The following is a 43,936-nucleotide window of genomic DNA, read 5'->3' on the forward strand; positions in this document are numbered from 1 at the left end:
GGCAACGGATGTGGACGGCAATCCACTAACGTACGGGTTACTGACAGGTCCAGCAAATGGAACGGTAGTTGTAAATCCAGACGGAGCCTACACGTATACGCCAAACGAAAATTACAACGGGGTAGATAGCTTTAGCGTCGTAGTAAGCGACGGCCAGGGAGGAACGGCGGTTTCGACGATTACGATTACAGTTCTGCCAGTAAATGATCCACCAGTAGGTCCAGTGGTGGTAACGCTGGTTACCAATGAAGATACGGCAGTATCGAGTCAAATTACCGCGTTTGATCCAGATGGAGAAGTGCTGACGTATAGCTTACAAGATCCGCCAACAAACGGAGTGGCAGTGGTAAATGCAGATGGTACGTTCACCTATACGCCGAATGGCAATTATAATGGTCCGGACACATTTACGGTGCTAATAAGCGACCCGTCGGGCGCATTTATAGTGACGAGTGTATTTGTGACGGTCACGCCAGTAAACGACGTACCCGTGGTGCCGAAYTATGAGTTTGTGATCAAYGAAGAYACGAGTTTAARTAGCCAAGTGGTGGCAACGGATGTGGACGGCAATCCACTAACGTACGGGTTACTGACAGGTCCAGCAAATGGAACGGTAGTTGTAAATCCAGACGGAGCCTACACGTATACGCCAAACGAAAATTACAACGGGGTAGATAGCTTTAGCGTCATAGTAAGCGACGGCCAAGGAGGAACGGCCGTTTCAACGATTACAATTACGATTCTGCCAGTAAATGATCCACCAGTAGGTCCGGATGTTATTACGGTTACTACATTTGAAGAAAGCCCTGTTACAGGCCAAATCGTTGCAACTGATCCTGAAGGAGATCCCCTGACGTACACCTTACAAGATTTACCGACTAATGGAACAGCAGTAATCAATCAAGAAGGGTTATTCACTTATGTACCAAACGAGAATTTTGCTGGAAATGATACGTTTACTGTACGTATAGCCGATCCAACTGGACAGTTTATTATTACGAATGTATTTGTTATTGTTATACCAGTTGAACAGCCACCCATTGTACCTAATTATTCGATTACTACTCTTGAAAATCAATCTGTAACTGGCCAGGTAGTAGGAAGTGATCCCAATGGAGATCTGCTCACTTATCGCTTAGGAACTTCTCCAGTGAATGGAAGCACCACAGTAAATATAGATGGCAGTTTTATATATTCACCTAATTCTAATTATGTAGGTCCAGATTTATTTACGGTTATCGTAGAAGATTCAACAGGTCTTACAGCAGTGTCTATTGTAAATGTTACAGTTATTGACGTGAACAATTCGCCAATTACGAGTGATGTTATCCTTCAGACTATAGAAAATGTAGCAATTAGTGGGCAAGTTTTTGCCACAGATCCAGACGATAATTTACTCACTTTTAGTTTATCGGGTACCCCTTTTAATGGAACAGCTGTGGTAAATGCAGATGGCACCTTTTTGTATACCCCAAACCCTAATTTTATTGGTTTGGATTCTTTCACAGTGGAGGTAAGGGATAGTCGTGGAGCTAGTGCACAATCTCTTGTAACTATCAGTGTAATTCGAGTGAACCAACCACCGATTGTCGTAGATTTATCACTATCAACTTTACAGGGGCAGTTTGTAACAGGGCAAGTTCCTGCCTTTGACCCTGAAGGAGATCCACTAGTATATGGTCTAAATTTAGCACCACTTAATGGTACTGCCATTATTAATTCAGATGGAACATTTACGTACACGCCGAACCCAAGTTTTGTAGGAACAGATTCATTCTCTGTTTTTGCCAGAGATCCTCTTGGAAACCAGGGGTTTGGAACTATTACTGTAGAAGTTCAGTCTCAAGATTTACCGATTAGCGCTGAAGGGCTAACTTTAACTACTTTAGCAAATCAACCTGTAAGTGGGTCTATTGCTACTGTGAATCCAGCAGGCTCTCCATTAAGTTATGCTGTAGCCATTCCGCCATCAAATGGAACTGTTGTATTAAATCAAGATGGAACTTTAGTTTATACGCCAAATCCTGGATTCACAGGAGAAGATATCTTTGATATCGTTGTTATAGATTCAGCTGGAAATCAAAGTATTGCTAATGCTGTTGTGACAGTAGTAGTAGGAGACAGAATTTCAGTGGTAAATAGTGAAATAACGACTTTATTCAATACGCCAGTTTCTGGGCAAGTAAGTGCTACAAATTTGAGTGGAAACCAATTGTTTTATACGCTTACGTCTAATCCAAATAGTGGATCTGTCATAGTTAACCCAGATGGGACATTTATCTATACGCCAAATCCTGGATTCTTTGGAACAGATCAATTTCAAGTACTTGTAAGCGATGTTCTTGGCAATACAGCTGTTGCAACTATTTCTGTTGTCACTCAGGGACCGATAGAACAGGCGCCAATTGTAGCTAATCAAGCACTATCAACAACCGAACAGCAGCCTGTAACAGGAAGTATTGCAGCTATTGACCCACAAGGAGAAGCATTAACTTATACCTTACTTGGCGGACCAGTGAATGGAATTTTAATACTAAACCCAGACGGCACTTTTACGTATACACCAAATCCAGGATTCATCGGAACGGATTCTTTTACAGTGTCTGTTCAAAACGAAACGGGTTTAAATGCAGCTACTACGGTTCAAATAACTGTTACACAATTGGCTAATCAAATTGTAGCCAGTAATACCATTGTTCGAACAGTAGAAGGGCAGAGTGTAAATGGTGAACTTTCAGTTCGAGATCAGCTAAATAGGCCACTAACCTACACCCTTAACAATCTCCCTGCTTATGGAACGGTTATTTTAAATCCAGATGGAACGTTTGTTTATACACCGACTATTGGTGTGAGTGGAACAGATCAATTTGACGTTCTGGTTCAAAATGACCAAGGAGATCAAGCAATTGCTTCAGTTTCAATTATAATTGATCCGGTTCAAAGTACTATTACACCACAAGACGTCACAGTACAGACTCAGCAAGGTGTAACTGTCTCAGGGACAATATCGGCTACTGATACTCTTGGGAGACCAATTAGATTTTCTTTAAATGCATCTCCATCCAATGGAACAGCTGTGGTAAATGCAGATGGAACGTTTAGCTATACACCAAGTCCAGCATTTTTTGGAGTAGATAGTTTTACTGTATTAATTCAAAATGACAGAGGCGACTCTGCAATTGGTATTGTGCGGATAGTTGTTCAAGAACAACAAGATAGCATTGTTGTTACCCCTCTTACGCTTCAAGGAGTAACGAATCAACCTGTTACCGGTCAAGTTACGGCAGTTGATGCACTAGGTAATCCATTAACCTATCAAATTCAGAGTTTACCTGCAAACGGAACAGTGAATTTTAATCCGGATGGTTCATTTATATACACGCCAAACCTCGGATTTACTGGTATAGATTCTTTCACAGTAATTGTTACAAATAATCTTGGTCAGTCAGCAACAACTAGTGTTACTGTTTTGATTCAGGGAGTTAATGATCCAATTACAGTTGAAGATCAGCTTTTAACTACACCCACTGGTCAAATTATTGAAAGCCAAATCATCGCAACAGATGCACTTGGAAGACCTCTTAGCTTTGCTGTGGCTACCCCACCAACAAATGGAGTACTTGTACTACGATCAGATGGAACGTTTAGTTATACACCAAATTTAGGATTTATTGGTCAGGATCAATTTGTGGTATCTGTAAGAAACAGTGACGGACAACAAGCGTTTTCAATTGTTACTGTTAATTCTACCGCAAGCAATAATATAATTACTCCAGGAAATAATACCTTTGCTACTTTGCAGGGTGTTCAAGTAGTTGGTAATATTCAGGTAACAAATTTGCTGGCACGTCCATTAAATTATACACTAGCAACAGCGCCTTTAAGTGGTAGCGTAACCGTTGATTCCAATGGAAGGTTTGTCTATCAGCCTGCGCCTAATTTTGTAGGAACGGATACCTTTACTGTATTAGTACGAGATGATCTAGGAACAGAATTATTGGTAGTGGTAACAGTTGTAGTAGGCAGAGACCCTCAGCCTCCTAATGTGATAGGGCAAGTAATAAAGTTATTTGTTAATACTCTTACTACTGGTCAGCTCATTGCTATTGATCCAAATTCTTTACCACTAATTTATCAAGCCATAACAGGTGCTCAAAATGGCCAGTTTAGAATTAATCAGAATACAGGCCAGTTCATTTATGTTCCTAATGTTAATTTTGTGGGGACCGATAGGGTGATTATAAGGGTCACTAATTCGGATGGAGCTTCAAGTGAAGCAGCACTTACTTTCATCGTGGAAAGAAGAGTATCGCCAGCACCGACACCAGTTCCTGGTGAATCTAAAAATAAAAAGAAGTCGTTGCGAGATCCGCGCAAAAATAAATCAAAAGGTAAATGTCCTATAAAGGTATCTGATCAATGCATAAAAGGAACCATTAACAAGAAAATATGTGGTGAAATTGATGCTTGTACAGTCAAAAACCTACCTCTTAAATATCAAATCTTCAAGGGGACGAAAAACGGTAAATTTAAACTTAACACGGAGACAGGTGAGTTCATTTACATTCCTAACGTAAACTTTGCAGGAGATGATTCAGCTGTTGTACAGATAGTAAGTATAGAAGGGGTATCGGTTCAAGTTACTATTAAATTTGTTATAAGAAAATAAGTAGCAACTAAAAAGCTATCCAACAATTTATTTGTTGGATAGCTTTTTCAATTAAGGTTCATGGTGTTTTGTACGTAGCGAGCATAATTATGTGTATAAAAATGGTAATAAATAGCTTGATTTAATTTTATATATAAATTGAGGTGATATTTATGTGTAAAATTGTTATATTTGGTAATTGTTGTTCTGGTAAAACTACACTAGCTACACAGTTAGGTGAGAAATTGCATATACCTATCCATCATTTAGATTTGTGGTTCAGAGAACCTAAAATGAGAAGAATATCGCAAATTAGGCAACGAAAGAGATATTTTAAAAAGAAGTTGGAAAGGGTGTTAAATACAGCGAGTTGGATTGTTGAGGGATGGGGATATGTAGATACTTATGATGTACGTTTTAGTAAAGCCGATATTATTATTTTTTTAGATGTTGTCCCCCAAGAATCTAAAGAACGATTTTTAATACGAGAACAGAATCAACAGATGCATATAAAAATAACTGAAAAATTGATTAAACAAAGCTTTTACAAAATAGATAGATTTCACGAAGAAAACCGACCTATTATATTGGATCTTTTTCAGAAGTATGAAGGAGAACCAGGTAAAAGCTTATTTCCTATTGCGAGAAAATACAATTTAGAACAATTACTTGCTACATTAAGAAATGGGAAATACGGATAGAAAAAACGTTTACCTATAGGTAATTTATAAGTTACTGAATTACTCCATTTCTTCCTTCAAGCGTTACTTATTTGTTCCTAGATATGGAATGTGTGTTAACACGCTTCTTTTTTATGAGTATTACATATGTATTTATGATGAATGAAAAACTCTTTTATAGTTATGGAAAATCGTTTACATAGAGTTTATAAAAAGTGTTTTGCTTTTTGTTGTAACATAGGCATTCTATAAATGTAGTGGCTTTAGATAACTTTCTCTGTAATAAAATAGTGTACAGGCTGTAGTAGCAAAGAATTTTCAATAGCTTGTACACTGTTAGTTAATTTATGAGGATATATTGAAGATACTAATTGTCATAACTCTGTTCGCATAGTATTTTCAACAATTCTATTAACAGGTTATTAAAGGGTCAATGGTTTTCTAAGGAGTTAGTAATAAGGTCAACGCTTGTAAAAAATTTTGTATAAAAACAGCTGTATCGTTATTGGATGTTGTTACATTGACACCTTTACTGTTTTTAACGATAACTCTTTGTCTATTTAATTGAAGTGACCTTGCGGTCTGAGAAACTTCTTGTAAAAACAGCCTTATTGAATTGGCATCGAGACCTATTGAAAGTAAGAAAATGGTTAATATTTGTATGAAGCTTTGAAGAAATATGGTTGTCTGTGTATCTGTTGCAGTAATAGTAACATCACAGGAGTTTTTCACAAGAATGATTGAATCAGAAACTTGATCACTGAGGACCTCTTGTCTTGTATCAGTTTCAATAAGTGCATTATTATATCTATTGGAACAAAAATAATTTTTCTCTGCACATCTTGTTTTTTTACAATTTTTTTCTTTTTTTCTTGAAGGTTTGGAATTTAGACAACTACAGTAGCACTTTCTTTTTTTAGAACAACTCAAAGTGTAACCTCCTTTATATGTTTCTATTATATTAATATGAAAATTAAGGAGGTTTGCTTGTATACTTGTCCCTTTTCTTTTATATATTATAGGAAAAAAGAGTAACGTTTAATTTGATAGTGTTATTCCGCTTAATAAGTCATTCCAAACAGAAGTATTGGTGCAATTATCTCGCGAAACTTGAACCCAACAAATTTTGTCTTCAGGTGTTCCAAAATTCATGTCTTTTACTCCATGTAATTCTTCGTCAACAGTCTCAACTAACAGAAGGTTAAAGTTACCGTTAGTCATGTCTGTTAAAATTGATTTTAAGTTAATTACGTCTTCGTAGCTTGTGGGCATCCATTCATATCTTATAAATAACGTACGTTGACTTTGTGCAATTTGATTAAGAAATGTTTGAATACGATGATCTAATCTTATTTTATAAGGTGGGTATTGGACAGACCAGTCTTGGTTAGGAACCATAGGAAAGTCGTGAACAGAGTCAATGTTATATTTAATATCTGTAACATAATGAGCTCTTATTGATTCAGAAGTGCCGGATTTAAAAATAGGATATCCATTATCATCTACATAATTAGCTAGTATGTCTTTTTCAATTATGTTTTCTACTTCCATAAAACCTTGAAATTTGTTTCTTAATAATGTATTTACGTCAGGGAGAAAAGGAGATTGCATCCAATCAAGAGGAAACGAATGCCTTCTCAAACCGTGACGTTCGGAATAAAGCGCTGGGCCACACCAGCTTCCTAAGCCAGCCACCAAATTATAAGAGCCTTTTATATCTTGTAAGTTTATATCAATCACTCCTTTATTTTCTTACACTATAGTATATAGAATAGGGTTTTCAGTTGATTGGACAATGAAAGGCATATTTAAAAAGAATCTTTTTTACGAGTCTATATAAAGAGCAATTATTTATATTGGAAATTCAAATGTTACACTCCAATATAAAATAAAAAACATGACAAGATTAAAGGTTTGTCATGTTTTTTATTTTATATAGGATTACGTATTAATTACGGTAGTGACAGATAACGTACTAGTTGGAGTTGAGGTAGAAGTTGCAGAGTGAGTAACAAATTCTACAATTACAGGTGCTCCAACAGTTACAGTATCATCAATATTTAAGGCTGTAGTAGATAAAGTGTAGACATTAGTAGGTTGCATGACTCCATTGATATATATATTAGCGTAAGAATTAGCTGTTACATCAGGCAAAGCTGTGATTGTTGCTCCTACATCATCAATAAAGCTTCCAGCAGGTATCGATGTGACTCCTCCTGCAACCATTGGGGCCGTTACAAATGTTGTAAATCTTGCTGGGGTAGGAGCCACACTCGTTGCTGTTGCTACTGTAATATCTCCAGCAATTGTACTAGTGGCTGTAAAAACAGGTTTAATAATAGGCATATGTCTTATTCTCCTTTCGAAGCATGGGATGTAGAAAGAATGTTAATATCCCCTCTATCTATTAATAGTCAGATTTCTATTATTTGCCACGGTCAATAGTCTATAGAGGTAGTCCAAATTTTTAAATGGTGAACAATCTTTTTTACCATTTAGGTCTTTTGCCGTTTCTAAATTAAAGTAGAAGAATAATAAATAGAGAATTAGCATTGTTTTATATTTCCTTTAATGATTTCAAAGTGTATTCGTAAAGAAGCATTTTAAAATTTTTAAAAAAGAAGAGCGATAAATAATTCAATAATTAAGAAGGGAGGATCATAAATGCCAATCGTTAAGCCCTTTATGAATTCTTTAAGGTTTAGTAGCACTGCAGGAGCAGGAACAGGTACTGGCGCTACCTATAGTATTCTTGCTACAGCTTTTACTACTGATGGAGGAACAGCTGCTACAGTTTTTCCAACTGCTCCTGCTTATTATAATCTTTATATTAACGGGCAAATTCAAACAGGTGATACTTCAACAGTTACTAATAGTTTTATTACCATTCCTGATGGAGACACCCTTGCATCTGCTACCCCTATTGTGGTTGAGTTTGTTGTAAACTAACTAATGTATTCTATTTTTTAGCTGATTTCCCAACTGGGGAAGTCAGTTCTTTTTTTTATGACTATCTTAGAATTTATAAACTTTTTTATACTTCCTTATTAATTAACAAAAATTGGATAATAATAGGAACCCCTTTTGAAGGTACTTCTTCTGTGAGTAAAGTTAAGCTTCCTTTTTGAATTTGATAATTAATATGAGGCTGTAGAATACCATTAATAAATAAATTGATATAAGAAGCTTCTTCAGGTGCCAATATTTCAGTGGTTCCATATTGAGCTATCCCATCATTATTGGTATATAGGCGTTTTTGACCATCTGAAAAAGTAAAATATAATAAATTAGTGGAGGGAATTAAATCTGAGAGTGGAGGCCCCTGAGGTCCCTGAGGTCCTTGAGGCCCCTGAGGTCCCTGAGGTCCTTGAGGCCCCTGAGGTCCCTGAGGTCCTTGAGGCCCCTGAGGTCCCTGAGGTCCTTGAGGTCCCTGAGGTCCTTGAGGCCCCTGAGGTCCCTGAGGTCCTTGAGGCCCTCTGTACTTTTGATTACAGAGGTTATGGATGGAACAAAATACCAATATAGATTGTGAATTGGAAACATATACAGAATGGGGTGATCTGTAACAATGAGCTTTTCGTTTCTTTTTTTTGTAAGAGATCTTTTTACAGAGAACGTATCTACGTATCAAGTGTCAATACCTCCTTTTATTGCAATTTCATCTACCTTAAATCAGTGAAGGGGAGAGTAGACATACAAGAAGGATAAAAGAAGAAAGGTAACCTTGAGGTTCTTTATACATTAGAGTAGTTAATTATAACTTGACCTTTTATAGCTGTTATAAGGAAAAGATGAAGAAATATTACTCTAGCGACTTTTGTCCAACATATACATTCACACGTGTCTTCTTTATCTGAAATGATTATATATAGGTTTGTTAACAAATATTAAAATAACTGTAAGTTTTTCAGTTGTTTCTTTAAATAGAACTTCCAATACTTATGGTATTCATTTACTTGGTAAATGAGCGCCTAATGATAGTATAAGTGATATAGAATCTATAACCTAAGAGTGAATCCTACTGATAACTAGCATCATCCGGGCTCATTGTTTAGGAGCATTATCGATACAATTTTCACCTCTTCATCCACCAAGTTTATTAAGTAAATAGGTTTCACTCTAAAACGCTTTAACTACATAGCGTATACAGGATGTAGTTAAGGCGTTAGCAGGAACAATAAAGAATTGTATTGAATGTATATACAAATTGTATAAATGAGGTGATAAGGTTGGGGAAATTGGATAAGTACGCTCGGCAATCAAAAGCAAAAGAACCAAGTAAGGTTCTGCCCATTCGGTTACCTGAAAGTATATATGAGCAATTTCGACAACGTTGTGAAGAGTTAGGGTTATCTATGTCTGAAGCTGGATATTTGCTCATTAAAGAAGAATTAGAAGATGGTCTATACAACGCCAGTACAAATGAAGTTGCTGCAACTACACAGCGAATACAAAATCGTATACATCGTGAAAACACTTCGTATACAAAGGAAAATACAGATAAATCTCCTTTTTTTTCTACTAGGTGGACGTCAATTAATTATGAAGTTGAAAACGAATTACCTTGTCCTCTATGTCACCAATGGTATAGCAAAGCGAATTTTTCTCGCCATGCCAAAAACCATAGTGCCACTACTAAAGAGCTTTTAGAAAACAATGAAGATATAGTTTACAAAATGATCAATGAACGTAAACTAACTCTGTAAACAGTTTATTATATGTATTTGTATAGGTGTGGAGATTCACCTTTTGATTCCAGAAAGACACCTGAGAGGGAACAAAAGGTGAATGCTCTAATTGTTAAAGTAATCATGCATGAATGCATTTTCTATTCACCAAATGGTGAGGGGGTGAAATTCTGCAATTAAAGCATTGTATTGTACTTGAATTTTACATCTTTGTTTACGCCTTAAACTTCACTACTACTGTTTCTATTAGCTTATCAAACAACCAACCTCTGCGAAATTTCTACTCTAATTACCTTATCTCTACATACAAATAATTCCTTTAACGTGTTGTTAACCTGAAATTAGATAGTCGAATAATCACTTTTTTTATGAAAATGACTATTATTGGACAAGCACACAAACATTTTATAAACAAATGAATAAAATAGTATATAAATAAAAAAGGAGTGATTATTATAAAAAGCTATCGTCACCATAATAAAAACGATGAAGTATATTATGTAGAAGCAGCTTACCCATCTAAGGGTTCATATAATAAGAAAAAAGAGAATGAAAAATTCTTTGTTGAAAATCATACAATTGAGGGTTCTGGAACCAATTTAACAGGAAATATCCCATTAACTATTGCAGTTCCTGCTAATGCTATAGATGTAACTGTTTTTGAAGACTTTACTAGAAACCATAACAAAACGCTTCTTCAGTTATCAGCTGCAGCTACTGGTGTTGGTGTAGCTACTGGTCTTACGGTATCAATTTTTGTTAGAGGATCTAGGCTACCGATCTCAGCGACTATACCTGCAGGTTCTACAAGAGCTTTTCAAGTTGAAAACTTTGAAAAATTAACTGTTTCGAATCCTTCTGCTACTACGGCTGGAACTTTAAATGTCTTTATACAGAAAACATTTTGTATTGGTTGTAACAGTCAAAATAAAAAATCCAATAAAGGCTGTTGCTTCTAAAATAATAAAAAACCACCATGTACAATTTACTTTGTGCATGGTGGTTTTTTTATTACTAGAAAATTTTAAGTATCTTGATTACTGCAGCTATATTTTAGACATTCTGTCTGTGAAAAAGAAAAGGGCTATTAACCCGAGAGTCAATAGTCCTTTCTTGATACTTATTTAGTTACAAGTAATTAGAGTTAGAATCAAATAGCTTAATTGTAGTAACTTTTACTGCATCTACATTTATTTTTAGCATAGTCTTTCTCATAAAAGACAACTTTATCTCTGCCATGATCTTTTTCATGTTTATCTTTGCATTTATCTCTGCCATGATCTTTTTCATGTTTATCTTTGCATTTATCTTTGCCGTAGTCTTTTTCATGTTTATCTTTGCATTTACCTTTGCCGTAGTCTTTTTCATGTTTATCTTTGCATTTATCTTTGCCGTAGTCTTTTTCGTGTTTGTCTTTGCATTTACCTTTGCCGTAGTCTTTTTCGTGTTTGTCTTTGCATTTATCTTTGCCGTAGTCTTTTTCGTGTTTGTCTTTGCATTTATCTTTGCCGTAGTCTTTTTCATGTTTGTCTTTGCATTTATCTTTGCCATAGTCTTTTTCTTCTTTATTTTTACGCATGTCATACATCGCTTTCAAGCAGTGCTTACTTTCTTCATTAGAATCATAATAAAATTTAGTCAAATAAATTCCCTGCCTTTATTTAAAATTGGTGTTTCTATATATTGTATTTTTGAAAAGGGAAATTGCTTGTACATTAAGGTAAAAATAGCTTTTAGACTATTGTTAAATCGATAGTCTAAAAGCTATTTTTCAAAATCTATTTATTCGTATATTCCTAGTTCCCTGCCCCATGTTGAAATTTTTTCAAGGTGATAACTTAAGAGCTCACCTTCACGATTATCAGCAATCCTTCTCAACTGAGTATGAAGACCTCTTTCTAAGGTGCGCTGGAGGTAGGCCATTTTATAAAGAGTCATAGGGTTTGTTTTAAACGTAATTCCGTATTTTTTCATTTCTTCCACGTACAGACGTACACATTTAGTACGTATTGTTTCTGCATTGGCTTGCCAATCTTTTCTGAAGCCTAGCAGTAGTTCTACTAATACAACCATGTCAAACCATACTGGAGCGTATTTTGCTGATTCCCAATCGATGAATTGAATAGGCCATGGTGTATGACCAGTAACATTTTTGCTACATATATTTTGCATATGCAGATCCCCATGGGTGATAGCTAATCCATTTTTAATTAATTCAGGGAAGAAATCTGGTCCTTTATTGTATAGCTTAATTAATGATAGATAATAAGGTTTTACAATATGATTAACCCGAGCATCTTTTATTGATGCGTGCAACAGATCAACTGTTTCATTCATAGATTTGGCCCTAGTCTTTTTTGTAGAAGCATAAACAGGGAGCCAATTTTTCCAAACGTTTTCCTTCTTTTTGAACCTGTTTTCAAAAGTTTGAGCATGAAGTTTAGCTATACTTGGGATAATATATTGAAAGTGAGACGGAGAGAAGGTCAATTGTCCACGTATTTGATTAACGAATTCCATAAAGATCCAAGTTTCATTTTTTACTGTTTCTACAAGATAAATACGAGGCAAAAACTCCTTTAAAATTGGGTAAGATTTTTTATAAATATTGATTTCTACTTCATTTTTATAGGCTGTTGAATTGTAGACCTTAAAGATAATTGGATAATAACCATTTTTTCTTTGAAGCAGTAATTTATATATACTACTTCGTTTTGTGGATTTTAAACACTTAATTTCTGAAGGGATAATTGTAACTTTCTCACCCATTGAATAAGAAAGTTTTTCTGCTATTTTTAAATCTGTAATCTGATAATAGAGTGCCTTAGGATCATACAATAGTAGTCATTCCTTTCGCTTACGTTTCCACGTATTAACTAAATGAGACCATGCGCTTCTAAAAAATGGCATTGGATCATTCCATGCAAATAAAGCAAACTCTTTTTGACCTTGCAGCCCCAGATAAAAATCTTTGAATGTCATTTCGGAAGTTTTTTTCTTTTGAAGGAAAGTAAGGTAATACCTTATAAGGTAAATCCATTTAATACCGTCTATTTGATTCAATCTAGGCTCTGGGTTTTGGTTAGTGAGGTATAAATAATAGGTGTAGGCAAAGTCAATACCTGAGGGGCCTGTGAGACTATGGGTAAGCCAAAAGCGAGGGTTTATTTCAATGAATTTATAAATTCCATCTCTTGGATCCTTTTTGAATTCAGCCATACCTATGCCTTTGAGCTTTATTTCTTCAAAAAATGGAAGACATATATCGATAAGTTTAGGAACTCTTTTGCTGACAATATGAGCACCTGTTCCAAATTCTGCAGGAAACTGATGGTTTTTTTGTAAGGAGAATAATGCAAGTAGTTCCATATTTTCAGTATAGAGAGTAGCTACTTTATAAAAGCATTGATTGTCTCCAGGAATCAGTTCTTGAATAACTAATTGTCCGCATTCTCTATAAAAACAATAATCATTCCTTAACTGCTCTGGAGTATCAAATACAATTGCTTTTTTGTTGATTTTCTTTCTGAACTCGTGGCCGAGAACAGGTTTTAAAATACATGGGAATTCAACATTTAAGATAGCCTCTTCAAGTTCCTCTTTACTATCTATTACATATGTTTTTGGACATGGAATATTATGCTTGACAGCGAGCTCGTAAGTTTTATTTTTGTCAAGCACTTGCTCAACTAAATTATCATCAGGTAATAAAAACAAGAAGTACTTTAGCAATTCGTCTCGGTTTTTGGAAATGAATTGTACGTAGTCATCTGCTCCTGTATATAAAACAGGTTTTGAACCGATTTTTTTAGACAGGATAATCAAGAAGTTTAATAGTTTATTTTCCTCAGTTAAAGGACTAGGACATATACCGCAAGTAGCAAGGCGTGATTTTCCTATTTTATACGCTTTTTTCGTGTCAAAAGCATAAACTTTTATGCCTTTTGTTGCTAAACTTCTAATAATGCCAACTCCGTTAGCACTTAGGTCAAGGATAACTGCAGAATGTTCATGGTTCATACTTTAATTCATCTCCCAAAAATCAGTGTACAAATGCTGTATTTTCCCTACCATGCTGTCTATAGTTAAGTGTTTTTTAGCATGAATTTTCGCATTCATACTCATTTTATTTCGCACTTCTTTATTTGTAATAAGAAATTTTAGTGCATGTGCTAGCTGTTCAGGGTCTCCAGGTTCAACAATAATACCGGTTTTATTATGCTTTATCAGCTCAGGAATTCCTCCGCAATTTGTGGAAATTACAGCAGTGCCGTTATGCATAGCTTCAATTATTGAAATGGGTAAGCTATCATTAATTGTTGGAAGTACAAAAATGTCAGTTTTATTTAAGAGTGAAGGTACATCATCTCTGGAACCTAAAAAGTTTACCATTGATAAACCTAGAGCCTTTTTCTGTTTTTCTAATTTCTCTCTCATTTGTCCATCACCGACGATTAATACCTCCACATTGGAAGTGTATTTTTTCAGGCGTGCCAGCGCGTCAAACAGATAATTATGTCCTTTTCGAGGACCAAGCCTAGCTACGCACGTAATAACTAGCTTTTGTGAGTTCTTTTCTTTTCCTTCCCTTTGGTTCACTGGATAATCAATTCCCGTAATAACTGTAGTAATGTTTCTATTTTTTGCTCCTAGCTTTATTAAAGGTTCACGAAATGAATCACTTAAAACAATAATATGACTTGCATATTCAATCGCTTTACTTTCAAGCTCCGTAAAATACGCTTCTTCTACGGAACCTTTTTTGATGATGTTAAATTTGAGTCTATTAGATGTAAACATGCCATGAGGTGTAAAAAATAAGGGTTTATTGTAAAATTCATTAAACCTTCCTAGAATATTTGCTGTAAACAAATCTTGTGCATGAAGAATATCGTATTTCTCTAAATTCACTGTTTCAAGCATTTTTTCGTATACATATATAAGCCTTTGATGATTTAAAATTCTCTCATTGTAATTTCCATAGCGTTTGGTAAACAAATGTTTTAGGTTTGGAGTGGCAATTTCTCGAAATTGCTTTACTTTTGAAGTTGAAAATTGATTGGGGGAAATAATGTCTACTCTATGTCCCTGGCTTTTTAAACTTTTACTTAAAGTAGAAATATAATTTGAAAGTCCACCTACGTGAGGAAAGCTCCAAAAGGTAGCAATTAAAATAGAAAATTTCTTTTTTGAACTTTGTTTTGATGAGCTTCTCCTCTTAGGGGTTTCCTTTGCAACGGATTTTTTAGGAGAACGTGACTTAAGTCCATAATATTGATCTAATGTTTCAATTAGATAGGGGTAGGGAAAGGCAATCTCATGGTTCATTTCCAAACCCTCCTTATAATTTCAAAAGCTTCAGCATAAGGTACGCCAACACTCATGCCTCTTACCCTTCCTAAGTACTCAATGCCTTCGTATGAACGGGGATGAGGGAACGCTCTCATTTCGAGATCATAATGTTTAAGGGCATTAAGTTTATTTTCCATAGTGTCCGTAACATCTACAAAGTAATTCGGTTTAAATGTTTTTTCGCAACCAAAAGCACCCCATTCACTCGATGAAACGGTTTCAAATGTAATTAATTCTATGGGGGGCATATAAGGAATTGGCCTAGCTGCAGTTAACACTGCTTGAAAAGTAATCTGATGGTCTTTATTTAAATCTCCATAGTGATGTGTAAAAATCTTGACGGGTTTGTATCGTTTGATAAGTTGTTCAATCTCTTTAGTTAACTCATGAAGAGGAATCATTTCTAGTTCCAGATTGACATGCTCAAGAAATATTACTTCTTCAATGCCAATTTCTTTATTGGCAAGTCGACCAAATTTTTGAATGTGATGGGCTTCTTCCTTTCGGCCTAAAGCAGTAATTACCGAAATTACTTTATAACCTTCATTTACAAATTTTTTTAAGGTTCCTGCAGTTCCCAATAGTTCATCATCAGGATGAGCCCCGATCACTAATATACAATCGCTCATATCTGTGCCTCCTGTAACTTTTTCTTCTATACTTGTACTATAAACAATATATGAGGTTATCCATATATTAGAAACCGTCATTGGCGGAGAATTAAAAATTAGAGCTCTACTAGTTAACATAGAAGAGATATTTGTTGTATCCTTTGTTATGTAATTTTAGTAGTAATGAAAGGTTCCCAATAAAAAAGAAATAAGACCTGTTGATAAAAGCCAATAGGTCTTATTTCTTTTTTAGCTAAAATTATTATTTAGAATTAAATTTCCATAAATTAATAACTCTCATTTTTTTACAAATATCTTTACAAGAATCATGCTTCTCATGCTTTTCACACTTTTTGCACGGATTTTTGTGAGCTTTTTCTTCTAAAGTCCAATCTTCTTTGTATTTCATACCAATATCACCTCTTTCATTACTATAATATGTAACCATTAGTAACAGGAGAGGGTGCTTGTCTTGGATTTTAACAAAAATTTTTTATGAAATTGTATGTAGATAGATAAGCATACAAGCAATTTATTTATAAAAGAATAGAATAATAAATGGGGAAGGAGGAACAGAATGGGGAAATCATATTTTCATTACCAACATAATCATAATGGATGGGATAGGTTGCCGAAAACAACTTTCTTTAAATGGCAGGATAAGAAAAAGTATCAAATGCTTAGTAATAATAATGATCAATTTATTTCGTCTAGCAGCGTTAAACAACTTGATTTTTTGAGTGACAAAGTATTTGTACACTCTTCTGAGAGGTTGGTGGAAAAAAAAGAGAATGTACTTACGAGCTTTAAAAGGTATGAGGTAGTTGGCCAAGGAAAAGATGGTGTTATTTATCGATTGTCTTCTGATCGATGTATAAAAGTATTTTTCAAAGAGGAGGTATATGAAAAAGAGTTAGAAGCGATACAAGTGGGACAGCCCTCTTCTATTATTCCTCAACTCTACGGTTATGGACCAAATTACATAGTCATGGAGTATATTGAAGGGATTTCTTTGGCAAAACAGCTTAAAAAAAACGGAGATATAGAAAAGTCATTGGTTGTACAGTTGATAGATTTCTTTGATGAATTAAAAAAATTAAATTTTCGTAGACAAGATACCGAATTACGACATATTTTAATAAATGAACAGGGGAATTTTAAAATGATTGATCTTAAAAGAGCTTTTACTTCTAACCGACCTATTCCTATTAAATTGCTAACCGATTTGAAGGAACTAAAATTATCAAAAAAATTTTTATCTCACGTTAAAGATATCCGTCCTTCTCTTTATCAAAGGTGGAAAAAATTTGATGAAAAGTGAATTCTCTAAGCAGTAGTCAAAATTATTAATTGTAGCAACAATAACTGTGTGCTAATAGGGTTATTGTCGCTACAGGTTATAACATAAAATCACTGTTATGCCACCTCTTATAGAGCATAAATATCCACATTATGTTCTTGCATTAGGCATCAGTTATTGTATAAGTTGATTGATCACCTACAGGGAGGGTAGCAATGACAATATTCGTTGCACCATCAATGACAGACACTACACTATTTTCTTCGTTCGTTACGTGAATTTGATTATTATCGACGTTAACATCAACCATAGACGGTTGTTCTATGACTGGTACTATCCCAATTACAGCGTTTGTACCTGCATCAATGACGGAAACAGTGTCACTATTTTTATTAGCTACATAAATACGGTTGCTGGATAGATTAGCCCCTAAGTCAGTAGGCTGATCACCCACTCGCACTGTAGACATTACTGTATTTGTTAATCCATCAATAACAGAGACGGTATTTTTGAACTTGTTTGCTACATAAATACGATTAATATAGGGATGAACATCTAAATTAATTGGATGGGTTTCTACAGCTATTGTGGCTATAACAATATTTGTTGCACCATCAATGACGGAAACAGTATCTTGACCTGCATTTGTGATGTAAACTCTATTTGTGTAGGGGTTAACTCCTACACCTGAAGGCTGATCACCAACTGGAATAATGCCAATAACTGTATTAGTTCCTGCATCAATAACTGAAACAGTATCATCACCTTTATTAGTTACATAAATACGATTAGTAGATGGATTTCCATTTACATTTGTTGGCTGACGACCTACATTTATAGTGGCAATAAAATCATCTGTTGATCCATCCATTACAGAAACCGTATTGTTATCCTCATTTATTGTATAAATTTGATTAGTAGATGACTTTCCTCTTGGAGATAAAAAATCACCTGCAACATGCACAACCTTTGCTTTTTTTCCCATTTAACTCAACTCTTTTCATAAATACTGTTAGGAAAATCGTTGAAAACATAAGGCACTTACCTTATGTACAAATATATGATGTTAAATTTATTTTATTATCTTAAATTTTTTAGGGAAAGGATATGACTATTTAGAGTGCACCTGAGATAGACATGTTGCTGTTTTATTTAAATGAAAATATAGGTGAATAAAAAATCGCTTCAATAACACAGGAAAACACTGGGGAATTGTTTCCTTTTAGGCCATTCCTGCATATGTTGTTATGAATACGACCTTATACAAAAGGAGCGATTAATATGAGTGATTCACCCAAAAGACCAGAGATTGTTCCAAATAAGCTAATGGACTTATTAGTAAATGACGTTTTTTCTAAACATGGCATAGATAAAGAACAGATCAAAGGAAATTTATCTGAAGAGAAGAAGCAAATGCTTAAAGAAATGGTTGAAGATTTGTCAAAACGAGTGGATGATTTTGTAAAACAAACAAATGCTACCAACAAGAAAAAATGAATTATACCATTCATAAACGCCGTTAAATAGGCGTTTTTGTTGTTTTTTAAAATGGTTGCACTCAATGGTCAATTGGCCCAATCCTATTGATTGGTATGTTCATATATTAATACATACCATGAAAAAGGAGTGTTAGTTATGTCATCTAAAAAGTATTATTCTTACGATGTAAAGAAAAAATGCAAAAGCAAACATAAAAAAGATGATTCTAAGAAGCATTGTAAAGATGGCTGTAAAGTAGATCACTATGAAAGTGAATCTACAGAATATGATTACTATAATAGTCGTGAGAGTTTCGAAAGCAACGAGAGTTTCGAAAGTTTTAATGCAGAAGTAGTTCAAGATGCAGATCAACTTTCTTTAATTGATCAAGAATCAGACGAATTAATTTGGATTAAAGATTCTTGCGATATTAACGTCACTACAACAGATACTCAAGCAGCTATCGGTATTCAAGTGGCTATCCAAGTAGCCATCGCTATTGTAATCCGTATTGCCATCGGCGATACTGTTCAAAAAGATGGTGTGCTTCAAGACTTATTACAGCTATCTGAAATAGAGCAAACAAATAAACAAAAAATTTATATTGAGAATTCCAAAGATGTAGAAATTACAACGACTGATACAGACGTGGCTCTTAACGTTCAAGTACTGTTACAAGTATTAGTAGCTATTATTGTACTTGTCGATGTTCTTTAATTAAAAATTAAACGAGGTGAGAAAAATGGGTGAAAGAAAATGGAGAGCACTAGACCATTGTGAAAATAAACGGTTCAGTGGTAGAGACGTATGGCAAGAAGCTGATCAAATAGCAGCTACTGAACAAAAATCTTTTGAGAAAATTATTGTTAAAGATTCAGAAGGTGTTAGAGTACAAACAACAGATACTCAAATAGCAGCAACTATTCAAGTAGCTTTACAAATAGCTATTGCAGTAGTAGTTCGTATTACAATCGGTGATAATGTTCAAGGAAACAGCGTCGTTGAAGAACTAAAACAATTCGCTAGCATTAAACAAAAAAATTCTCAAAAAACAATTATTGAAAACTCTACAAATGTAAATGTTACAGCTACTGACACAGATATCGCTGTAAACCTTCAAGTACTATTACAAGTATTAATCGCTATCTTAGTTACATTAGACATCCTTTAATATGTAACTAACCTTCTGAGCGTAAAAACAAGGAAGGGAAATCATTTTAATCCTATATAGGAAAACAGAATAAAGAGGAATTTTTATTCTGTGAATGCATTTAGCTAAATTTATTCGTGCGTGTTTTCGTAAATAAAAGAAAGTAAAAAAGCCTTCGCGTTTGCAAAAGCGAAGACTTTTTTATTAAATAAAATTCAATAATATCCTTAATCCGAATAAGCAACTCCATTAAAACTTTCTGGTCCAACTCTCACAGTTCCTAGGATGTTACAAGTGATAAAAGCTGTGTAAATTAAAAGGTTAGAAGCTGGCTTTGGTACGTTAAAATCTGAAGCAGTAAACGTAAAAAGCTGTGGTCCTAAAAGGTTAATATTCAACGCCTCCGACGAAGAGTAGACAACTGGGTCGTTAAAGGCAGTACCTCTTACAATAGTAATTGTAACAGTAGTTGCGACAGGGAGGAGTGGTAATTGGCAAGCTACAGTACCACTTAATTGAGTACGGATAGCACCTGTAGCACTTGTAACGTTGAGGCCAATTTGACCGAATAGACCTGGATTAGAGAGAAGTGTAATAGGGATAGAAATAGAGTTAGCAATACTAGCATTTTGAGATGTTCTAGAATCTAATAATATTGTCATGGTATTTTAAACCCCCTTTCTATGTACTATTACTATATGAAAACTTGTCCCCCAGTGATTGGACAAACTAATTAATTTACAAGGTTAATTAAACTGTTCTCAATTAAATCAAGATACAATTAAGAATGCTTTTTTATAAAAAGCGTTTAGGTTTAAACCATACATATAGATCAATACACATAAACTGAAGGTATGAAAAACAATAAATAAGGTATCATGAAGCTGCAGCATAGTTAGCGTTCTTAAGGACGGAGGAATATAAATGAGGGATATTCAGATATTTTTAGTTGGTTATGTAAACTCAAGTTCGATAAAAAAGGCCGTGGACTCGTTACATTTTATCAATAACCGCATAAATGAAATTATAATCTTGGACATACCAGAGACTTTACTGCAATCAGGAATGACTTTTGAAGACACAAAGATACAATGTATAAACTTAATAAATAATGACCTAGGATTAACGTTAAATTATTACATTCACGGATTGTCGTGTGAATATGTTATGTTTTTGTATAGTTATGATTATTTGAATGATAATGTAATGAAGCACACATTAACTTTAAATGATAAAAAAGGTGCTATGACTTACGATTTTATAATTAATAATAAAGTTATAAAAAGACCTTTTCTCATAAAAACATCTTTTCTGAAGCAAAACCCTTTCTTATCTAAGAGTTATCTTCCATTTAAAGAATCAGTTCTTCCATCTTGGCTTTCACAAATAAATGAACTATCTATCCTTCCTTCACCCAATAAATTAGTTAATCAGGTATCTATAGATAAGACCAGTAGTCACCTTCAAAAATTGAATTTTATCGAAAAGTATCAGCAAAAATTAGAAACACAGAACATACCTCCTTCAATTACGGTTATGATAGCTAATTACAATATGGGTAATTACGTAGGAATAGCTATTAACTCGTGCATTCTACAAAGTAGCCTTCCAGAGCAAATACTAGTCGTTGATGATGGATCAAACGATCATTCCCTAGAGATTATAAAAAGTTTTAAAAACACACCAGGTTTTAGGTTTCTTAGTAAAGATAATGGTGGGAAAGCAAGGGCTCTTAATGCGGCTCTATCATATGTTGAAACAGAATTTGTCATGGAGTTAGATGCCGATGACTGGCTAGACCCAGATGCATTTTACACTATAAGAAGATGTTTAGAAAATTTAAAGGAAGATGTAGCTGTTCTCTACGGTAATTTAAGAGCATGGAAGCAGAATGGAGAAGAAAATATAAGGTATAAAGGGTTAAGGAAAGGACGAGCGATTCTCAATAGAAACGACCTTCTTTCTTATGTATTTCCCTTAGGACCTCGCATCTATCGCACGTCGACTTTAAAACAAAATAACGGGTTTCCTTTAATTGATTTTGAAGGAGGACGAATGTATGAGGATGTAAGTGTATTAAATGATCTAATAAAAACACATCGATTGTTATATAAGGATATGACAGTTTATAACGTAAGGGAACATCCGTTAAGTATCACGAAAAAAAATCACTCCAGTTGGAGTGATTTCTTAAAATACCTTGACTAGTTTACGCAACCGGTGAAATTTTAATTGAAGTAATTGATGGAAGAGCAATAGTTAAAGGAAGAGTAGTTCCGCCATATCCATATCCCACAGTTTGAAGGATTGTAATAAGGCCATTTGTTACAGCAGTGATAATTCCTTCAACAAAGCCATCTGCTAGTGCGATTTCGACTGGTGTACCAATACGCTTTGTTAATTCAGCTACTAAAGTACTTTCAAACATAATATGACTCCTTCCTTAAAGTGATGATACTGTTTCAACTTTAGAAAGTGGGATATAGTTTAACGATCCGTCACTTTCAGCAACTGCCACGTAGTCTGATAAAACAGCAAGTAAAACACCTGTAATGGTTTCATTTGGTGTAGATAGTTGAACTGTTTGATTAACACGATTTTTTAAGTCGTTTCTAATCGGGGCTGAACCAGATGAAATTGGTAGTCCTGCTAATATGGAGAGAAGATTTCTTAAAAGATCACTAGCAGAAGTAGTAGTAGTACTTACAAGGCCCGTAGTAGTGTTTAAGATATCAGTTGTAGTCGTATTAACGGTATTTAAAAGGCCAGTTGTAGTTGTATTAACAGTATTTAAAAGATCTGTTACGACAGTAGTAGGATTAATAGTATTTAAGGCGTTAGTTACAGTAGTAGCAGGGTTGACAGCATTTAAAAGGTCTGTAGCAGAAGTAGTAGTTGTGTTGACTGTTTGAGGTAATGAAAGCAGGTTTTTTAACAACGCTGCTCTTGCTTCACTTGATAGTGCCAATAGAATTCATCCTTTCTTAAAGCAAAGTTTTTGCATTATTATCTATGTTTTATAATATGCTTATCCGATTTTAAGGTGCTCGGCGGTTTACCTAATTTACTTAAAAATCCGCCTTTCTTATACAGTAGCAAGAACTAAATAGTAATTAAGAGTGTTCTTTATATTTTAACGCTAGCTGTTCCATTACGTGTTTATGACTATTAATTACAATTTTGTTTTCTTCTTTTATAAAAGAAGCATATTTTTTGCTCCCCATATTTTCATGTATCCTTGATAACAAAAGGGGCTGAGGGATGTATTGTAAATCGAATATTTGAATGATTCGTAACCATAAGTCATAGTCATGAGTATAAAGAAGTGTCTCGTCAAAAAGACCCACATGGTCAAACACACTTTTGTGAATCATAATTGAGCAGCCGTTAATAATATTTCCTTTGCTTATTCTAGTGATAAGATCTAATTTATTTAACGTCTGAATACCTAAAGGCGGACTAATGATTCGTCCTCTATAATTGATGGCGTAGTAATTTGTGTGACTAAAAAAGGCATTATGAGTTTTCATCGATTCTAGTTGTATGGCGATTTTATGATGATCATAAATATCATCAGAACTAAGCCAACATATATAATCACCTGTTGCTTGCTGAATTCCTACATTTAAAGCACTCGCTGTGCCACCATTTTCTTTTATAATATAGATGATTTTATCTAAATAGGGAAGGATTTTATCCGTATGCTTAGTAGATCCATCATTTACTACTATAATTTCAATATTGGTGTAGGTCTGTTTAGTTAAACTATCTAGTGCATGATCGATATAAGAGCAATTAAAGAATGGCACAACAATAGATACTTTTGACATATTCACTTCTCCTTTCAAGAATTAAAAATCTGTGATTATGTTTTTAGGAAAAATAACAATTTTTAAATTTACATCGCATTTATTAACATATGTAACACGGTTTACATATGAAATAGAAGTTTATTAATTCTACACGTAAAGGTGGAGAGGGAAAATGAATGTATTATTCGTGTTTTATGTTCCAAGTGGAGGAGTAGAAACGTTAAATCGTCAAAGGTGTAAAGCCCTTAAAAAGTACAACATTAATGCTCATTGCCTTTATTATGAAAATAGAAAGAAAAGCATAAATGACCATGGGACCCAAACGTTTGTAACGAATGAAGACCATGAAATTAAAAAAATACTTGATGAAGGAGATTATAGTCTCATTGTCATTGTCTCAGATTTTCAAGCTCTTCCTCGGTTTAGATCGCTTGGATATCAAGGGAAAATGATTATTGAAATACAAGGATACGGCCCAAAAAGTACAGCGAAATCTGCTCTTACAGATGCTATACCTCTTGTCACTAACTATGCTTCAGGATTTCTTAATCCCAAGACTCCTCATATCGTGCAATTACTAGATGAACTCTACCCCTCATTTCCAAAGTTTAGTTTCAACAATTGTTTTGATACTAATCAGTTCTCCTATAAAGCTGTACCTACTAGTCATCAGCCTAACGTCGCATGGATTGGGCGAATCGAAGATAACAAAAATTGGAGAGAGTTCTTAAAAATCGGTAGCGAATTAATCCATAATCACAATTCAAACATACGATTACATATGTTTGAAGACCCTACTCTAAGCGAAGCTAAGGAAAGAGTTCAATTTGAAAAATTAATTAAACAGTTAGATTTAGAAAAACATCTTTTTCTTCATGCAAACGTTCCGAATGATCAAATGGCCGTTTATTTTTCCATGATAGGGGAATCAGGCGGATTTTTATGCTCTACTTCAAAGGTAGAAGGAGCCCCATATTCTCTTCTTGAAGCGATGAGTTGTAAATGTCCGGTTTTAACCACTGACTCCGATGGCGTAAGAAGCTCAATTATTCATAATAAAACGGGGAAATACTATACATTAGGTGACGTTACCGAAGCTGTTAAAGAGGCAAAGGAGTTAATGACGGATTCTCAGTTAAGAGAAAAGATACGTAAAGATGCTTTTGAGCACGTAAAAGTAAATTTCAACCCAGATTTATACTGTGTGAATTTTATTTCAATGATTCAATCACTGGGACTAAACCTCAGTAAGTAAATAAAATACCAGATATTTTCTAGTATCTGGTATTTTATTTTTCTTGATTTTCTGTGTTAAGTTTTTCTGCTTGTTCGTAAAGCGACAAAAAATTAGTAACCATTTTGTTAAGGTCCCATTTATCTTGAGCCCACTCTTTTGTACAAGAAGCTAGCTGGTTTCGAAGTAAATCATTTGCAAGCAAATACTTTAATTGCTCATACAGTTCATAAATATTTCCTACAGAAGAGACTAGCCCGCTCCTTCCCACTTCAATCATTTCAGGTAATCCAGCTGTATCGCTAATAAGAACAGGAATACCTGCAAGCTGGGCTTCCATAACAGAATAAGGCTGAGTATCGTGAATACTAGGGTGAACAAAGATATCGGCTTCTCTAAGGAAATGAAGAACATTATTCGAGGCACCTAAAAATCTAACTTTATCTTTTAGATCTAAGTTTGTGCATTGTTCTTCTAATGCGCCTTTAATTTCGCCTTCCCCCAGTATCCAGCATTCCCAATCCTGTCTACTTTCTTTTAAGAGAGCAAGGGCATCTAGGAGGTGATGAATGCCTTTTAAATAGACAAGCCTTCCCATATAAAGGATAATTTTTTTATTCTGCTTGGGTCCGATAAGTGGCTTCTTCATAGCATCCCCAAGGAACTGTTGATTACTAATTCCATATGGAAAGGTAACAATTCTGTCTGAAAGAATAGAGAAATTATCTGCAATATTACGAGACATCCATTTAGTTGGACTATGAATAAAATCACTGGCTTGATATCCTAACTTCTCAATCACCTGGTGATATTGATATTCAAATGTAGCTTCTATTTGTTCGTCTGTTTTATGAGGGTGCATGGTTTTGAGCGTGAAAAAGATATCACGTGATAGATTTCCAAGAGCACTAGTAACAAGTGGAATATGAGAAGGTTTAACTCGATTTATAGCGTTTGCTGCTGTGACATCTAGCGCATGTATAAGGTCATATTGCTGAAGGTTGTAATATGCTGCGGAAAGCTCTAAACTATAACGAAATAATTCAGTGTTGTATATCCAACTCTTCATTGGAAGTGAAGGAAGCTCAGTAAGCAATTTTTCTTCAATATAGGGGGAAAGAACAGCAATATCTATTTCTGGTTTTTGTCCAATGATTCGATATTTATTTAAATCAGGGGTCTGACTAAGGATATGAACTGTATGACCTGACTCTTTCAGTGACTGTTGGAGTGATGATACAAATGTCCAAACGCCTCCGGTATAGGGGAGTGGGTAATAGGAAACTAATAAAATCTTCATTTTATAATCATCCTTTAATTATTTTCTCTCTATTCAATAGGAAGAGGAGAAGAATAAGAATTTTCAACGTCTAAAGCACCTCATTGAGTATGAGAAAGAATTATACTTACAACCCCAGGATCAGGTATCTTATAATTGGTAGGTAAATTAGTTTTTACTTCATTTAAAAACTCAATTAGATTTTCATCAAATAACGAATCCTTATTATCCTTCATGTATGTCCCTTCTTTTCTTAAAATTGATATATGCTTAAATTTTTATTATTTTGCAAATCCCTATTTATATAATATGTCCAAAATTTTTAATTGGTACGGACGAGTGCATGCTGATAGTAGATAAATATAATAACAAGTTTTGCAAATTCTTTTTTACAAAGTGTGTTTATTAAAGTTTCCATACAGATTTGTATGTAATAAACTTTACACATTTCCATGTAAAGTTTTAAGGTGAAAGATAAACTTGTGTCCTAATAATACATTTCATTTATTAAATGAAAGTAACGAGTGGAAATACTTGTAATAAAGACTAAATAAGAGGGTGTAAGGAGTAATCATAGAAGAATAAACTCACCTAATCTTGTGAAGGATTTGATTGTGATTTACTTATATATTTTTGCAGCAGAGGGCGGTAATGAAACTCGATAGTTTTCATTTCTTCTCTCATCTCATTTTGGTATCTACTGGTGCCTGATTTTTCATGAGAACGAAATTTTGTAAGTGCTTCATCATAATAATGGATTTCATAGCCATTGACAAGCATACGAAACCACATCTCATAATCATGAGTATAACGAAAATCGGGAGAGAAAATCCCAATTTTATCAAAGATCTTCTTTTTTATAAGAATGGTACATCCATTGATAGCATTATACGTTAAGTAGGCATTATACACTTCTTCTAAATTGGAGAAACGTTTACAGCACCAAGGTATTAAAACTTGATTATCTTTATTAATATAGTCAAAGTTAGTGAAGCTGGCATCTATGTTCCTTTGCTTCATAAAGTTTAGTTGTTTGGAAATCTTTTCAGGAACAAAATAATCATCCGAGCTTAGCCAGGCTATATACTCTCCTGTAGCAGCGAATAAACCAGTATTTATTGCAGTAGCCGTCCCGCCATTTTCTTTTCTTATATAAACAATTTTATCTTTAAAGGACTCTATCTTCGCAGTGTGGGATGTAGAACCGTCGTCTACCACAATTACTTCAATATTTTCATAAGTTTGATTTAAGGCACTTTGGATTGCTTGATCGACAAAGGCACAGTTGTAAAAAGGAATAATTATTGATACTTTTGGACCCATTGTTTCCCCTCCGAAAAAAAATTTCATAGCATAAGTGAAACGTAGTCTAAATTATGACTTTTGTAGGTGGATAAAAGGTGAAGATGATAGTTCTAAGTTCATTAATGAAATCACACTCTTGATTAGAATATGCATAAACCTTCTTAAGTGACATGCTTTCGCAGAAACTTCATTCATATAAAAAATCCGATTTCATAAGAGAATTGCTATTTCTACGCACCTAAACTCTGATTTTCCATAAAGGTGAATAGGTAATTATAATGACAGAAAGAATCTCTAACGATAAAAGTCAATAATGTCCCGGATAGAAGATTCTAATGTCGTAGTTGGTTGCCAACCCAATTCAGTTAGTGCTGTAGGGTTTGAAGTAACAAAATTATTTAAAGGACTTTTATCATCCACTTTCACTTCAAATTTAATAGGAGTTATCTTTTTGAAAATATTTATAATATCTTGTAAAGAATTACTTTTTCCAGAAGAGACATTGTATGAACGTCCATTTTCTCCTTTTCTGAGCAGAAAATCATAAGCTCTAACAGCATCTCGTACGTCTAAGAAGTCAAAACGATTATTTAAGTTACTCACCCTCAGATACTTTTCCCCCTCTTCTTCCTCCATAGCTATAATTTTTTTAGCGAAAATGGAACAAACTCCTTTAGAGAAGCCAGGACCTATAAGATTTGATGGTTGAGCGACAACAACATTCATATTGTATTGATTTGACCAAAATTGCGAAATGAGGGTTTGAATGGTCTTACTCAGACCATAGGGGTGATTAAACGTGGCTGGAACCGTTGGATCAAACTGAAGAGCAGAACCTACAATAACAGCTTTACAAGAAGGCATCTCTTTTCTAAGAGCATCGAGTAAGTATGCTGTAGCCATTGCATTTACTTCTAGAGATTGAATGGGATTATCCCAGGATAATCCCACAGCGTTTTGACCTGCCAAATGAAGGAGGTAGTCCGGCTTGGTTATTGAAATTAACTCTTTTACTGACTCATTATTAGATAGATTGCATGTTCTGCATTTAATTTGCTTATTAGAAAATGAATTCATGTTTGTGATAGCTACGACGTCAAACTCTAATCTTGAAAAATAATCACATGCGTGAAGTCCAGTAAATCCACTAGCACCGGTAATTAGTAACGTAGGTTTCTTATCCACTAACGACACCCCACTCTGAATAATAATCTAATAAATAAAACTTATTATAGATGTATGCTTAAAAAGCTAAATATTTCATCTAATGCTCAACAAGACACGATCCTAAAACATAGGGTAAAAATACAGGCAGAGGTCTATAGCATTACCAAATTCCATGAATACCTATATAGAGAGACTTTTAGAACGTGAATGCTATGGGAAGAGGAGAGAACATAATGAAAATACTGCTTGCTACATTTTGGGAAGTTCCCCATGTAGGTGGAGTTTGGAATTATATGCAGCAATTAAAGCAAGAACTTGAAGGGTTAGGTCATGAAGTAGATTTACTTGGACATGGACTTGGAAATAAATCAGTTCATATTGTTAATAAAAATATAGAGGTAATTAAAGATGAACTATCATTAGTAGAAGAATTGGAACAACATGAGAAAAATACTCCTATTCTATATAAAGATCCAGTAGTGAAATTTTATGAAAAAGAACGTATTGGTTATACAAGAGGTGTTTCTCGGTTAAATATCAACCAATATGATTTAATTCACACACAAGACGTTGTAGCAACTGCGTGTATTCGTTCCTTAAAGAGTGTAAAAACGTCGGTGGTAGCAACTATACATGGTTGTGTTGCTCACGAGTTAAATCGCTACATCAAAGACATTTTGAAGGCTCCTACAGCTGATATAGCTACTAAATATTTTAATGAACTTGAACATACAGGTGCTATGGCTGCTGATTGTACTATAGTTGCAAATCATTGGTTAAAGGAAATTTTAATTCAGGAATTTAGGGTTAATGAGCATCAACTTAAAGTGTTTCATTACGGATATGATATAGATTCTTTTTTAAAGCGAATGCAAACACCATCTAAGGTTCATCCACCAGTTGGTCAACAAGTAATTATTTATACAGGGAGATTAGCTGAAATTAAAGGTATTCATCATCTATTAAAGGCTCTCAGTGAACTCAAAAAAATTAAGAAAGGCTGGGTCTGCTGGATCGTTGGAGATGGAGATCAAAAAGCTGAGTTGAAGGCTCAGAGTAGAGCGCTCGGTTTAGGTAAGAGGGTTTTATTTTTAGGTAATAGAAACGATGTGCCTTCTTTACTCTCTCTTGCTAACATTTTTGTTTTGCCAAGTCTTATAGAGAATCAACCTTTATCAGTTATTGAAGCTCAGATTGCTAAAAAACCAGTAATAGTAAGTGACGCAGGGGGATTACCCGAAATGGTTCAGCATGGATCTACAGGATTAATTTTCCCGGCAGGTGATGCCACATCGTTATGTGAAAATCTTTATAATTTGCTAATAGATCCAGCATATAGAGGCATGTTAGGAGCCAATGCACAAGAATGGGCTTTAAAACATTGGGATCAGAAAGATGCAGTTCAAAAAGTTCTAGATGTTTATAAAGAGGTGCTTTCACATAAGAGTGAAATGTAAATATATCGAAAAGGAAGCTAAATGTCTTTTTTGGAAATGATTGGGTAGGTAGCTTATACAGGAGCCCTATAGGTGACATATACTATTAAAACTTTAAAGAGGAGAGAATAGTATATGAAGGCTGTAGTAACTGGTGGGGCGGGATTTATTGGTTCCCATCTTGTAGAAGAGCTCATTAGACAAGGCTTTAATGTCCACATAATTGATAACTTAATTTCTGGAAAGTATGATAATATACACCCTCTTGCTACTTTTCATATAGAAGATATATGTAGTGATCAAGCCAAACAAATCATTCTAGATGAAAAGCCTGACGTAGTCTTTCACTTAGCTGCTCAGGCAGATGTTTCACGATCTATCCAATCGCCTCAATATGACGCAGATGTGAACATAAAAGGAACTATAAATTTGCTGGAAGCCTGTAGAGATGCTTCGGTAGGTAAGTTTATATTTGCTTCTACTTCAGCTGTATATGGAAATCTACAAAAGGACTTAATTACTGAACAAGATGCAACTGTGCCAGCTTCTTATTACGGTCTGTCGAAACTAGCTGCTGAATCGTATATACGTCTATTTCATTATTTGTATAATTTACCATATACAATTCTTCGATACGGAAATGTATATGGGCCACGGCAAACGCCAAAAGGAGAAGGCGGAGTAGTAGCAGTTTTTTTAGAAAGGTTGAGCAAAGGGCTTTCATTTAATATTCATGGTGATGGGGAACAGACACGTGATTTTATATATGTAAAAGATATTGTTCAAGCTAATATTGCAGCAATTAAAAAAGGGAACCAAGAGGTTGTTCACGCCAGTACTACAAAGAAAACTTCAGTGAACGATTTATTAAAAAACCTTGAGTATATTCATGGTTCTAATATTGATGTTGTTTATACAGAAGGAAGACCTGGGGATATTAAACATAGTTGTCTCGACAGTGAGAAAGCACAAAAGCTATTAGAATGGTCTTCAAGAGTATCTGTTTTAGAGGGGTTAAAGGAAACATATACTTTCTCTAGAAAAAAAGCTTAGTATTTAAGCTTTTCTACATTTCTTAACTAGTTGTCTATTTTATTAACTATATGCTCATTAGCCCTAACATTTTAGGATAGGCCTGCATTTAATATTGTATAGCCTTGTACAATAAGACCCTTTAAGGAGCAACCCATATGAAACTAGAAGATTTAAAAGGGGCATATAGCGCCATTTTTAGTTTAGGCGATTTATGTTTGACATCTCTTCAACTGAGAGACAATAACTTAAGAAAATTTGCGGGGATTTTAGATTGGGTATCCTCACCGGATTTGAAAAAGGTAAACATGCTTTTGAAAGATCAGTTTGCTGACTTTTTAAACCCGGATAATTTAAGGATAATCCAGTACGTATCTGATTGGGATTTATTAGTGTGGGATGAAATTTATAATATAGGGTTTAACCACGATTTTAAGACTGATAAAAATACACTTTCTCACTTAGGAGGATACGGGGAGGTTAAAGAGAAGTACGATAGAAGAATTCACCGGTTTTTAGAGAATTTATCTACTGGCCAGCGTATTCTGTTTATTAGAACGGAAGCTAATCGTGAAGAAGCTGCAGAGCTTGAGAGCATTTTATCTACTATGATTGAAAGTGACTTTAGCATTCTAATTATTAATCATACGGATGTGAATGATTTAGTTGAAAAAGAATGGTCGCTAAATAAAGTTTGTGCTATTGAATTACCCAATCAAGATAAATGGAACGCAAATAATCATTATTGGAAAAGGATACTTGATGGTGTTTCCCTTTTATAAGTACGTTAGCTTTCCCTTTAATGTATTTATAAAAGGTTATGTTTTTCAAATGACATCTTTAGGAGATTTGAATGGGAAGAAAACCTCCACCATACTTACTTGGTGTATGTACTCACTTGCCTCTTGAAGCTTATTTAATATTTTCTATACATATAATCTCTATACAATACTAATGGACAAGTTGTATTAATTGAAATGGATACAGTGCAAAAAACTTTTCCTTGCGAAGGTTAAGGTGCTTTTCGAGGTGCCTATATAAAAGTCAATGTTAAAAAAACTAATTTGTTAACCGGATAAGGGGGGAAGGGTATGGATAATAAACAAATAGAGTTGAAACAAGGATACGATATAACTGGAAAGCAACGTTATCGAATTATAACAGGAGCATTTATTGATAAGATTATAGCAGAACAAGTTGCAAAGGAAATAAAAGAACGCTACGGTCTTACTGTATACGTGATACCTGAGCACATTGAATAATCTCTAATGTAACTTTATTTTCATTTTACTATAAATTAGAATAAGAATAGACAGCTAAGCTATTTTTATAGAAATAGTCTAGCTGTCTATTCTTGTAGAAGTATACAATGAATTTTATTATCTGTTTACCATAATACAATAAAGGAGAAATCATTTTTAGTGCTTCTCATTTTATCATGTTTTTCTTTTACTCATAGTTAGTGCTATTTATTTTGACATCCACTCTTTCAGCTCCATTAACATCTGTTGGTAACTAGGAGTTGGATAACAAAGATCTGTCCGAGTACTAATAATAGTACGATCCAATATTACATCCTGATTAGGAATAATTTTGACATCATCTTTTTTAAAGATATCTTTAATTAATTCTAGTAATGCAAACTTTGATATTTTTTTCGGTGAGTGCAAATGATAGAGTCCGGAAGTATTATTTTCTAAGAAGAAGTCAATCGATTTAGCTAATTCTAATGTTGTTACTCCATTCCATAATGCTTTTTTATAACCCTTAATGGTACCCTTTTGTTTCATAAACCACAGAAATAAGCCAATGCCATTCTCCTTTAACTCAGGTCCTATTATAGAGGTGCGGATTGTTAAATGTTTTTCGTCAATAATTTCACCAAGCTGTTTAGATTGAGCATATACAGAGGTACCGTCTGGAACATCGTTTTCTGTATAATCTCCTTTTTTTCCTGAAAACACACAATCTGTACTAATATGAATTAATTTTCCTTGATGCCGTTCAACAAATTTGGCCAACTGATGTGGGAGTAGGCTGTTTACCTGAAAAGCACGCATCGGATTATGACTAGCGTGTTCATTTAAAATTCCGATACAATTAATGAGGACATGGGGCTTAATAGATTCTATAGTCTCTTCAACATGCTTAAAGTCAGTTACATCCAAGTAAATAGCATCTTTATCTTTCGGGTCTCTTGATGTACAGAAAACATCATGATTTGTATGCTGTATAAAATATTTAGTAATTACATGCCCTGCCATTCCTTTTCCACCAAGAATTAGTACTTTCATTTAGATAAACCCGCCTTTCAGCAACATCTCTCTAATTTCCTCTTTACTAATCACTTGTTTACTTGAATCATATTTTTCTAAGTTTACTTGAGCATAGTTTGAATAATATTCTTTTAAGCCTTTAATATAAATTGGAGGTAGAATCACATAATACTCATCATCATAAGTAACAGTTGTTGCGCTTTCATATTCGGATAACAGAAGCTCGTGAATTTTTTCTCCAGGTCTTATACCTAATATTTCAATTTCAATCTTGTCTTTTCCAGAAGCTTCTATTAGTACATTTGCTAAGTCAATAATTCGACAAGTAGGCATTTTCATGACGAATATTTCCCCACCTAGACTTTCAAATGTGGCTTTAAAAACCAGCTTTATCGCATCCTCTAATGTTAAAAAGAAACGAGTCATCCCAGGGTCAGTAATACCGATTTTCCCTTTTTCTTGAATTTGTTTCTTGAATACATGAATAACGCTTCCGTTAGTTCCTAGAACGTTTCCTCCACGTATACAAACAAATTTAGTTTTAGTATTTAATGTGTTAGCGTGAATGATTAATCTTTCCCCCATTGCTTTTGATAAACCGTAAAAATTAGCTGGATTTGACGCTTTATCAGTGGAAATATAAACTACTCTATCTACATCACAGCTTATTGCTGCGTCTATTACATTTTGAGTACCATGTACGTTGGTTTTTAAGGCTTCGATTGGTTGATCTTCACATACAGGAACATGTTTTAAAGCAGCTAAGTGAAAGATATAATTGACGCCCTGACACGCTTCAATTAGTGCTTCTCTTTCCTTAATGTCTCCAATAATAAAATTTAACTTAGGATGATTATCAAATTCTTGCTTCATAGTAAATTGATTTGATTCATTCCTTGAAAAAACACGTATTTCTTTAGGGTTATGTGTTAGTAATTGTTTAACAAGTTCATACCCCCAAGAACCTGTGCCACCTGTTACTAAAATTGTCTTATTATTAAACACCTTTCATTCCTCCTAGTACCACTTTAATTACTTTGTCTGAAACATCTACATGACCATATCCTTCAGGGTACGACCAATTTTTTAATTGGTTCACCATTACATGAACACAGGTTACGATTTGGTTAGCATCTATTCCTGACAGCATGTTACTTCCACACTGAATGGTTTCTGGTCTTTCAGTTGTTTTGCGAATAGTTACCGTAGGAATATGAAACAAACAGCATTCTTCCTGAACTGTTCCGCTGTCTGTTAAGACACAAAAAGCATTCTTTTCTAGATTTACAAAATCAAAAAAACCAAAAGGTTCATGGAATTCTACTAATGGATGGACTTCTAGCAGTGGAATATTTTCTATCCGGGATTTAGTACGAGGATGAATACTGCATATTATTCTCTTTTGGTAAAATTCAGCTACCATATTAATACCTTTCATGATTTCCAACATTCGATCTTCATGATCTACATTTTCCGCACGATGGGCTGTAACTAGAAAATAGTCACTTTTTTCTAAGGATAGTTCATTAAGAATGTTGCTGTTTTCAATGGAAGATTCATAATGTTTTAAAACCTCGTTAATTGGATTTCCAGAAGTAATAATACGATTTGAGGGAATACCTTCTTTAATTAAATTTTCTTTACTTTGAGGAGTATAGGGGAGGTTAAAGCTCGATATTGCATCAATAATTCGACGATTCTTTTCTTCTGGCACCTCTAAGTCAAAACAACGGTTTCCGGCCTCCATATGAATAACTGGTATACCCATTCTCTCTGCTAGAATCGCGCTTAAACCGCTATTAGTGTCGCCTAATATTAAAACTTTGTCCGGCTTTTCTTTTAAAAATAGCTGTTCTAGCTCTTTATACATCTTGGATAACTGTTCACCTAATGACAGCTGCTGGTTAGCCAATATATAGTCTGGTTTGCGTACATTCAACTCTTGAAAAAATACTTCACTTAATGAAGGAGTAAAATTTTGGCCTGTATGCACTAAAATGTGCTGTGAAGCATAGCTATCTAACTTTTTAATAATGAGGCTTAAACGTATAATTTCGGGCCTTGTACCCAAAATAGTCATAACTTTCATTTTTTACACACCCTATTCACCTTATTTATAAGCATAATTACCCTCTCCTAATGCGCATTCGGCCCCTTATTTATTAAAATATGCTTTTCCTTCTTTCTTGCTATAGGCTAATCTATTAATCTTCCCAATAAAAAGTGATAAGTCTAAAATAATAAGCTCTTCTCTGTAAATCAATAAGAATAAAGGCTGCTTGCTTGTGGTTTGATGTCTAAATCTTTCTTTATAAGTTCTCTCCTAGGGGATAAAATTTTATATTTTAAGCTGTCAAATGTGAATAGTTAAAGAGTAAATACAGGGTTTTAAAAATAAGAAAAGACCTTGTTTCCTTTTTAAAAAGAAACAAGGTCTTTTCTTATTTTTATTACGTAATATTGTATGAAAATAGTTGGGGGAATTACGCCCAAAAATTAGTTAGACTTAATCCATTTAGCACATAGTCCCAAACAGCTTCATCATTTGGATTGTCTAGAGGTACTTGAACTGAACAAATTCCATCAATTGTCCAGTTCATATCTATTACGCCTTTTAATCCGTCTAAAGGTTGAAGTAGTAGTATATTAAATGGACCGTTTACTAATTCCGATAATGTGGTTTTTAATTCTATCGCTTCTTCTGGAGTAGCTGCTCCCCATCTAATAAATAAAACAGAAGGGCTATTCTCAATTTTTTCGAAAAATCTCGTGATACGTTGATTAAGCTTCTCTTTATAAGAAGGATACATTACAGTCCAGTCTACATTTGGAATAATAGGAAAATCATGAACAGAAATAATATTATAATGCATATCGTGAATAAAGTGAGCATTAACCGGTTCTGTTCCACCTTCTTCAGGGAAAATTGCGACTCCGTCATCAAGAAAATGAGCATATCCATCAGTTCGCTGCAGGTTTTCAAGGTCCATAAATCCACTAAATCTGTTTTGTAACAACCTACTGACATCAGCAATTGAATTAGATATCATCCAGTCTAGAGGGAATGAAAACCTTCTCCAATTGTGTCTTCTTAAATTAAGGGAGGGACCACACCAACTACCTAGCCCTAGCATTAAGTCATAAGATCCTTTAATATCCTGTAAATTCAATATAATCATCCCTTTTTATTTAGCAATTCTATTATAGTAAATGCTAAACCTTGTACATTTGATTGGACAAAGTAACTATATATTTATAAGAAAGTCTTAGTTAAAAAGACACTGGGACTGAATGGGAGAGATTTCCATGTGGCGCCCATCTAGTGACGTAGTAATATTTCATCTAGAACATAGTCCCAAGTCGAAACATTATTTGGATCGTGTGGTACATTGACCATACATACATTATTAATTTCCCAGTCAACTTCGGTAGGAGTCTGTATACCGTCTACGGGATTAAGGATAAGTATTCTAATCTGCGCTTTTGTAAGAGAGGATAAGATTTTTTGTAATTCAGTTGCTTCCTCATATTTAGCTCCCCACCTTATAAACAAAATTGATTTACTGCTCATCATCTTTTTAATAAACCTGTTAACTCTGTAATCAAGGTTTTTTTTGAATTTTGGATACATATCGGTCCAATCTTTATTAGGCACTATAGCAAAATCATGAGCTGAGAAGATATTGTAATAAGTGTCCTGTATAATATAAGATTTAGTTGATTTATATAGATTTTGATGAGGAAATCTAAGCATTTTATCATTAAAATATACATAATCTCCGCTGTCATCTACTAAACTCATATTCTCAATCTGCATAAATCCATTAAACTTATTCTGAAGTAGTCTATTTACATCTGAAAGATACGGAGAATAGCTCCAGTCAAGTGGACTTGAGGTAAAACTTCTCAAATTTAATCGATTCAGTTGTAGTGCAGGATTACAAGCACTACCTAAGCTAATGATTAAATCATATTGCCCTTTAACATCCTGTAAATTCACATTAATTCTCCTATTATTTAAATTTTTATATACACATATTTGATTGGTAGATTTACTTAGAAGACATACATGTACATGGTTATTCAGTAAGTTGCTCTTATAATATAAAAAGCACTGATAATCGGGGTTTCAGCGCTTTTTATACCCTTTATAGACCTGTGTTAAATAAAATTGTTAACACCCGCAATAGATGAATTCTTTAAAGTTTAATGCTAGCGAACTGCTCGATTTGCATTAATTCTTCCATAAGTCCAGTATAATCCTGTACCTGGTACTACATCGCACGTGGATTGAATAGTATTTCTAATTTGGAGATTGGTTTTTCCCTGAGCTGCTAGCAAGGCTGCAAGTCCTGAAACATGAGGGGCAGCCATAGAAGTACCACTTAGATATGCGTAATAGCTGCCTATATAAGTAGACAAAATTGTTGAACCTGGAGCAGCAACATCTACCCAAGTGCCAAAATTGGAAAAATCAGATTTTTGATCATTGCTATCTGTAGAGGCCACAGCGATTACATTTTGATAAGCAGCTGGGTATGTTGGGGTACTAGAAGCTTCGTTTCCGGCTGCAGCTATAACTACTACTCCTTGGCTCCAAGCGTAATTCACGGCATTCTCTAAAGTGATTGAACTTTGAGTTGAACCTAGGCTCAAATTAATAACTTTTGCTCCTGCATTTGTTGAATAGGTAATTGCATTTGCAATATTACTCAATAGACCATTTCCACTGTTGTCAAGAGCACGAACGGGTATTATTGATGCTGACGGAGCCATTCCTGCAATGCCTAAACCATTCTCTGTAAGGGCTGCAGCTATTCCTGCTACGTGAGTTCCGTGTCCATTACCGTCGTTAGGAACTAGATTTCCATCTACAAAATTATAGCCAGGCCAAAGCTTAATAGATAGTTCAGGGTGATTTAACTGAATTCCCGTGTCTACAATAGCAATTTTTATATTTCCATTACTAGTAGTAACATCCCAAGCATCTGGGGCTTGTACCTTCTGAGGACCATATTGATAAGGAAAAAAGGGGTCATTCGGGGTATATGAAGCTTTAAATGTATAATCTGGTTCTGCGTATTCTACTTCAGTTAATTCACTATAGCGTTTAATTAAGTCATTAATCTTTTTTTTAGAATGTAAGACTTGGAAATCAAGATCTTTGTTGTGATATATCAGTGTACATTTATTCTTACGATGAATATTTACTTGGTTTTCAAAGCACACATTCTTTTTGAACTTTACAATGATTTGGCTTGAGTTCTGAAAATCATCAGCTGTAAATTCCTTAGTACTAGCGTTGATACGGCGCTTAAATAGTGGTGATGCCTTTTTTATTGGAATGGTTTTTAGGTTTTTGACTAATTGTTGTTTTAAAATCTTAATAATATATTTCACTGCATAAAACAACAGGATAACAACAGAAACTGATAAAGTAGTAGCTAATAAATGAAGCATTTGTTCCCTCCTGGAAATCGCACTCTTTATAGAGTATTCACGATTTATTAAAAGGGTTTGGACAGAGTCTTTATTTAAACAAATAATTGTGTATTTTAAGAGAGTTATTAAAAGTGAAAAGTTATCCTATCTGTCATATTACTAATTTATCTTTAGATAATGAGTGTTATGTCTCGCTTTAAAGCACCAAATTTGTAATTAGAAAGAAAGCCACTAGTATATCTAGTGGCTTAGTCTTTAAAAATCGCTAAATTCTTCGAGATCATCGTCATCTAAAGGTCCAGAAACGTGTTCTAAATCTGCAATTTTGCCTTCTTTAATGCCCTGATTTACAGGTTGTTCTACGTCATCTTGTGTATGAGAAAAGCCATTAGCCAAAATTATACGACAGGCATTGTTATTTATTCAGATGATGACACGCTGCGTATGAATGAGCAAATGAAGGCTTTAAAGGTGTACTGCAGAAAGTAGATGAGACTGGGAGTATTTATTTAAAATGATATCATTTTAAATAAAATAAATGTGATTGAAACATGCAATATGTCCTACACGTATACCAGCAAAATTCCCAAAACTTACTGGATTATACGAAACAGGACTCTATTATTTTAAATATACAACGCGCTTGCCAAGCTTTTATTGATTTAGCGATGCACATTGTAGCTGAAGAACGTTTGGGTCTTCCAAAAACGAGCAGAGAAGCTTTTGACATGTAGGAGTCTCAATTTATTATTACAAGCGAGATTGTTTATAGAATGAAAGCTATGGTAGGTTTCAAAAATATTGCTGTTCACGATTATCAAGCCATTAATCAAGATATTCTTCAGCAAATTTTGGACAAACATTTAAGTGATTTTACTACCTATACAAAGCAAATTCTTTATTATGGGCTTTGGAAAGGCATTGGTAAATATAAGGTGTATAGAAACTTACATATTATGTAATTAAGTTTGTATTAGAACCTTTAGGCCTACAATCTTCGTTTTTGTTCTAAATGAATAGTTATATCTCTTAAAGTTGTATCTAATATATATTTAGACAGTAGGGGAGCATACTTTCAAGCTTCCCTACTAAATGCTTGTCCTAATTTAAATAATTAAGCTGTTTGCAGACCTTGGATTTCTTCAGCGTCTAAAACAATCACTCCTGCTGAAGTAGCGAAATAAGCTAAAGATCTTGCCTCATCAAAGCTTGAAAAAATAACGTTATTAATTTGAGTACCGCTTAAAAGTACACTTGCAATCGGTGTGCCAGGATCAAGAATTCTCAAAACCTCTGGAATCATACGCGGTGTCCCCCCTTGCTATACCAAATTAAATACAGATCATATGAATCTATATTTAATTTATTATATGTAAGTTTTAAGCAAAGGCTTGTACTATTTAATCATTTTCATTTAATCTTTTTTTGTGATTGAAAATAAGGACTTTAAGAGGGAATTGTTATATGAAATCTCTTTCAAGTCCTTACATATAATGGGATTTACGCGCTAGCTAAAACTTCATACCGCCATCTATTACAATTATCCTTGAAGAAATTATCTCAGTGTTTGTAAATCCCATTCCTACGTTATAAGCATGAGTAGCTATTTTAGAATTAGGGTTCTTACTGGCTGTTTCTGCTGGGGGATTAATACTTACACTTCTTTTCTTCTTTTTTTGTGGGAAGGACTTGTCTACATAATACATACCATTTTTAAAATTATACTTCATATAATATGTTTGTATTTTAATCACCTTTTCTATACCCCTTATATTTTAGAGGGATTTTGCGAGATATTATTAGAATGGTTTTTTCTTCACTTCTCTTCAAAACTGAACTTTTTTTACTTTAGCGTTTTTATTTCTTCTTCCACATTCTTTAACAATTACACCGTCTTGGTTCGCATTTTGTCCCCCATGTTTAGCAACCTGACCGCCCTGATTAGCATTTTGACTGTGGTTACCACTAATCTGTCCTCCAGTTTCTGCATGGTTATAAATATAAATGCTAATATAGGTGCAGTTTTTTTCTCTTTTTTTCTTTTTGTTTTTTGAGCTGCAATTAGATTTTTTATTATGATGATAATTATTCCTTTCTATTTCGATCACCTCTTTTCTGATAAGTTAGGGAGAAGACGTGAGTAAATTCACTTTTACTCATTAATAGTGTATTCATAGGTAGACAAGCTGCAATATGAAAAAACCTATATTTGGTAAAAAGAGCCTTTCATATTAGGTCTAGTGGCTGTTGTGATACGAGAGTAAGTACATTTAAATGTACAAGGGGTGTTTTTATTGTTAAAAGTTCTAATTGGACGAACATTTCCTTCCTAAGGAAACTACGACTTCTAAAACAGCCTGTTATAAAAGCCAAGGGGGTTTAGGGGTTATATGTAATAGTAAAGCTCTTTTTCATAGATTTGGATAAATTTTTTAAGGTGAAAGATTTTTATGTGTGATATACAGGCCATTGTATTGAAGAGATTTCTATACTATATAGGGTTTAAATATAGAAAGAACTATTGCTGCTTTTTTCCGTCAATAGTTCTTTCTATATTAAATATTCAGTTGTATAGGTTGAGGCTTGATTGAATTTTGAGTAATTAACAAGATGGTGGGATGCTTTGAGGGAAATGAAATAAATTTTCAGGATCATATTTAGCCTTTATTTCTCGAAGTCTTGCGAAGTTTGACCCATAATATGCTTTTCCGAACTTTTCAATATTTTGGTCTGGAACATTAACATAGGACCCTTTTACATATGGTTTCATTAGTTGACGTACTTTTTCAACTGATGCAAGATTGGAAGCTTCTTGGGATTTATTTTCCCAACTAGATGTCCATTCTGTATAAAACAATGGACGGCGCCAAAAGAAGGCTGTTTCATTACTTGGTACTCTGCTTAGAGCACCACCCCAATTTATAAAAAAGAAATTGGCTTCTGTACCAGTAGCTTCTTCTAAAAACTTTTTCATAAATGAAATAGGCTCTTCGGACCACAGATCAAGTCCCCAAGCTGATGAAAATTTAACACTCTGATCGGATCTGCCAGGGATTGGTTCGTCAGGGTCTAAGAAATCTATAGCATCTGGATAGGACAATGTTTCTATAACTGTTTGTGTTGGGGTTCCAGCATTTAGTAAAGGCTTTAACAATTTAGTCAGTTCTTTTTTTGAACCTAAGAAAATCCCTTCTGCATGACACAAACCATTTACTTTGCTGTAAATCTCAAGTATGCACCCTAATCGTTCGTCTACAAATGGTGCCCATTCTTGCCAAGTTTTAAATACTGTTTCTAATTGATCCCATGGCCAAATAATATTGAAGACGGTTGCAGTTTTAGGGGCACGGTGAACTTTAAACGTGTATTCGGTATTATATCCAAAGTTCCCACCGCCACCACCTCTAGAAGCCCAAAATAAGTCCTTATTGCAAGATTGGTCTGCTTGAAGAATATGGCCTTTGGCATCTACTGTTTCCAGGGCAAGAAGGTTATCGCTTATAAGGCCAATTGATCGTGAGACTACTCCAAATCCTCCTCCCATCGTAATTCCTCCAATTCCAACAGTGGGGCTATCTCCAAACGGAGCCATAAAGCCTTCTCGAGCTAGCATCTTTACAAGTGGACCCACGTGAATTCCTGTTTGAACCGTTGCAATCTCACTTTTTTTATCAAGGCAAACTCTATTCATGTCACTTACATCAATAACAATTCCGCCATTTACTACTGAAAGGTTCTTATCTAAAGCATGGCGTCCGCTTCTGACACGTAAAGGTACTTTATTTTCCTGAGCCCATTTAATAGCATTACTGACATCGTAAGAATTTTGTGCAAAAACAAAGACAAGAGGACAGACATCAACATAAGGGTTCCAGTTCTTAATCGCTTGTTGATAGCCAGGATCTCCCTTAAAGATGACTCGTCCTGTTAACGGTGTTGACATGTATTTCACTCCCAATAAAGGTTAGATTTCTAATATTAGTATATGTGAAAATAGGACAAACTCTTGGGTGAGTTATCTAGTAACTAAAAAATATATGCCAAGGTTGTTAAAGGTATTGTTTGTAATAAATATGTTTTAGAAAAGAAATTTTTATTATTAGAAAGGTTATGGATTAAGAAAAAAGAGGTTGCACCTATTTAGACATGATAAAAATTATTGAACTGAATGATTCTAATTTCTTTGAATGAATTACGTTAATTGAAGATTATGCGATTTAAGGAATTATACTAAGTTTATTTCTATCTGCGTCAATATATTAAGTTAGAAAAATTTCTATGATATTGGACGAGCGTACAAGCTCGTCCTTAGGTTTATACATATAATAAGTAAATGAATATTGAAAAGAGGGACAAAAATGATGCCAAGATGTATACCTGATGTTCCACGTTGTATGCCTAAGATACCGCATTGTCTACCTAAAGTGCCAAACTGTATGCCTAAGATACCAAACTGTGTACCTGACGTTCCAAATTGTGTACCTAATATACCTTGTACTTCTAAAGACTAATCGTTTTTATTTTTTATAGAATAGAGCAATAGTTAATTTAAAGCAAAAAGATTAATCTTTTTGCTTTTTTCTTGTTTCAACATATATTCTGAAGGGTATGGTACTTTAATTAAGTCTCGTTTAAGCTATGGAACACTATTTCATCAAATCTCTTATTTTGGGTTGAGTTATAAATTTTACAACTGAAATATAATTGTTACCAATTCAGGTAGGAGATCAAAATACAACTAAAATAAAAAATAAAAAAACTATTGATTTTTAAAAATAAGTGAATTATAATAGTAAAGCGTCGTTAAGAGAGAAAGTGTTAATAACGATTTTTAAAAAAGTTATTGACATTTGTTTAATGGATTGTTATGATATCAAAGTCGCTTAAGGGCGGCGCTTGAACTTTGAAAACTGAACAAAGCGACAAACGTCAACGTTAATTTTTATTTTTTAAATTGAGCAAGTCAAACATTTCTTCGGAGAGTTTGATCCTGGCTCAGGATGAACGCTGGCGGCGTGCCTAATACATGCAAGTCGAGCGAACTG

Annotated in this window: 44 protein-coding genes, 1 rRNA gene and 1 pseudogene; 17 read left to right on the forward strand and 29 right to left on the reverse strand. The window is 34.2% G+C overall.

What is annotated here, in order from left to right; genetic code table 11:
• The coding region (locus AC1D0Y_RS26350) for a beta strand repeat-containing protein (RefSeq protein WP_477708128.1) at positions 1–4,669 on the forward strand (4,669 nt) is incomplete at its 5' end.
• A 152-nt stretch (positions 4,670–4,821) separates the two neighbouring features.
• Positions 4,822–5,349 (forward strand): P-loop NTPase family protein, encoded by a 528-nt coding sequence (locus AC1D0Y_RS26355; protein WP_221834129.1) that lies wholly within the window; start codon positions 4,822–4,824, stop codon positions 5,347–5,349.
• A gap of 420 nt (positions 5,350–5,769) precedes the next feature.
• Here AC1D0Y_RS26355 and AC1D0Y_RS26360 read toward each other — a convergent pair whose 3' ends face one another.
• From AC1D0Y_RS26360 to AC1D0Y_RS26370, 3 genes are all read right to left on the reverse strand, one after another.
• Positions 5,770–6,258, reverse strand: a complete 489-nt coding sequence (locus tag AC1D0Y_RS26360) for a spore coat protein (RefSeq protein WP_335707087.1) — start codon at positions 6,256–6,258, stop codon at positions 5,770–5,772.
• A 108-nt stretch (positions 6,259–6,366) separates the two neighbouring features.
• Positions 6,367–7,068 carry a DUF1796 family putative cysteine peptidase gene (locus tag AC1D0Y_RS26365; RefSeq protein ID WP_335707086.1) on the reverse strand — a complete coding sequence of 234 codons (702 nt, stop codon included), beginning with the start codon at positions 7,066–7,068 and terminating at the stop codon, positions 6,367–6,369.
• Between the two features lie 201 nt (positions 7,069–7,269).
• Positions 7,270–7,674: a DUF4183 domain-containing protein gene (locus AC1D0Y_RS26370; protein ID WP_028412740.1), complete on the reverse strand. Its 405-nt coding sequence runs from the start codon at positions 7,672–7,674 to the stop codon at positions 7,270–7,272.
• Between the two features lie 318 nt (positions 7,675–7,992).
• Here AC1D0Y_RS26370 and AC1D0Y_RS26375 point away from each other — a divergent pair, with 318 nt between their 5' ends.
• Positions 7,993–8,277 carry a DUF4183 domain-containing protein gene (locus AC1D0Y_RS26375; RefSeq protein WP_028412741.1) on the forward strand — a complete coding sequence of 95 codons (285 nt, stop codon included), beginning with the start codon at positions 7,993–7,995 and terminating at the stop codon, positions 8,275–8,277.
• A gap of 85 nt (positions 8,278–8,362) precedes the next feature.
• On the opposite strand, the gene AC1D0Y_RS26380 is transcribed toward AC1D0Y_RS26375, so the two are convergent.
• Entirely contained in the window at positions 8,363–8,959 is a 597-nt protein-coding gene (locus tag AC1D0Y_RS26380; protein WP_477708129.1) for a DUF4183 domain-containing protein, read from the reverse strand.
• Between the two features lie 589 nt (positions 8,960–9,548).
• On the opposite strand from AC1D0Y_RS26380, the gene AC1D0Y_RS26385 reads away from it, so the two are divergent.
• Both AC1D0Y_RS26385 and AC1D0Y_RS26390 read left to right on the forward strand, forming a co-directional pair.
• Positions 9,549–10,034, forward strand: a complete 486-nt coding sequence (locus AC1D0Y_RS26385) for a hypothetical protein (RefSeq protein ID WP_223546858.1) — start codon at positions 9,549–9,551, stop codon at positions 10,032–10,034.
• Positions 10,035–10,462: 428 nt separating this feature from the next.
• Positions 10,463–10,975, forward strand: a complete 513-nt coding sequence (locus AC1D0Y_RS26390; RefSeq protein ID WP_048019995.1) for a hypothetical protein — start codon at positions 10,463–10,465, stop codon at positions 10,973–10,975.
• Positions 10,976–11,175: 200 nt separating this feature from the next.
• On the opposite strand, the gene AC1D0Y_RS26395 is transcribed toward AC1D0Y_RS26390, so the two are convergent.
• The 6 genes from AC1D0Y_RS26395 to AC1D0Y_RS26420 all read right to left on the reverse strand — a co-directional run bounded on the left by AC1D0Y_RS26395 (position 11,176) and on the right by AC1D0Y_RS26420 (position 16,388).
• A complete protein-coding gene (locus AC1D0Y_RS26395) occupies positions 11,176–11,658 on the reverse strand; it encodes a hypothetical protein (protein ID WP_477708130.1) in 483 nt (160 codons plus the stop codon).
• Positions 11,659–11,798: 140 nt separating this feature from the next.
• Complete coding sequence (locus tag AC1D0Y_RS26400) at positions 11,799–12,854, reverse strand: protein kinase family protein (protein ID WP_477708131.1); 1,056 nt, start codon at positions 12,852–12,854, stop codon at positions 11,799–11,801.
• Between the two features lie 6 nt (positions 12,855–12,860).
• Positions 12,861–14,036 carry a carboxylate--amine ligase gene (locus AC1D0Y_RS26405; protein WP_477708132.1) on the reverse strand — a complete coding sequence of 392 codons (1,176 nt, stop codon included), beginning with the start codon at positions 14,034–14,036 and terminating at the stop codon, positions 12,861–12,863.
• A gap of 3 nt (positions 14,037–14,039) precedes the next feature.
• Positions 14,040–15,344: a glycosyltransferase family 4 protein gene (locus AC1D0Y_RS26410; RefSeq protein ID WP_048022216.1), complete on the reverse strand. Its 1,305-nt coding sequence runs from the start codon at positions 15,342–15,344 to the stop codon at positions 14,040–14,042.
• Complete coding sequence (locus AC1D0Y_RS26415; protein WP_048022218.1) at positions 15,341–15,997, reverse strand: PIG-L deacetylase family protein; 657 nt, start codon at positions 15,995–15,997, stop codon at positions 15,341–15,343. The genes AC1D0Y_RS26410 and AC1D0Y_RS26415 overlap by 4 nt, the downstream gene beginning before the upstream one ends.
• A 244-nt stretch (positions 15,998–16,241) precedes the next feature.
• On the reverse strand, positions 16,242–16,388 hold the full coding sequence (locus AC1D0Y_RS26420) for a hypothetical protein (protein ID WP_165574263.1): 147 nt from the start codon (positions 16,386–16,388) through the stop codon (positions 16,242–16,244).
• A gap of 168 nt (positions 16,389–16,556) precedes the next feature.
• On the opposite strand from AC1D0Y_RS26420, the gene AC1D0Y_RS26425 reads away from it, so the two are divergent.
• The gene (locus AC1D0Y_RS26425) at positions 16,557–17,300 is read left to right on the forward strand and encodes a hypothetical protein (RefSeq protein WP_155404493.1); all 744 of its coding nucleotides are present in this window, start codon (positions 16,557–16,559) and stop codon (positions 17,298–17,300) included.
• 142 nt (positions 17,301–17,442) lie between these two features.
• Here the strand turns inward: AC1D0Y_RS26425 and AC1D0Y_RS26430 are convergent, their stop codons facing one another.
• Positions 17,443–18,264: a YncE family protein gene (locus tag AC1D0Y_RS26430; RefSeq protein WP_048022220.1), complete on the reverse strand. Its 822-nt coding sequence runs from the start codon at positions 18,262–18,264 to the stop codon at positions 17,443–17,445.
• A gap of 296 nt (positions 18,265–18,560) precedes the next feature.
• Between AC1D0Y_RS26430 and AC1D0Y_RS26435 the strand changes: the two genes are divergently transcribed.
• From AC1D0Y_RS26435 to AC1D0Y_RS26445, 3 genes are all read left to right on the forward strand, one after another.
• A complete protein-coding gene (locus AC1D0Y_RS26435; RefSeq protein ID WP_477708133.1) occupies positions 18,561–18,776 on the forward strand; it encodes a spore coat protein in 216 nt (71 codons plus the stop codon).
• 138 nt (positions 18,777–18,914) lie between these two features.
• Positions 18,915–19,475, forward strand: coding sequence for a spore coat protein (locus AC1D0Y_RS26440; RefSeq protein ID WP_048022224.1), 561 nt, complete (start codon positions 18,915–18,917; stop codon positions 19,473–19,475).
• Positions 19,476–19,500: 25 nt separating this feature from the next.
• Positions 19,501–19,929, forward strand: a complete 429-nt coding sequence (locus AC1D0Y_RS26445) for a spore coat protein (protein ID WP_014462117.1) — start codon at positions 19,501–19,503, stop codon at positions 19,927–19,929.
• A 206-nt stretch (positions 19,930–20,135) separates the two neighbouring features.
• On the opposite strand, the gene AC1D0Y_RS26450 is transcribed toward AC1D0Y_RS26445, so the two are convergent.
• Entirely contained in the window at positions 20,136–20,570 is a 435-nt protein-coding gene (locus AC1D0Y_RS26450) for a hypothetical protein (RefSeq protein WP_014462118.1), read from the reverse strand.
• Positions 20,571–20,832: 262 nt separating this feature from the next.
• Between AC1D0Y_RS26450 and AC1D0Y_RS26455 the strand changes: the two genes are divergently transcribed.
• Positions 20,833–22,116, forward strand: a complete 1,284-nt coding sequence (locus tag AC1D0Y_RS26455; RefSeq protein WP_155008786.1) for a glycosyltransferase family 2 protein — start codon at positions 20,833–20,835, stop codon at positions 22,114–22,116.
• 1 nt (position 22,117) lies between these two features.
• On the opposite strand, the gene AC1D0Y_RS26460 is transcribed toward AC1D0Y_RS26455, so the two are convergent.
• The 3 genes from AC1D0Y_RS26460 to AC1D0Y_RS26470 all read right to left on the reverse strand — a co-directional run bounded on the left by AC1D0Y_RS26460 (position 22,118) and on the right by AC1D0Y_RS26470 (position 23,738).
• The gene (locus tag AC1D0Y_RS26460) at positions 22,118–22,336 is read right to left on the reverse strand and encodes a hypothetical protein (RefSeq protein ID WP_014462120.1); all 219 of its coding nucleotides are present in this window, start codon (positions 22,334–22,336) and stop codon (positions 22,118–22,120) included.
• A gap of 15 nt (positions 22,337–22,351) precedes the next feature.
• Positions 22,352–22,876, reverse strand: coding sequence for a hypothetical protein (locus AC1D0Y_RS26465; protein WP_014462121.1), 525 nt, complete (start codon positions 22,874–22,876; stop codon positions 22,352–22,354).
• A gap of 145 nt (positions 22,877–23,021) precedes the next feature.
• Positions 23,022–23,738 (reverse strand): glycosyltransferase family 2 protein, encoded by a 717-nt coding sequence (locus tag AC1D0Y_RS26470; protein WP_230683554.1) that lies wholly within the window; start codon positions 23,736–23,738, stop codon positions 23,022–23,024.
• Positions 23,739–23,892: 154 nt separating this feature from the next.
• On the opposite strand from AC1D0Y_RS26470, the gene AC1D0Y_RS26475 reads away from it, so the two are divergent.
• Entirely contained in the window at positions 23,893–24,975 is a 1,083-nt protein-coding gene (locus tag AC1D0Y_RS26475; RefSeq protein WP_477708134.1) for a glycosyltransferase family 4 protein, read from the forward strand.
• A gap of 34 nt (positions 24,976–25,009) precedes the next feature.
• Here the strand turns inward: AC1D0Y_RS26475 and AC1D0Y_RS26480 are convergent, their stop codons facing one another.
• The 4 genes from AC1D0Y_RS26480 to AC1D0Y_RS26495 form a co-directional block, all read right to left on the reverse strand.
• On the reverse strand, positions 25,010–26,254 hold the full coding sequence (locus AC1D0Y_RS26480) for a glycosyltransferase family 4 protein (RefSeq protein ID WP_477708135.1): 1,245 nt from the start codon (positions 26,252–26,254) through the stop codon (positions 25,010–25,012).
• Positions 26,255–26,334: 80 nt separating this feature from the next.
• Positions 26,335–26,469 carry a hypothetical protein gene (locus AC1D0Y_RS26485; RefSeq protein ID WP_477708136.1) on the reverse strand — a complete coding sequence of 45 codons (135 nt, stop codon included), beginning with the start codon at positions 26,467–26,469 and terminating at the stop codon, positions 26,335–26,337.
• Positions 26,470–26,824: 355 nt separating this feature from the next.
• Positions 26,825–27,556, reverse strand: a complete 732-nt coding sequence (locus AC1D0Y_RS26490; RefSeq protein ID WP_154974742.1) for a glycosyltransferase — start codon at positions 27,554–27,556, stop codon at positions 26,825–26,827.
• Positions 27,557–27,832: 276 nt separating this feature from the next.
• Positions 27,833–28,723 (reverse strand): NAD-dependent epimerase/dehydratase family protein, encoded by an 891-nt coding sequence (locus AC1D0Y_RS26495; protein ID WP_154974739.1) that lies wholly within the window; start codon positions 28,721–28,723, stop codon positions 27,833–27,835.
• Between the two features lie 215 nt (positions 28,724–28,938).
• On the opposite strand from AC1D0Y_RS26495, the gene AC1D0Y_RS26500 reads away from it, so the two are divergent.
• The 4 genes from AC1D0Y_RS26500 (at position 28,939) to AC1D0Y_RS26515 (ending at position 32,435) form a co-directional block, all read left to right on the forward strand.
• Positions 28,939–30,162, forward strand: a complete 1,224-nt coding sequence (locus tag AC1D0Y_RS26500) for a glycosyltransferase family 4 protein (RefSeq protein WP_477708137.1) — start codon at positions 28,939–28,941, stop codon at positions 30,160–30,162.
• Between the two features lie 114 nt (positions 30,163–30,276).
• A complete protein-coding gene (locus tag AC1D0Y_RS26505) occupies positions 30,277–31,194 on the forward strand; it encodes an NAD-dependent epimerase/dehydratase family protein (protein ID WP_028412738.1) in 918 nt (305 codons plus the stop codon).
• 137 nt (positions 31,195–31,331) lie between these two features.
• Positions 31,332–31,955, forward strand: a complete 624-nt coding sequence (locus AC1D0Y_RS26510; protein WP_048022238.1) for a DUF1796 family putative cysteine peptidase — start codon at positions 31,332–31,334, stop codon at positions 31,953–31,955.
• Positions 31,956–32,264: 309 nt separating this feature from the next.
• Positions 32,265–32,435: an SPOR domain-containing protein gene (locus tag AC1D0Y_RS26515; RefSeq protein WP_165574265.1), complete on the forward strand. Its 171-nt coding sequence runs from the start codon at positions 32,265–32,267 to the stop codon at positions 32,433–32,435.
• Between the two features lie 207 nt (positions 32,436–32,642).
• Here the strand turns inward: AC1D0Y_RS26515 and AC1D0Y_RS26520 are convergent, their stop codons facing one another.
• From AC1D0Y_RS26520 to AC1D0Y_RS26545, 6 genes are all read right to left on the reverse strand, one after another.
• Entirely contained in the window at positions 32,643–33,467 is an 825-nt protein-coding gene (locus AC1D0Y_RS26520; RefSeq protein ID WP_394555804.1) for a dTDP-4-dehydrorhamnose reductase family protein, read from the reverse strand.
• Positions 33,468–34,454 carry a polysaccharide biosynthesis protein gene (locus AC1D0Y_RS26525; RefSeq protein ID WP_048022242.1) on the reverse strand — a complete coding sequence of 329 codons (987 nt, stop codon included), beginning with the start codon at positions 34,452–34,454 and terminating at the stop codon, positions 33,468–33,470. It abuts the gene before it with no gap.
• On the reverse strand, positions 34,447–35,538 hold the full coding sequence (gene wecB, locus AC1D0Y_RS26530) for a non-hydrolyzing UDP-N-acetylglucosamine 2-epimerase (protein WP_477708138.1): 1,092 nt from the start codon (positions 35,536–35,538) through the stop codon (positions 34,447–34,449). The genes AC1D0Y_RS26525 and wecB overlap by 8 nt, the downstream gene beginning before the upstream one ends.
• A gap of 394 nt (positions 35,539–35,932) precedes the next feature.
• Complete coding sequence (locus tag AC1D0Y_RS26535) at positions 35,933–36,628, reverse strand: DUF1796 family putative cysteine peptidase (RefSeq protein WP_048022245.1); 696 nt, start codon at positions 36,626–36,628, stop codon at positions 35,933–35,935.
• A gap of 140 nt (positions 36,629–36,768) precedes the next feature.
• On the reverse strand, positions 36,769–37,449 hold the full coding sequence (locus AC1D0Y_RS26540; protein WP_477708139.1) for a DUF1796 family putative cysteine peptidase: 681 nt from the start codon (positions 37,447–37,449) through the stop codon (positions 36,769–36,771).
• Positions 37,450–37,661: 212 nt separating this feature from the next.
• Positions 37,662–38,909 (reverse strand): S8 family peptidase, encoded by a 1,248-nt coding sequence (locus AC1D0Y_RS26545; RefSeq protein WP_168761600.1) that lies wholly within the window; start codon positions 38,907–38,909, stop codon positions 37,662–37,664.
• A 540-nt stretch (positions 38,910–39,449) separates the two neighbouring features.
• Here AC1D0Y_RS26545 and hepT point away from each other — a divergent pair.
• Positions 39,450–39,853, forward strand: a pseudogene (hepT, locus tag AC1D0Y_RS26550) (type VII toxin-antitoxin system HepT family RNase toxin).
• 152 nt (positions 39,854–40,005) lie between these two features.
• Here hepT and AC1D0Y_RS26555 read toward each other — a convergent pair.
• The 4 genes from AC1D0Y_RS26555 to AC1D0Y_RS26570 form a co-directional block, all read right to left on the reverse strand.
• Positions 40,006–40,194 (reverse strand): hypothetical protein, encoded by a 189-nt coding sequence (locus tag AC1D0Y_RS26555; RefSeq protein WP_014462141.1) that lies wholly within the window; start codon positions 40,192–40,194, stop codon positions 40,006–40,008.
• A gap of 208 nt (positions 40,195–40,402) precedes the next feature.
• Entirely contained in the window at positions 40,403–40,645 is a 243-nt protein-coding gene (locus AC1D0Y_RS26560) for a hypothetical protein (protein WP_014462142.1), read from the reverse strand.
• A gap of 72 nt (positions 40,646–40,717) precedes the next feature.
• Positions 40,718–40,999, reverse strand: a complete 282-nt coding sequence (locus AC1D0Y_RS26565) for a hypothetical protein (RefSeq protein WP_477708140.1) — start codon at positions 40,997–40,999, stop codon at positions 40,718–40,720.
• A 494-nt stretch (positions 41,000–41,493) separates the two neighbouring features.
• The gene (locus tag AC1D0Y_RS26570; RefSeq protein ID WP_048022250.1) at positions 41,494–42,834 is read right to left on the reverse strand and encodes an FAD-binding oxidoreductase; all 1,341 of its coding nucleotides are present in this window, start codon (positions 42,832–42,834) and stop codon (positions 41,494–41,496) included.
• A gap of 1,029 nt (positions 42,835–43,863) precedes the next feature.
• Between AC1D0Y_RS26570 and AC1D0Y_RS26575 the strand changes: the two genes are divergently transcribed.
• Positions 43,864–43,936, forward strand: a 16S ribosomal RNA gene (locus tag AC1D0Y_RS26575); the annotation flags it as partial.

The sequence above is a fragment of the Priestia sp. P1_B12_1 genome (assembly GCF_056406695.1).

Excerpts from the sequence above, each read along its gene's own strand:
- AC1D0Y_RS26355 (WP_221834129.1), top strand. The coding sequence starts at position 4,822 with ATGTGTAAAATTGTTATATTTGGTAATTGTTGTTCTGGTAAAACTACA.
- AC1D0Y_RS26435 (WP_477708133.1), top strand. The coding sequence starts at position 18,561 with ATGAGTGATTCACCCAAAAGACCAGAGATTGTTCCAAATAAGCTAATG.
- AC1D0Y_RS26470 (WP_230683554.1), bottom strand. The coding sequence starts at position 23,738 with ATGTCAAAAGTATCTATTGTTGTGCCATTCTTTAATTGCTCTTATATC.
- AC1D0Y_RS26515 (WP_165574265.1), top strand. The coding sequence starts at position 32,265 with ATGGATAATAAACAAATAGAGTTGAAACAAGGATACGATATAACTGGA.
- AC1D0Y_RS26505 (WP_028412738.1), top strand. The coding sequence starts at position 30,277 with ATGAAGGCTGTAGTAACTGGTGGGGCGGGATTTATTGGTTCCCATCTT.
- AC1D0Y_RS26555 (WP_014462141.1), bottom strand. The coding sequence starts at position 40,194 with ATGATTCCAGAGGTTTTGAGAATTCTTGATCCTGGCACACCGATTGCA.
- wecB (WP_477708138.1), bottom strand. The coding sequence starts at position 35,538 with ATGAAAGTTATGACTATTTTGGGTACAAGGCCCGAAATTATACGTTTA.
- AC1D0Y_RS26460 (WP_014462120.1), bottom strand. The coding sequence starts at position 22,336 with ATGTTTGAAAGTACTTTAGTAGCTGAATTAACAAAGCGTATTGGTACA.
- AC1D0Y_RS26500 (WP_477708137.1), top strand. The coding sequence starts at position 28,939 with ATGAAAATACTGCTTGCTACATTTTGGGAAGTTCCCCATGTAGGTGGA.
- AC1D0Y_RS26425 (WP_155404493.1), top strand. The coding sequence starts at position 16,557 with ATGGGGAAATCATATTTTCATTACCAACATAATCATAATGGATGGGAT.
- AC1D0Y_RS26545 (WP_168761600.1), bottom strand. The coding sequence starts at position 38,909 with ATGCTTCATTTATTAGCTACTACTTTATCAGTTTCTGTTGTTATCCTG.
- AC1D0Y_RS26370 (WP_028412740.1), bottom strand. The coding sequence starts at position 7,674 with ATGCCTATTATTAAACCTGTTTTTACAGCCACTAGTACAATTGCTGGA.
- AC1D0Y_RS26410 (WP_048022216.1), bottom strand. The coding sequence starts at position 15,344 with ATGAACCATGAGATTGCCTTTCCCTACCCCTATCTAATTGAAACATTA.
- AC1D0Y_RS26535 (WP_048022245.1), bottom strand. The coding sequence starts at position 36,628 with ATGATTATATTGAATTTACAGGATATTAAAGGATCTTATGACTTAATG.
- AC1D0Y_RS26475 (WP_477708134.1), top strand. The coding sequence starts at position 23,893 with ATGAATGTATTATTCGTGTTTTATGTTCCAAGTGGAGGAGTAGAAACG.
- AC1D0Y_RS26480 (WP_477708135.1), bottom strand. The coding sequence starts at position 26,254 with ATGAAGATTTTATTAGTTTCCTATTACCCACTCCCCTATACCGGAGGC.
- AC1D0Y_RS26405 (WP_477708132.1), bottom strand. The coding sequence starts at position 14,036 with ATGAACCATGAACATTCTGCAGTTATCCTTGACCTAAGTGCTAACGGA.
- AC1D0Y_RS26450 (WP_014462118.1), bottom strand. The coding sequence starts at position 20,570 with ATGACAATATTATTAGATTCTAGAACATCTCAAAATGCTAGTATTGCT.
- AC1D0Y_RS26510 (WP_048022238.1), top strand. The coding sequence starts at position 31,332 with ATGAAACTAGAAGATTTAAAAGGGGCATATAGCGCCATTTTTAGTTTA.
- AC1D0Y_RS26420 (WP_165574263.1), bottom strand. The coding sequence starts at position 16,388 with ATGAAATACAAAGAAGATTGGACTTTAGAAGAAAAAGCTCACAAAAAT.
- AC1D0Y_RS26440 (WP_048022224.1), top strand. The coding sequence starts at position 18,915 with ATGTCATCTAAAAAGTATTATTCTTACGATGTAAAGAAAAAATGCAAA.
- AC1D0Y_RS26375 (WP_028412741.1), top strand. The coding sequence starts at position 7,993 with ATGCCAATCGTTAAGCCCTTTATGAATTCTTTAAGGTTTAGTAGCACT.
- AC1D0Y_RS26485 (WP_477708136.1), bottom strand. The coding sequence starts at position 26,469 with ATGAAGGATAATAAGGATTCGTTATTTGATGAAAATCTAATTGAGTTT.
- AC1D0Y_RS26455 (WP_155008786.1), top strand. The coding sequence starts at position 20,833 with ATGAGGGATATTCAGATATTTTTAGTTGGTTATGTAAACTCAAGTTCG.
- AC1D0Y_RS26445 (WP_014462117.1), top strand. The coding sequence starts at position 19,501 with ATGGGTGAAAGAAAATGGAGAGCACTAGACCATTGTGAAAATAAACGG.
- AC1D0Y_RS26490 (WP_154974742.1), bottom strand. The coding sequence starts at position 27,556 with ATGGGTCCAAAAGTATCAATAATTATTCCTTTTTACAACTGTGCCTTT.
- AC1D0Y_RS26415 (WP_048022218.1), bottom strand. The coding sequence starts at position 15,997 with ATGAGCGATTGTATATTAGTGATCGGGGCTCATCCTGATGATGAACTA.
- AC1D0Y_RS26430 (WP_048022220.1), bottom strand. The coding sequence starts at position 18,264 with ATGGGAAAAAAAGCAAAGGTTGTGCATGTTGCAGGTGATTTTTTATCT.
- AC1D0Y_RS26520 (WP_394555804.1), bottom strand. The coding sequence starts at position 33,467 with ATGAAAGTACTAATTCTTGGTGGAAAAGGAATGGCAGGGCATGTAATT.
- AC1D0Y_RS26570 (WP_048022250.1), bottom strand. The coding sequence starts at position 42,834 with ATGTCAACACCGTTAACAGGACGAGTCATCTTTAAGGGAGATCCTGGC.